The organism is Curtobacterium sp. MCBD17_003 (assembly GCF_003234885.2).
Classification (GTDB): domain Bacteria; phylum Actinomycetota; class Actinomycetes; order Actinomycetales; family Microbacteriaceae; genus Curtobacterium.
Genome location: NZ_CP126275.1, coordinates 1 through 56660, shown reverse-complemented (window position 1 = coordinate 56660; position 56660 = coordinate 1). Strand labels below are relative to the sequence as shown.

At 70.4% G+C, this 56660-nt stretch carries 53 protein-coding genes and 3 tRNA genes (1 of these 56 running past the window's edge); 24 read left to right on the top strand and 32 right to left on the bottom strand.

What is annotated here, in order from left to right:
* Together DEI88_RS00280 and DEI88_RS00275 are read left to right on the top strand one after the other, a co-directional pair.
* A protein-coding gene (locus DEI88_RS00280) for a uracil-xanthine permease family protein (RefSeq protein WP_111071986.1) crosses the window boundary here: on the top strand, nt 1–79 show its end. The gene continues 1349 nt to the left of window position 1, outside the view; only the last 79 of its 1428 coding nucleotides appear in the window; its start codon lies off the left edge, out of view; the stop codon is at nt 77–79.
* On the top strand, nt 76–1518 hold the full coding sequence (locus DEI88_RS00275) for an MATE family efflux transporter (protein WP_258375040.1): 1443 nt from the start codon (nt 76–78) through the stop codon (nt 1516–1518). The genes DEI88_RS00280 and DEI88_RS00275 overlap by 4 nt, the downstream gene beginning before the upstream one ends.
* A 133-nt stretch (nt 1519–1651) precedes the next feature.
* Here the strand turns inward: DEI88_RS00275 and DEI88_RS00270 are convergent, their stop codons facing one another.
* Nucleotides 1652–2782 carry a LacI family DNA-binding transcriptional regulator gene (locus DEI88_RS00270; RefSeq protein ID WP_111071984.1) on the bottom strand — a complete coding sequence of 377 codons (1131 nt, stop codon included), beginning with the start codon at nt 2780–2782 and terminating at the stop codon, nt 1652–1654.
* A gap of 87 nt (nt 2783–2869) precedes the next feature.
* On the opposite strand from DEI88_RS00270, the gene DEI88_RS00265 reads away from it, so the two are divergent.
* The 4 genes from DEI88_RS00265 to DEI88_RS00250 all read left to right on the top strand — a co-directional run bounded on the left by DEI88_RS00265 (nt 2870) and on the right by DEI88_RS00250 (nt 6877).
* On the top strand, nt 2870–4168 hold the full coding sequence (locus DEI88_RS00265; RefSeq protein ID WP_258375039.1) for an MFS transporter: 1299 nt from the start codon (nt 2870–2872) through the stop codon (nt 4166–4168).
* Nucleotides 4169–4181: 13 nt separating this feature from the next.
* Complete coding sequence (nucS, locus tag DEI88_RS00260; RefSeq protein WP_111071983.1) at nt 4182–4877, top strand: endonuclease NucS; 696 nt, start codon at nt 4182–4184, stop codon at nt 4875–4877.
* Nucleotides 4878–4982: 105 nt separating this feature from the next.
* Nucleotides 4983–5633 (top strand): HAD hydrolase-like protein, encoded by a 651-nt coding sequence (locus DEI88_RS00255; protein ID WP_111011957.1) that lies wholly within the window; start codon nt 4983–4985, stop codon nt 5631–5633.
* On the top strand, nt 5633–6877 hold the full coding sequence (locus tag DEI88_RS00250) for an MFS transporter (protein WP_111011956.1): 1245 nt from the start codon (nt 5633–5635) through the stop codon (nt 6875–6877). Before DEI88_RS00255 ends, DEI88_RS00250 begins: the two co-directional genes overlap by 1 nt.
* A 9-nt stretch (nt 6878–6886) precedes the next feature.
* Here DEI88_RS00250 and DEI88_RS00245 read toward each other — a convergent pair whose 3' ends face one another.
* The 4 genes from DEI88_RS00245 to DEI88_RS00230 all read right to left on the bottom strand — a co-directional run bounded on the left by DEI88_RS00245 (nt 6887) and on the right by DEI88_RS00230 (nt 10004).
* Nucleotides 6887–7423 (bottom strand): ATP-binding protein, encoded by a 537-nt coding sequence (locus DEI88_RS00245; RefSeq protein WP_220038151.1) that lies wholly within the window; start codon nt 7421–7423, stop codon nt 6887–6889.
* Complete coding sequence (locus DEI88_RS00240; protein WP_220038150.1) at nt 7420–8313, bottom strand: AlbA family DNA-binding domain-containing protein; 894 nt, start codon at nt 8311–8313, stop codon at nt 7420–7422. The genes DEI88_RS00245 and DEI88_RS00240 overlap by 4 nt, the downstream gene beginning before the upstream one ends.
* Before the next feature lie 132 nt (nt 8314–8445).
* Entirely contained in the window at nt 8446–9315 is an 870-nt protein-coding gene (locus tag DEI88_RS00235) for an SDR family oxidoreductase (protein WP_111071982.1), read from the bottom strand.
* A 32-nt stretch (nt 9316–9347) separates the two neighbouring features.
* Complete coding sequence (locus DEI88_RS00230) at nt 9348–10004, bottom strand: nucleoside/nucleotide kinase family protein (protein WP_111012363.1); 657 nt, start codon at nt 10002–10004, stop codon at nt 9348–9350.
* 82 nt (nt 10005–10086) lie between these two features.
* On the opposite strand from DEI88_RS00230, the gene DEI88_RS00225 reads away from it, so the two are divergent.
* The 3 genes from DEI88_RS00225 (at nt 10087) to DEI88_RS00215 (ending at nt 12153) form a co-directional block, all read left to right on the top strand.
* The gene (locus tag DEI88_RS00225; RefSeq protein WP_111010363.1) at nt 10087–10458 is read left to right on the top strand and encodes a VOC family protein; all 372 of its coding nucleotides are present in this window, start codon (nt 10087–10089) and stop codon (nt 10456–10458) included.
* Between the two features lie 58 nt (nt 10459–10516).
* Nucleotides 10517–11017 carry a MarR family winged helix-turn-helix transcriptional regulator gene (locus DEI88_RS00220; RefSeq protein WP_181435080.1) on the top strand — a complete coding sequence of 167 codons (501 nt, stop codon included), beginning with the start codon at nt 10517–10519 and terminating at the stop codon, nt 11015–11017.
* 173 nt (nt 11018–11190) lie between these two features.
* On the top strand, nt 11191–12153 hold the full coding sequence (locus DEI88_RS00215) for a helix-turn-helix transcriptional regulator (RefSeq protein ID WP_111035737.1): 963 nt from the start codon (nt 11191–11193) through the stop codon (nt 12151–12153).
* 46 nt (nt 12154–12199) lie between these two features.
* Here DEI88_RS00215 and DEI88_RS00210 read toward each other — a convergent pair whose 3' ends face one another.
* The 6 genes from DEI88_RS00210 to DEI88_RS00185 form a co-directional block, all read right to left on the bottom strand.
* A complete protein-coding gene (locus DEI88_RS00210) occupies nt 12200–14101 on the bottom strand; it encodes a glycoside hydrolase family 2 TIM barrel-domain containing protein (RefSeq protein WP_111035738.1) in 1902 nt (633 codons plus the stop codon).
* Nucleotides 14098–15414, bottom strand: a complete 1317-nt coding sequence (locus tag DEI88_RS00205) for a glycoside hydrolase family 1 protein (protein ID WP_111071981.1) — start codon at nt 15412–15414, stop codon at nt 14098–14100. Before DEI88_RS00205 ends, DEI88_RS00210 begins: the two co-directional genes overlap by 4 nt.
* Nucleotides 15414–16346 carry a carbohydrate ABC transporter permease gene (locus DEI88_RS00200; protein ID WP_111071980.1) on the bottom strand — a complete coding sequence of 311 codons (933 nt, stop codon included), beginning with the start codon at nt 16344–16346 and terminating at the stop codon, nt 15414–15416. The genes DEI88_RS00205 and DEI88_RS00200 overlap by 1 nt, the downstream gene beginning before the upstream one ends.
* A complete protein-coding gene (locus DEI88_RS00195) occupies nt 16336–17169 on the bottom strand; it encodes a carbohydrate ABC transporter permease (RefSeq protein WP_111072043.1) in 834 nt (277 codons plus the stop codon). Before DEI88_RS00195 ends, DEI88_RS00200 begins: the two co-directional genes overlap by 11 nt.
* A gap of 134 nt (nt 17170–17303) precedes the next feature.
* Nucleotides 17304–18566, bottom strand: a complete 1263-nt coding sequence (locus DEI88_RS00190) for an ABC transporter substrate-binding protein (RefSeq protein ID WP_111010369.1) — start codon at nt 18564–18566, stop codon at nt 17304–17306.
* Between the two features lie 124 nt (nt 18567–18690).
* Complete coding sequence (locus tag DEI88_RS00185) at nt 18691–19728, bottom strand: LacI family DNA-binding transcriptional regulator (RefSeq protein WP_111026543.1); 1038 nt, start codon at nt 19726–19728, stop codon at nt 18691–18693.
* Nucleotides 19729–19869: 141 nt separating this feature from the next.
* Here DEI88_RS00185 and DEI88_RS00180 point away from each other — a divergent pair, with 141 nt between their 5' ends.
* From DEI88_RS00180 to DEI88_RS00165, 4 genes are all read left to right on the top strand, one after another.
* Entirely contained in the window at nt 19870–20232 is a 363-nt protein-coding gene (locus tag DEI88_RS00180; RefSeq protein WP_111026542.1) for a VOC family protein, read from the top strand.
* 306 nt (nt 20233–20538) lie between these two features.
* Complete coding sequence (locus DEI88_RS00175) at nt 20539–21591, top strand: hypothetical protein (RefSeq protein ID WP_111071979.1); 1053 nt, start codon at nt 20539–20541, stop codon at nt 21589–21591.
* A gap of 89 nt (nt 21592–21680) precedes the next feature.
* Complete coding sequence (locus tag DEI88_RS00170) at nt 21681–22481, top strand: L,D-transpeptidase (protein WP_258375038.1); 801 nt, start codon at nt 21681–21683, stop codon at nt 22479–22481.
* A gap of 86 nt (nt 22482–22567) precedes the next feature.
* Nucleotides 22568–23329 carry an SDR family NAD(P)-dependent oxidoreductase gene (locus DEI88_RS00165; protein WP_111035744.1) on the top strand — a complete coding sequence of 254 codons (762 nt, stop codon included), beginning with the start codon at nt 22568–22570 and terminating at the stop codon, nt 23327–23329.
* A 147-nt stretch (nt 23330–23476) separates the two neighbouring features.
* Here DEI88_RS00165 and DEI88_RS00160 read toward each other — a convergent pair whose 3' ends face one another.
* The 4 genes from DEI88_RS00160 to DEI88_RS00145 form a co-directional block, all read right to left on the bottom strand.
* On the bottom strand, nt 23477–24391 hold the full coding sequence (locus tag DEI88_RS00160; protein WP_111010374.1) for a carbohydrate ABC transporter permease: 915 nt from the start codon (nt 24389–24391) through the stop codon (nt 23477–23479).
* Nucleotide 24392: 1 nt separating this feature from the next.
* On the bottom strand, nt 24393–25352 hold the full coding sequence (locus DEI88_RS00155; protein WP_111010375.1) for a carbohydrate ABC transporter permease: 960 nt from the start codon (nt 25350–25352) through the stop codon (nt 24393–24395).
* A 34-nt stretch (nt 25353–25386) separates the two neighbouring features.
* The gene (locus DEI88_RS00150; protein WP_111010376.1) at nt 25387–26727 is read right to left on the bottom strand and encodes an extracellular solute-binding protein; all 1341 of its coding nucleotides are present in this window, start codon (nt 26725–26727) and stop codon (nt 25387–25389) included.
* Nucleotides 26728–27318: 591 nt separating this feature from the next.
* Nucleotides 27319–27687, bottom strand: coding sequence for a cupin domain-containing protein (locus DEI88_RS00145; RefSeq protein WP_111010377.1), 369 nt, complete (start codon nt 27685–27687; stop codon nt 27319–27321).
* A 94-nt stretch (nt 27688–27781) separates the two neighbouring features.
* Between DEI88_RS00145 and DEI88_RS00140 the strand changes: the two genes are divergently transcribed.
* Complete coding sequence (locus tag DEI88_RS00140; protein ID WP_111035745.1) at nt 27782–28801, top strand: GlxA family transcriptional regulator; 1020 nt, start codon at nt 27782–27784, stop codon at nt 28799–28801.
* A gap of 100 nt (nt 28802–28901) precedes the next feature.
* Here DEI88_RS00140 and DEI88_RS00135 read toward each other — a convergent pair whose 3' ends face one another.
* Entirely contained in the window at nt 28902–30167 is a 1266-nt protein-coding gene (locus tag DEI88_RS00135; RefSeq protein WP_111010379.1) for an MFS transporter, read from the bottom strand.
* A gap of 140 nt (nt 30168–30307) precedes the next feature.
* On the opposite strand from DEI88_RS00135, the gene DEI88_RS00130 reads away from it, so the two are divergent.
* Nucleotides 30308–30994 carry an SDR family NAD(P)-dependent oxidoreductase gene (locus DEI88_RS00130; RefSeq protein ID WP_111072042.1) on the top strand — a complete coding sequence of 229 codons (687 nt, stop codon included), beginning with the start codon at nt 30308–30310 and terminating at the stop codon, nt 30992–30994.
* A 241-nt stretch (nt 30995–31235) separates the two neighbouring features.
* On the opposite strand, the gene DEI88_RS00125 is transcribed toward DEI88_RS00130, so the two are convergent.
* Nucleotides 31236–31322, bottom strand: a tRNA-Leu gene (locus DEI88_RS00125).
* A gap of 86 nt (nt 31323–31408) precedes the next feature.
* On the opposite strand from DEI88_RS00125, the gene DEI88_RS00120 reads away from it, so the two are divergent.
* The 7 genes from DEI88_RS00120 to pknB all read left to right on the top strand — a co-directional run bounded on the left by DEI88_RS00120 (nt 31409) and on the right by pknB (nt 40541).
* Nucleotides 31409–32086, top strand: a complete 678-nt coding sequence (locus DEI88_RS00120; RefSeq protein WP_111010799.1) for an FHA domain-containing protein — start codon at nt 31409–31411, stop codon at nt 32084–32086.
* Nucleotides 32086–32634 carry an FHA domain-containing protein FhaB/FipA gene (locus DEI88_RS00115; protein ID WP_111010798.1) on the top strand — a complete coding sequence of 183 codons (549 nt, stop codon included), beginning with the start codon at nt 32086–32088 and terminating at the stop codon, nt 32632–32634. The genes DEI88_RS00120 and DEI88_RS00115 overlap by 1 nt, the downstream gene beginning before the upstream one ends.
* A 6-nt stretch (nt 32635–32640) precedes the next feature.
* A complete protein-coding gene (locus tag DEI88_RS00110; RefSeq protein WP_111035749.1) occupies nt 32641–33963 on the top strand; it encodes a Stp1/IreP family PP2C-type Ser/Thr phosphatase in 1323 nt (440 codons plus the stop codon).
* A complete protein-coding gene (locus tag DEI88_RS00105) occupies nt 33956–35380 on the top strand; it encodes an FtsW/RodA/SpoVE family cell cycle protein (RefSeq protein ID WP_111071978.1) in 1425 nt (474 codons plus the stop codon). Before DEI88_RS00110 ends, DEI88_RS00105 begins: the two co-directional genes overlap by 8 nt.
* Nucleotides 35381–35387: 7 nt before the next feature.
* Entirely contained in the window at nt 35388–36842 is a 1455-nt protein-coding gene (locus DEI88_RS00100) for a peptidoglycan D,D-transpeptidase FtsI family protein (protein WP_111011937.1), read from the top strand.
* Nucleotides 36839–38659, top strand: a complete 1821-nt coding sequence (locus tag DEI88_RS00095; protein WP_111071977.1) for a protein kinase domain-containing protein — start codon at nt 36839–36841, stop codon at nt 38657–38659. Before DEI88_RS00100 ends, DEI88_RS00095 begins: the two co-directional genes overlap by 4 nt.
* A 97-nt stretch (nt 38660–38756) precedes the next feature.
* A complete protein-coding gene (gene pknB / locus DEI88_RS00090) occupies nt 38757–40541 on the top strand; it encodes a Stk1 family PASTA domain-containing Ser/Thr kinase (RefSeq protein WP_258375037.1) in 1785 nt (594 codons plus the stop codon).
* A 169-nt stretch (nt 40542–40710) separates the two neighbouring features.
* On the opposite strand, the gene DEI88_RS00085 is transcribed toward pknB, so the two are convergent.
* Genes DEI88_RS00085 through DEI88_RS00075 form a run of 3 tightly spaced genes read right to left on the bottom strand, consistent with a single transcriptional unit; the run spans nt 40711 to nt 42310 of the window.
* Nucleotides 40711–41361, bottom strand: a complete 651-nt coding sequence (locus DEI88_RS00085) for an anthranilate synthase component II (RefSeq protein ID WP_111071975.1) — start codon at nt 41359–41361, stop codon at nt 40711–40713.
* Nucleotides 41358–41519: a hypothetical protein gene (locus DEI88_RS00080; RefSeq protein ID WP_181441217.1), complete on the bottom strand. Its 162-nt coding sequence runs from the start codon at nt 41517–41519 to the stop codon at nt 41358–41360. The genes DEI88_RS00085 and DEI88_RS00080 overlap by 4 nt, the downstream gene beginning before the upstream one ends.
* An 8-nt stretch (nt 41520–41527) precedes the next feature.
* The gene (locus tag DEI88_RS00075; RefSeq protein ID WP_111071974.1) at nt 41528–42310 is read right to left on the bottom strand and encodes a class E sortase; all 783 of its coding nucleotides are present in this window, start codon (nt 42308–42310) and stop codon (nt 41528–41530) included.
* 72 nt (nt 42311–42382) lie between these two features.
* Here DEI88_RS00075 and DEI88_RS00070 point away from each other — a divergent pair, with 72 nt between their 5' ends.
* Nucleotides 42383–42637 carry a cell division protein CrgA gene (locus tag DEI88_RS00070; protein WP_111010790.1) on the top strand — a complete coding sequence of 85 codons (255 nt, stop codon included), beginning with the start codon at nt 42383–42385 and terminating at the stop codon, nt 42635–42637.
* 174 nt (nt 42638–42811) lie between these two features.
* On the opposite strand, the gene DEI88_RS00065 is transcribed toward DEI88_RS00070, so the two are convergent.
* Both DEI88_RS00065 and DEI88_RS00060 read right to left on the bottom strand, forming a co-directional pair.
* Entirely contained in the window at nt 42812–43522 is a 711-nt protein-coding gene (locus DEI88_RS00065) for a rhomboid family intramembrane serine protease (RefSeq protein WP_258390711.1), read from the bottom strand.
* A 143-nt stretch (nt 43523–43665) separates the two neighbouring features.
* Nucleotides 43666–44220, bottom strand: a complete 555-nt coding sequence (locus DEI88_RS00060) for a peptidylprolyl isomerase (protein WP_111010788.1) — start codon at nt 44218–44220, stop codon at nt 43666–43668.
* Nucleotides 44221–44341: 121 nt separating this feature from the next.
* On the opposite strand from DEI88_RS00060, the gene DEI88_RS00055 reads away from it, so the two are divergent.
* Nucleotides 44342–44932, top strand: coding sequence for a hypothetical protein (locus DEI88_RS00055; protein WP_111071973.1), 591 nt, complete (start codon nt 44342–44344; stop codon nt 44930–44932).
* A 335-nt stretch (nt 44933–45267) separates the two neighbouring features.
* Here the strand turns inward: DEI88_RS00055 and DEI88_RS00050 are convergent.
* From DEI88_RS00050 to dnaA, 10 genes are all read right to left on the bottom strand, one after another.
* Nucleotides 45268–45343, bottom strand: a tRNA-Ala gene (locus DEI88_RS00050).
* Between the two features lie 85 nt (nt 45344–45428).
* A tRNA-Ile gene (locus DEI88_RS00045) sits at nt 45429–45502 on the bottom strand.
* Between the two features lie 74 nt (nt 45503–45576).
* On the bottom strand, nt 45577–45984 hold the full coding sequence (locus DEI88_RS00040; RefSeq protein WP_111011930.1) for a DUF3566 domain-containing protein: 408 nt from the start codon (nt 45982–45984) through the stop codon (nt 45577–45579).
* Nucleotides 45977–48607, bottom strand: coding sequence for a DNA gyrase subunit A (gene gyrA / locus DEI88_RS00035; protein ID WP_111026528.1), 2631 nt, complete (start codon nt 48605–48607; stop codon nt 45977–45979). Before gyrA ends, DEI88_RS00040 begins: the two co-directional genes overlap by 8 nt.
* A 93-nt stretch (nt 48608–48700) precedes the next feature.
* Nucleotides 48701–50674 carry a DNA topoisomerase (ATP-hydrolyzing) subunit B gene (gyrB, locus tag DEI88_RS00030; protein ID WP_111010784.1) on the bottom strand — a complete coding sequence of 658 codons (1974 nt, stop codon included), beginning with the start codon at nt 50672–50674 and terminating at the stop codon, nt 48701–48703.
* A 168-nt stretch (nt 50675–50842) separates the two neighbouring features.
* Nucleotides 50843–51343 (bottom strand): DciA family protein, encoded by a 501-nt coding sequence (locus DEI88_RS00025; RefSeq protein ID WP_111035825.1) that lies wholly within the window; start codon nt 51341–51343, stop codon nt 50843–50845.
* Between the two features lie 2 nt (nt 51344–51345).
* Nucleotides 51346–52611, bottom strand: a complete 1266-nt coding sequence (gene recF / locus DEI88_RS00020) for a DNA replication/repair protein RecF (RefSeq protein WP_111071972.1) — start codon at nt 52609–52611, stop codon at nt 51346–51348.
* 23 nt (nt 52612–52634) lie between these two features.
* Nucleotides 52635–53519, bottom strand: a complete 885-nt coding sequence (gnd, locus tag DEI88_RS00015) for a phosphogluconate dehydrogenase (NAD(+)-dependent, decarboxylating) (RefSeq protein ID WP_111010782.1) — start codon at nt 53517–53519, stop codon at nt 52635–52637.
* Nucleotides 53520–53569: 50 nt separating this feature from the next.
* A complete protein-coding gene (gene dnaN / locus DEI88_RS00010; RefSeq protein WP_111026525.1) occupies nt 53570–54715 on the bottom strand; it encodes a DNA polymerase III subunit beta in 1146 nt (381 codons plus the stop codon).
* 490 nt (nt 54716–55205) lie between these two features.
* A complete protein-coding gene (dnaA, locus tag DEI88_RS00005) occupies nt 55206–56660 on the bottom strand; it encodes a chromosomal replication initiator protein DnaA (protein ID WP_111010780.1) in 1455 nt (484 codons plus the stop codon).

Sequence of the window (56660 nt, the reverse complement as noted above, 5' to 3'; positions counted from 1 at the left end):
CACCGGCACCGGCACCGGCACCGAGAGCGGACCCGCGACCGCGCCGACCGCGCGGAACACGCCGACCGACCGGCGGTGACGCCGGACTCCGGCCCCGAGGACACCGCCCGCTCGGCCACCCCGGGACGTCCGCCACGGGGCGGGCGGGGCCGCGCCTCCCGGGTGGACCGCGACATCGTCCGGCTGGCGCTGCCGGCCCTCGGCGCGCTCGTCGTCGAGCCGCTGTTCCTCATGACCGACACGGCGCTCGTCGGGCACCTCGGCGCGACGCCCCTGGCAGCGGTGGGACTGGCGTCGAGCGTGCTGCAGACGGCCACCGGGCTGCTCGTGTTCCTGGCGTACTCGACGACGCCGGCGGTCGCCCGGGCGCTCGGAACCGGCGACCACCGGGGCGCTGTGCACGCCGGCCTCGACGGCATGTGGCTCGCGCTCGGACTCGGGGTCGTCCTGGCGCTCGTCGGGTGGCCACTCGCCCGACCGCTCGTGGGGCTGTTCGGCGCGTCGACCGGCGTCTCGGCCACGGCGACGGCCTACCTGCTCGTGTCGCTCGTCGGCCTCCCGGGGATCCTCGTGGTGACGGCGTCCACCGGGCTGCTGCGGGGCCTCCAGGACACGCGCACGCCGTTGGTCGTGGCGACGGTGGGGTTCGTCGTGAACGGCGGGCTGAACGCGGTGCTCATCTACGGGGCCGGGATGGGGGTGACCGGCTCCGCGCTCGGGACCGTGGTCGTCCAGTGGGCGATGGCGGCCGTGTACGTCGTGATCGCGGTCCGGGGGGCCCGTTCCACCGGCGCGTCGCTGCGCCCCGGGGTCTCCGGCGTGGTGCGGGCGCTCCGCTCCGGCGCGTGGCTGTTCCTCCGGACGGCGTCGCTCCGGGTGGCGATGCTCGCGACGGTGTCGGTCGCCGCGGGCCTGGGGGTCGCCGGACTCGCGACGACGCAGGTGGCCCTCACGGTGTTCTCGACCCTGGCGTTCGCGCTCGACGCCCTGGCGATCGCCGGCCAGGCCCTGGTCGGGCACGCGCTCGGAGCACGGCAGGCGGATCGGGTCCGGCTCGTGACGACGCGCCTCGTGGTGCTCGGCGTCGCGGGCGGGGTACTGCTCGGGCTGATCACGGCCGCGCTGAGCGGGGTGCTCGGGCCGGTGTTCTCGGACGCGGCGACCGTCCGGTCCCTGCTGCCCGCGCTGCTCGTGGTGACCGCGATCGGGCTGCCGGTGGCGGGGTACGTGTTCGTGCTCGACGGCGTGCTCATCGGTGCCGGCGACGCGCGGTACCTGGCGCTGGCGGGGCTCGTGAACCTGGTCGTGTACCTGCCGCTGCTGTGGGTGGTGTCGCAGGGGGCCGGGTCCCACGGGACCGGGTCCCACGGGGCCGGCGCCGCGCCTCCCGGCGGCATCCACGCCGGTCCCGTGCCGCTCTGGGCAGCGTTCTCGTTCGGGTACATCGGCATCCGGGCGATCACACTCGGCGTGCGGGCGCACCGGCCGGGGTGGATCCGGCGTGCGATGGCGTCCTGACCGCGAGAGCGGCCCGGCACGGCCTGTCGGCGCGGCGCGGCGCGGCGCGGCGCGGCGCGGCTCACGGAGCGGCGCGGCTCAGCGCAGCGGCGCGACTCAGCGCAGCGGCGGCGGCGGCCCGACCGGTCCCGGTTCAGTGCACCGGCGGCGGCCCGACGGTGTCCCCGACGCGCAGCTCGCTCCGGAAGGCCGCGGGCTCGGGCTCCTCGCCCTCGAGCATCGCGAGCGCGGCCCGGGCCGCCGCCTGGCCCTTCTGCACGGCGGGCTGCACGAGTGTCGTCAGGGTCTGGACGGGCGAGCGGTGCAGCAGGCTGTCGTCGATCCGGATGCCGTCGAACCCGACGACGCTGACGTCCTGCGGCACGCGGAGCCCCGCGTCGAGCGCCGCGACGATGACCCCGACGGCGAGCAGGTCGCTCTGTGCGACGACGGCGGTCGGCCGGGACGGTCCCGCGAACAGGGTCGCCCCGGCGAGGCGGCCCTCCTCGACCGCGCTGCCGCCCGCGACGACGGCGGCGGCGTCGGGGAACACGTCGTGCACGCCGCGGAGGCGCTCGAGGGCGATGAACGACGTCGCCCGGCCGGCGAGCTCGGGCGTGAGCGGCCCGCGGGTGCGGTCCGGGTCGATCGGCAGCGCGACGACGGCGACGTCCGTGTGGCCGAGGTCGCGGAGGTACTCCGCACCCCGCCGTGACGCGTCCCGGTTGTCGAGCATGATCGGCACGGCACCGGCGATGTGCTCGGCCTCGACCGCGACGACGGGGATCTCGCGCCGCCGGAGGACCGCGACGGCGGCGTCGATCCGGACGTTGCAGCCGATGAGCACGACCGCGTCCATGGGGGCGTCGACGAGCGGCCCGAACCCCTCCGCGCCGTCGAGCGGGCTCCGCACGAGCAGCAACGAGGCGCCCGCGGCACCGGCGACCTCGGCGATCCCGTCGAGGGTCTGTACGTTCACCGGGTCGCGGAAGGCGTCGCTGAGGCGGTCGTCGAGCACGACGCCGACCACCCCGGACCGGCCGCGGCGGAGCGATCGTGCGCGAGGGTCCGGGCCGTCGTACCCGAGCTCGGCCGCGACGGCGAGCACGCGCTCCTTCGTCTCCGCGGCGACCGGACCGGCACCGCTGAACGCGAGCGAGGCGGTCGACGGTGCCACCCCCGCCGCGCGCGCGACGGCGGCGAGCGTCGGGCGTCGGGCGTCACCACGCGGCCTGGAGGCGGTGCCCACGTCCGACGCGCCGGTCTCCCTTGCCGCGTTGTCCATGGCTCGGTAGCGTAACGACCGATCCTGGGTCGAATCGATTCGAGCGACGAATGACCGCCCGCACCGGATCGACGACGAGGAGGCCGTGTGACCACGCGGACGAGCACCCGGACCCCGGGCACGCGGACCTGGCGCAACGCCGTGTTCGTCGTGTTCACCCTCTCCGGCCTCGACATGGCCACCTGGCTCGGACGGGTGCCGAGCGTCCGCGACTCGCTGCACGCCTCGACGTCCGAGATGGGGCTGCTCGTGCTCGGCATGTCGGTCGGCTCCATCGTGGGGCTGTCCGCGGCGAGCCACATCGTCGCCCGGCTCGGGGCACGACGCGGGATCCAGGTCGCCGCGGTCCTGCTCGTCGTCGGCATGGTGAGCGCGTCGATCGCCGTCTCGGCCGGCTGGGGGTTCTGGGCGATCTGGGGCTGCCTCACCGCGTTCGGCTTCGGCAACGGTCTGTGCGACGTGTCGATGAACGTCTCCGGGGCCAGCGCCGAACGTGCCGGCGGGCGGAGCGTCATGCCGCTGTTCCACGCCGCGTTCAGCGTCGGGACCCTCCTCGGGGCGACACTCGGCTCCGCCGCCGAGGCCGCGGACGTCCCCGTGTGGATCCACATCGGCAGCATCGGCGTCCTCGCGAGCATCGGCATGGTCGTCGCCGTCACTCGACTCCGCGACGAGCGTGCCGAGCCCCACCCCGAGTCGACGGACACCTCGCCCGTCGCCGTCCTCAACCGCTGGCAGGTGTGGGCGTCACCGGCCACGATCCTCATCGGGCTCATCGTGCTCGGGATGGCCCTGGCCGAGGGCGCCGCGAACGACTGGCTGCCCCTCGCGATGGTGGACGGCCACGGGCTGACCAACGCGGAGGGCAGTGCCGTGCTGTCGGTGTTCGTCGCGGCGATGACGGTGGGTCGCGCGGGTGGTGTGTTCGTGATCGACCGGTTCGGCCGGGTGCCGGTGCTCCGCGGCAGTGCGGCGCTCGCCCTCGTCGGCCTGCTCGTGCTCATCCTCGTGCCGTCGGTGCCCCTGGCGATCGTCGGCGTGGTGCTCTGGGGCATCGGGGCATCGCTCGGGTTCCCGATGGGGATGTCCGCCGCCGCCGACGACCCCCGGAACGCGGCCATCCGCGTGAGCGCCGTCGCCACGATCGGCTACGTCGCGTTCCTGGCCGGCCCGCCCGTGATCGGGTTCCTCGGCAAGCAGTTCGGGCTCCTGCACGCCCTGCTCGTCGTGGTCGTGTTCATCGTCCTCGCGGGGCTCGCGTCGGGTGCCGCCCGCGAGCGCACCCGCCCCCAGGTCGAACCGCGCCCTTCCGGTGGAACACCCACATCCGGCGGTTCGACCGGAAGGAACCGGTTCGACACGGACGAACACGTCGGCCGGCGCTGACTAGGCTCGTCGGGTGCGTCTCGTCATCGCCCGCTGCTCCGTCGACTACGCCGGACGACTCTCGGCCCACCTCCCCCTGGCCACCCGGCTCCTCATGCTCAAGTCGGACGGCTCGCTCCTCGTCCACTCCGACGGCGGCAGCTACAAGCCGCTCAACTGGATGAGCCCGCCCTGCACGATCAGCACGGCCGAGCCCGACGAGGACCAGGCGGCCGCGGGCATCACCGAGGTCTGGACGGTCACGCAGAAGAAGACGCAGGACCGCCTCGTCGTCAGCATCCACGAGGTCGTCTCGGACGAGTCCCACGACATGGGCGTCGACCCGGGGCTCGTCAAGGACGGCGTCGAGGCCCACCTGCAGCAGCTCCTCGCCGAGCAGATCGAACTCCTCGGCGACGGCCACACGCTCGTCCGTCGCGAGTACATGACGGCCATCGGCCCCGTCGACATCCTGGCCCGCGACGACGCCGGTGCCGCCGTCGCGGTCGAGATGAAGCGCAACGCCACGATCGACGCGGTCGAGCAGCTCACGCGGTACCTCGAGCTCATGAACCGCGACCCGCACCTCCGCCCGGTGCAGGGCGTCCTGGCGGCGCAGACGTTCGCGCCGCAGGCCCGCACCCTCGCCGAGGACCGCGGGATCCGCTGCCTCGTCCTCGACTACGACGCCATGCGCGGCATCGAGGGCGGGCACACCCGCCTGTTCTGAACCACGCGCGCTCGGCGAGCGACGCGACGGGGTGGGGACGTGCCTCCCGGCCGGGAGGCCCCACCCACCACGGCCACGCAGCGCCCGTCCCATAGGCTGGAACCGATGTCCAGCCCGTTCTCCGCGATCCTGTTCGACCTCGACGGCACGATCTGCGACTCGGCGCCCGGGATCACGTCGAGCCTCACGTACACGTTCGAACGCATCGGGGTGCCGGTGCCGTCGCCCGCCACGCTCCTCAGCTTCGTGGGGCCGCCGATCCTCGACTCGTTCCGCAGCATGGGGATGGACGAGGACCAGGTCCAGCACACGCTGCAGGTCTACCGGGAGCACTACCTCGCCCACGGCACCCTCGACGCGCGGGTGTACCCGGGGATGCCCGAGGTCCTGCGGCGCGTGCACGAGGCCGGCGTGCCGACCTCGACCGCGACGAGCAAGCCCGAGACCCCGGCGACCTACATCCTCGAGCACTTCGGGCTCCTGCCGTACCTCGACGTCGTGACGGGCGCGAGTGACGACGAGGTCCGCAGCGCCAAGGCCGACGTCGTCGCCGAGGCACTGCGCCGGCTCGCCGCGCGCGGGGTCGACGTGTCGCGGCCGGTCCTCGTCGGCGACCGGCACCACGACGTCGAGGGCGCCGCCGCCCACGGCGTCCCGGTCGTGTTCGCCGAGTGGGGGTACGGCTCCCCCGCCGAGGCCGCCGGCACGATCGCCCGGGCCGCCGAGCCGCTCGACCTGCTCCCCATCCTGCTGTGATGTCCGACCGCACCGGCGCGCGGGTCCGTGAGCGGGCCGCGTGGCTCCTGCCCGCGGCGATCGTGCTCATCGCACTCAACCTGCGCGGTCCCGTCGTGGCGGTCGCCCCGGTCATCGGCGACGTCCGGCACGACCTCGGCCTGACCCCGACGGTCGCCGGGCTCCTCACGACGATCCCGGTGCTGTGCTTCGCGCTCGCGACCCCGTTGGCGTCGTGGGTGATCGCCCGGCTCGACCCGGAGCGTGCCGTGACGGCGTCGCTCGTCGGGGTGCTCGCCGGCACGCTCCTCCGTTCCGCCGGCACGTCGTGGGCCCTCGTCGCCGGGACGGCGCTCATCGGCATCGCGATCACGATCGGGAACGTCGTCGTGCCCGTCGTCATCCGCCGCGACTCCTCACCCGAGCGCGTCGGCATCGTGACCGGCGTCTACACGTCGGCGCTCAACGTCGGGTCGATGATCACCTCGCTCGGCACGGCCCCCCTCGCCGCGGTCGTCGGCTGGCCCGTCGCGATCGCGATCTGGGGCGTGTTCGTGCTCATCGCGGCTGCCGCGTGGTCGCGTGCGGTCGGCGTCCGCGCCGCACTCCGAGGTCCGATCACCGCGAGCGCGGAGCCGCTCCCGGTCACCGGCCCGATCGACCAGGTCCTCGTCCCGGAGACCCAGCGGCACGCCACCGCACCAGCCCCGGCGCGGCGGCTCGTCACGTGGGGCCTCGTCCTGGCGTTCGCGGGTCAGGCGTTCTCGTACTACGCCCTGACCGCGTGGATCCCGACGCTCCTGCACGACGAGATCGGGTTCGACACGGCCTCGGCGGGCGCGAGCTCCTCGGTCTTCCAGATCCTCGCGGTCGTCGGGGCCCTCGGCGTCCCCGTGCTCGCGTCCCGGTGGCGGCCTCGCTCGATCATCGTGCTCGTCAGTCTGTTCTGGCTCGCGATGCCGCTCGGGCTGCTCCTCGCACCGCAGCTGTGGCTCCTCTGGTCGATCTGCGGCGGCGCTGCCCAGGGTGGCGGCATCACGATCGTGTTCATCATCGTCGTGCGGCTCGTGACGACCGACGCCGACGCGCGCCGCATGTCCGCGCTGGTGCAGGGCGGCGGGTACCTGCTCGGCAGTGCGGGTCCGCTCGTCGCCGGGACGCTCCACGAGGCCTCGGGCGGCTGGACCGTGCCCCTGCTCGTCGTCGTCGGTGCGGTGCTCGTGCTCGGGGTGTCGGGGACGATCGCGGCCCGGAACGTCGACTAGCGAGGTCGGTCAGTTCCGCAGCCGCCACACGGCTCGCGGATCTCGCTCCGACTTGCCGATCCACTCGATGAGCGCCTCGGAAGCGAGCGCATCGAGGCGCGCCTTCGTCGCCGGTCTACTCAATCCGACCAGCTGCGAGATCTCCCCCGTTCCCAGGTCTCGATCTGCGGCACGCATGACGTCGAGTACTTCCTGCGAGCGAGCCGGCAGTCGAGCCGACGTTCGTTCGTCGATACGTGGAAGGGCCAGGAGTGTCAGCTTCACGCTTCCCTGGCTCTGCACGTACACGGGATCCGTCAGGCCGACCCGCCGCATCTCGTCGAACATGCGCCGGATTCCCTCGCCGAGTTCCTGACCGATCCGGAGGTCGGCGCAGACCCTTGCGATCCGCGGGTTCCTGGCGAAGCGACTGATGTCAAGAGGCCGCGCCGGGTCAGCGAGACCGGGGAAGCGGCCCGGACTCTCGATCTCGATCCGGTCCGTGAAGATCTCGACCCGGATGTGGTCACCGCCGAGACTGTAGGAGCGATGGATGACCGCGTTCACGACACCTTCGAGCCACGCATCCTTCGGGACGATGGGCTCGCTCTCGAACAGACCGGAGGCGCGCAGCGACCTCTTCCGCGGGACGAGACGTTCGATCTCCTCAGCGGCCTTGGTGATGGCATGGGGATCGGTCCCTCGATCCTGAGGTCGTTGGTGTCGTCAACCGACAGGCGAGCGCCCGTGCCACGCTCAGGACGCAGGTATCGGATCACCCGAATGTGCGCTTGAGGGAACTCGTCCTGTGGGTGCTCACCGAACAGCAGATAGCAACCGTTCGTGTACTCGCCGTGCCGCGTCACGAGGCTGCGCGCCTTCAGAAGACGATCGAACGTGCCGGAAGCGCCCGTGGCACTGCGGAACTGTTCGAGGAGCTGGCGGTTGAGGTCGTCCCGCCGAAGACCGAGCAACGGATGCCCGTCCCACTGCGCTTGTCCCTTGTCGTACTCGAGCTCGCGGCGCTGTTCATGGCGGAGCTTCCGAGATTCGTCTCCGACGCGGAGGTAGCAGTCTCCGTTCTTCATCTCGTGAACGACTTCGCCAGGGTCGACGCGGACGACCACCAACGTGTCGATCTCGCCTGCGTCATTCACGCAACGTGTCTGATCCACGCGCGCCCGCACGGGTGGCACGGTGTGGTCGATCGCCGTCTGCTGGAAGTCGTTGAGGCGCCCGGCACTCGCTTTCAATCCCTCGACCCGGCCGTCGCTCAGACCGAGCACGATCACGCCACCTTCCGCGTTCGCGAACGCGACGAGATGCTGTGCGAGGTCCTTCGCCTGGATCCGGATCGACTTCCGGTCGAACCACTGGTCCTCGAGAAGGGCACACAGCTTGGGACCGACCTCGTCGCGCGGAGCAGCGAGGGCACGGTCCACGTCGTTCGCGCTCATCGGACCGAGCCTACGGCTTCAAGTAGGTTTCGAGTACCGGCTACTCACGCCCTGTTGACAGTTGAAAATGCCTGATGAGCGGGGTGATGGAACGGCACCGGTGAGCGCAGCACCTCTTTTGAGTGCGGGCGATCAGCCCGCCGCGAGCACCTCGCGCAGGGACATCGGGCGCCGCCCGGTCACCCGCTCGACGTCACCGCTGACGGCCGCGAGCGCACCCTCGGCGATCGCGGTGTACGTGCTCACCCAGGCGTCCGCCTGCCACGGAGCGGGGTCCCAGCGCGCCCGTGACGCGTACGCCTCGTCGAGCGTCTCGGGGTGGTAGGTCACCGTGCGGCCGCGGACGTCCGACACGATCGCCGCCGCCTCGGCCAGGGTGACGGCCTCGGGCCCGGTGAGCGCGTAGGTCGCTCCAGCGTGCTGGTCCGGGTCCAGGAGGACCGTGGTCGCGACCCGCGCGACGTCCGCGCGGGCGACCGCCGCCATCGCACCGTCCCCGGCCGGACCGCGGATGACGCCGTCCTCGCCGACGAGCTCCTCCACGAAGTCGAGGTAGAACGAGTCGCGGAGGAACGTCCACGTCATGCCCGACGCGCGGATCGCCTCCTCGGTGGCGTGGTGGTCGCGCCCGAGCGTGAAGGTGGCGTCGGGCGCCGCGCCGACGAACGACGTGTACACGACGTGGCGGACCCCGGCCTCGGCAGCGGCGCGGACGAAGGCGCGGTGCTGCTCGAGGCGGTCCTCCGCCTCGGCCGCCGAGACCATGAGCAGGACGTCGACACCGGCGAGCGCGGCACGAGCGGCGTCCGCGTCGGCGAAGGCGGCCACGGCGACCTCGGCTCCGGCGAGCCGGGGTGCCCGGGCCGGGTCGCGGACGACCGCGCGGAACGGTCGACCGCCAGCGGCGAGCGCCCGCGCGACGGCACCGCCGACGTGCCCGGTGGCCCCGGTGACGGCGATGACGGGCTGGGGATCCGCCGTGCTGGGTGTCGTGTCGGACATGTGCCGGTCCTCCCGGTCGAGTGTGGTGGGGGTCAGGTGGTGACGACCAGGTCGGCGCGGTCCGCCGTCGGTTCGATGCGCCGGGCGTTCGCGCCGTCGACCTCGGTCGCCCAGGCCCGGGCCGCCGCGTGGTCGCGGCCGTGCCGCATGTGGCGTCCGACGAGCCGGTCGATCCGGACGGCGTCGTCGGTCCGGCAGAACCAGGTCTCGGTCAGGAGGCCCGGCAGCAGTGCCCACGGCTCGTCCCGGTCGAGCAGGTAGTTGCCCTCGGTGACCACGAGTCGCACGGCGCGTGGCACGGCGATGCTGCCCGCCACGGGCTCGTCGACCCGCCGGTCGAAGTCGGGCGCCCACGTGACGTCCTCGTCGGCGGCGACGAGCCGGCGCACGAGCGCGACGTACCCGGCGGCGTCGAAGGTGTCGATCGCGCCCTTCCGGTCGGACCGTCCGAGGGCGGCGAGCGCGGTGTTCGCCAGGTGGAACCCGTCCATGGGCACCTGGACGGCGACGCCCGGCCCGTGCGCCTCGGTGACGGCGGCGACCACACGGCGCGCGAGGGTGGACTTGCCGGAGCCGGGGCTGCCCGCGATGCCGAGCACGGCCCTCCCGGCGGGCGGACGGTCGGCGACGAGCGTGAGGGCCCGCTCCACCGCGGCCGCGACGTCGAGGGCGGCGGGGGTGGGCGGCATGTCGCAAGTCTCCCACCCGACGGTCCGGATGCCAGGACGCGGGGTCTGGTGCTCCGGCACGGTCGGAGGGACACTGTCGGCCATGATCGATGCGACGAGGGCGTTCAGCGGGTTCTCGGTGCGGGACACCGCCGAGGCGCGGGCGTTCTACGAGGACGTGCTCGGACTGTCGGTGCACGAGGCGAACGGCATGCTCATGCTCGAGGTCGGCGGCGGGACGCCCGTGCTCGTGTACCCGAAGGGCGACGCGCACGAGCCGGCGTCGTTCACGGTCCTCAACTTCCCGGTGCCGGACGTCCCCGCGACGGTCGCGGACCTGACGGAGCGGGGCGTGGTGTTCGAGCAGTACGAGGGGCTGACGGACGATTCGGGGGTGAACCGCCACGGCGGGCCGCTGATCGCCTGGTTCACGGACCCGTCGGGCAACGTCATGAGCGTGGTGGAGGACAGCTGAGCGCATCGACGGTCGCGGTGGCAAACTGTTCGCAGATCGAACGACCCCGGGGAGCATCGTGTCCGAGCCGACCGCCGACGACGACCGCACGCGTCGTGAGGACGAACGCATCGACGAGGCGATCGACGTCGTGGCGGCGTTGACCCGCGTGGAGGCGGCGGATGCGGCGCTCCGCTCACGGCTCCGCGCGCGGCTCGGTGTCGGGGGCACGGACCTCGTCGTCCTCCAGTTCATCGCGCGGGCCGAGGCGGTCGGTCGTGCCGTCCGCGTCAAGGACCTCACGCAGCACGTCGGCATGACGAGCGCCGCGACGAGCGTCATCCTCGAGCGCCTGGGGGCTCGCGGCCACGTGCTCCGTGACGTCGATCCGACGGACCGCCGCAGCAAGTTGATCTGCCTGTCCGACACGACGAAGACCGCGATGCGGGAGGCGGTCGGGGAGACGCAGGACGCGTTGCGCGTGGTGCTCGACGAGCTGGGCCCGCGGGACCGCAAGCGCTTGGTGGGCCTGCTCGACCGGGTCGTGCGGGCGCTGGAACTCGGCGTGCCCCAGGGCTGATCCGGGGGCACGGGCTACCGCTGAACGACGGGGGTACCCCGGTCGGATTGTCCAATTTTCTTTGCTTTTCCTCCTCCTTCCGCCTATCCTCGTCACTGCGCGGTCTCCCCGACTCGTCGCCCTGCGTCGAGGACCGACGGACGCCCGCGAGCGGCGAGGACACCACGGGAGCGATGGACACCACGACCGGTGCGGCGGCCACTCCCATCCGAATCGAGGCCCACGGCCTCGACGCCGACCAGGCCATGGACGACCTGCCCCGGCTCTACGCCGGCGCGGCCTGGTCCTCGGCACCGACGCGGGCGACGCCCTACCGCTACCGCTACGCCGCGATGGGCGACACGGACCTGACACTCCGGACCTCGCGCATGCACGGCGAGATCCAGGGCGACGTCCCGCCGGGCGGCGACTACGTCGTGCAGTGGCTGACGGCAGGGCGGTCGACGGTCGACCTCGGCCACGACGACCTGCGCATGGTCCCCGGGCGGCCGCTGCTGTTCCCGGCGCACCGGTCCTTCGTGTTCCGGTTCACGGACTACGACCAGAAGCTCGTGCACCTGGGGCGTGACCACGTCGACCGCATCGCCCGCGAGCAGGGCCTCGCCGGCGAGGACCTGCGGTTCGACCACACGGCCGCCCCCACCGACGCCGCGGTCCGCAGCTGGCAGGGCACCGTGGGACTCGTGTCGAACACCATGCGCTCCGGCCCGGTCAGTCCCCTGCTGTGGGACGAACTCACGCGGATGACGGCGATCGCGTTCCTCGGGCTCTACCCGCCCCTCGCCGACGCCCTGCCGTCCGCGGTGCTCCTGCCGCGGAACGCACGGATCCGGGCCGCGGTGGAGTACGTGCAGGCCCATGTGCACGAGCCGATCGGCACCACCGAGATCGCGGCCGCGGCGCACCTCAGCGTGCGGGCGTTGCAGGAGGGCTTCCGACGCGTGCTCGACACCACACCGCTCGGGTACCTGCGGCAGGCCCGCCTCGACCGCGTCCACGCGGAGTTGCAACAGGGCGTACCGGGGACGACCGTCGCCGGGGTCGCGCAGGCGTGGGGCTTCACGCACCTCGGACGGTTCGCGGGGGCGTATCGCGCGCGGTTCGGGGAGCATCCCCGCGCCACGCTGCGCGGTTGAGCCGGGAGGGACGGGGCGGGACCCGCCACGTCCCTCCCGGCCGCGATCAGTCGCGTCCGGCGACGGCGCGGCGGATCCGCTCGATCGGCACCTTCGGCTCGCGCTCGGCGGTGAGCAGCCCGTTCGTCTCCTGCAGCGTGTCCGTGAACTGCGTGTAGCAGGACCCGGCGAGGAACGAACTGGCGCGGATGCCGTCGTACAGCGCGGTGATCCGGTCGACGTAGTCGTCGCCGTCCACCGCGACGGAGTACCCCCAGGCGTCGTCGCGGTCGGCACCCGGCTGGTAGTTGACCCCGCCGAACTCCGTGAGCATGACCGGCTGGCCGTGGTCCTCGGCGTCGCCGACCAGGATCCGCCGGCCGGCCGGGCCCATCCCGGCGAGCAAGCGGGTGCGGGCGGCGTCGTCGGCGTAGGTCGCGGCGAGGACCTCGCCCGAGGCCTCGTAGTCGTGCACGCTGAGGATGTCCGACGCGGCGTGCTCCCAGCCGTCGTTCGAGATCACGGGCCGTGACGGGTCGAGCGCCCGCGTGACGTCGGCGAGCGCCCGGGCGTACGCCTGCTGTGCCGGTTCGTGCGCGATGTGCTGCACGCCCCAGCTCTCGTTCGCCGGCACCCAGGTCACGATGCACGGGTGGGACACATCCCGTTCCACGGCGTCCATCCACTCCCGCATGAGCCGCTGCACCGCCGTCGGGGTGAACGCGTAGGCACCCGGCGCCTCGCCCCAGACCAGGAGGCCGAGGCGGTCCGCCCAGAACAGGAACCGCGGGTCCTCGATCTTCTGGTGGATCCGGGTCGCGGTGAACCCGAGCTCCTTGATGAGCTCGACCTCACGACGGAACGCGGCCGGGCTCGGCGCGGTGAGGTTCGAGTCCGGCCAGTAGCCCTGGTTGAGCACGCTCCGGACGTCGTAGGGCCGGTCGTTGAGCAGGAACGCCCCCCGGTCGACCGCGACCGACCGGAACCCGAGGTACGACGCGACGACGTCCTCGGACCCGTCGGGGTGCCCGAGCACGACGGTGGCGTCGATGAGCCGCGGGGTCTCCGGCGTCCACACGATCTCGTCGTACGCCTGGCCGTTCGTCTGCCGCGCGACGGGGACGACCACGTCCACGGTCGTGGCGCCCGCCGGCACGACGACGGAGGCGCTGCCGAGGTCCTCGTCACCGTCCTCGTGGCGGAGCGACACCGACAGTGTCGTGCCCGCGGTCACCCGACCGGCGATCCGGACCGTGCCCCGGACCACCGAGCCGGGGAACTCGGTCTCCCAGCGGAGCGCCGCGACCGACACCGGGGGCACCGCCTCGAGCCACACGGTCTGCCAGATCCCCGTGGTGCGGCGGTACCAGATCACGTGCGGGTGCTCGTGCCAGTCCTGCTTGCCGCGGGGCTGCGTGACGTCGTGCGGGTCGTCCTCGGCGCGGACGACCAGGGTGTGCGTGGTGTCGGTGCCGGCGTCGACGTCCGTGCTGGCGTCGAGCACGTGCGTCACGTCGAACGAGAACGGCGTGTGCCCGCCCTCGTGCTCGCCGAGGCGCACCCCGTCCAGCCACACCGTCGCGCGGTAGTCGACCGCACCGAAGTGCAGGAGCACCCGGGACGCGTCGGCCGAGCGCCCGGCACGCTCGAGGTCCTCGGCCGAGATGCTGCGCGCGTACCAGACCACGGGGTGGAACCCCGGCTCGTCGATGCCCGACGCGACCGACTCGGGCGGGAACGGCACCGTGATCGTGCGGTCCGTCGCCCCGTGCTCGGGCCGGAAGCCCGCCGACCAGCCCGCGCCCAGGCCCTCGTCGCCGTCGTCGTGGCGGAACGACCACGGCCCGTCGAGGTCGGCCCAGGCCGGACGGACGAGTTGCGGCCGGGGGTGGGTCCCGTCCTGGCGGCTCGCCGGTTCGGGGACGGACAGGGTCCGGGGAGCGGCTTCCTCGCCGCGCAGCGTCGTCATGGCGTCCAGTCTGCCGCAGCCGTTACAACGTTGTACAGACGGTTGGCCGGCGCGCCGGTCTCGGTCCCGAACGCCGCTGCCGCTCCGGTCGGGACGCGCTGCAGGGAGCCGTCCGCCTGCTCCTCGAGCCGGACCAGCCCCATGCGGCGCAGCGACGGGGTCTTGCGCCCGCCGACGACCCGGGCGGCCACGACCTCGTCGGGCACCGCGAACTCCTCGACGTTCCGACCGCCGGACGCGTACGACCAGTCGACGAAGTCGAACAGGGGCCACCAGGTGTACCCGCGCAGGTCCATGCCGCCCGCCACGAGTTCCTGGACCGCGTGGACCGAGTCGCGCACCCAGGCCGTCCGGACCTCGTCCGTGCCCTCGATGCTCGTCTCCGTGACCATCATGGGCAGGCCGTAGCGCGCCTCGAACCGCCGCAGGCTCGTGACGAGTCCGTCGGTCCAGCGGTCCGTCGCGATCTGCACCACGTCGGTGCCGTCGGCGACGAGGGTCCGCGGGGACAGGTCGGGGTAGTAGTTGACGCCGAGCACGTCGATGCGCGCCGGGTCGGCCCGGAGACGCGCGAGCTGCTCGGGTGCGGCGCCGTGCTCGAGCAGCCACCCGTGCATGGGGTGCTGCACGCCGACCAGCCCGAGCACCAGATCCGTCGGCACGGTGCCGATCGCGGTCAGGTGCTCGGCCTCGCCCGCGAGTGCGGGGTCATCCGTGGCGAACAGGGACGACGCCTCGACGTGCACGATGACCGCGGCCGGGTTGGCCGCCCGGATCGCCGCGACGGACCGGGTGATCCCCTCGGCCAGCGCGAGCGTCACGCGCACCCAGCCGTCCCAGCCGGTCAGCGCCGGCGGCCACACGCCGCGGAGGCCGCAGAACGAGGCCGTCGTGACGGGTTCGTTCAAGGGTGTGACGTGGTCGACCAACCCGCGGTAGCGCGCCGCGAACGCACCCGCGAACGCCGCGACGACGTCGGGGTAGCGCGGGTCGGCGAACGAGCCGTCGAGCCAGGTCGGCGTGCCGTAGTGCACGAGATCGGCGATCACCGTCAGCCCGAGCTCCTCGACCGCGAACCGGAGCCGCTCGTCGAGGGTGCTCCAGTCGTAGGTGTCCGGCGCGGTGTGCACGAGCGGCCAGTTCACGCCGTACCGGACCGCCCCCGCGCCGAGGTCGCGCGCGGCGGTGAGGTCCGCGCGCCAGTGCTCGGTGTGCTCCGTCAGGTCGTACTCGTCGAGCGGCGCCATCGCGAAGTGCGTCGGCGGGTGGACCGAGGTGTCCTCGATCCCGAGGACCCAGGTGAAGTCGCCCATCACTTCAGTCCACTCGTCGCGACGCCGGCCACGAAGTACTTCTGTGCGAAGAAGAACGCGATCGCGATCGGGACCAGCGAGATGGTCGCACCGGCGAGCAGGATCGCGTGGTCGGTCACGTGCTGGCCGCCGAACAGCGTCAGGCCGGCCGGCAGGGTGAGCATGTCGTTCGACGTCGTGACGACGAGCGGCCAGAGCAGGTCGTTCCACAGGTTCATGCCGTTGAGCACGGCGACGGTGGCGATCGCCGGTTTGGCGAGCGGGAGCACGACCTGCCAGTAGATCCGCCAGTGCCCGGCGCCGTCGATGCGCGCCGCCTCGTCGAGCTCCGGCGGGATGCTGACGAAGAACTGCCGGAACAGGAAGATGCCGAACGCGCTCGTCGCCCGCGGGACGATGAGCCCCTGGTAGGTGTTCAGCCAGCCGAAGTGGAACAGCTCGACGAACACGGGGATCAGGGTCACCTGGAACGGCACCATGAGGGTCGCGATGACGATGACGAACGCGACGTTCCGACCGACGAACCGCATCCGCGCCAGGGCGTAGGCGCACATCGAGTCGAACAGCAGGGTCAGCGCCGTCGTCACGCCCGCGAACACGAACGTGTTGACGAGCAGCCGGACGAACGACAGCTGCTGCCAGACGCCGACGTACCCGTGCATGGTGACGCTCGTCGGGAACAGGCTCGCGGGGTTGTGGAACAGGTCGCTCTCGCTCCGGAACGACCCGGAGACCATCCAGATGAAGGGCACGAGCGCGAACACGACCCCGACGCCGAGGTAGACCCACTTGAGCACGTCCACCGTGCGCACGGCGGGCCGCGGCCCGTGCTGCCTGCGCTGCGTGGGCGTGGACCGGTCGCCGCGGTCGCCGCCGCCGCGTGACGAACGGGAGGTCCGGGGCACGTCCGCCACGGAGGTGTCAGTCGACATCGTTGTACCTGAACAATCTGAGCTGGACGAGCGAGATGAGCATGATGATCGCGAACAGCACCCACGAGATCGCGGACGCGTACCCGGTCTGGTAGTCGACGAACCCGTCGCGGTAGAGCAGGTTGACCAGCGAGTCGGTGTGGAACACCGGGCCGCCGCCGGTCATGACGTAGACGAGGTCGAAGACCTGGAACGACTGGATGGTCAGGATCATCGAGGTGAACAGCAGCGTGGGCCGGATGCTCGGGATCGTGATCGACCACACCGTGGCCCACCGGCCGGCGCCGTCGAGCTGGGCCGCCTCGTACCGCTCGCCGGGGACGCCCTTGAGGCCCGCGACGAACAGGATCATGGCGAAGCCGACGCTCTTCCAGACCGACACGAAGATCACCGTCGGCAGGGCGAGGGTCGTCGACTGGAGCCACCCGATCGAGGGCAGACCGAGCGCCGCGGTGAGGCCGCCGACGAGCCCGATGTCCGGGTCGAGCAGGAACTTCCAGACCAGGCCGATCGTGACGAGCGAGACGATCGTCGGGAAGAAGAAGATCGACCGGACGATGCGCGTCGCGATTCCCTCGCCCTGGAGCGCCAGGGCCGACAGGAACCCGAACACGAGCAGGAGTACGACGGACACGATCGTGAACTCGAGCGTCACGCCGAGCGCGTTCCAGAACTGGTGGTCGTGGAACAGCTTGAGGTAGTTGCCGAACCCGACGAACGGCTCCGTGCTCGCCCCGACGGTCCAGTCGAAGAAGCTGTAGTACAGCGACCGGAAGATCGGGAAGATCACGAACACGCCCAGGATCAGCAGGCTCGGCGCCATGAAGAGCCAGGCCGGCTGGAACCGGAACCGACGAGCGGTCGCGCGCCGGCCCTCCCCACCGCAACGCGACCCTGGGGTGGTGCCGGCCCCGTCGCGCGTGCTGCGCGACGGGACCCGCTCCGAGGTGTGGCTGGTCACTGCGAGCAGCCCGTGAGGCCGTCGATCGTCTGCGCGGCGTCCTTGGTCGCGCTCGCGACCGAGGTCCCGCGCGTGATCTTGCCGATGAGCGGCACGTAGCCGTCCGAGTCGACCTTGGTCGCCTGGGGGACGTGCGGCAGGTACAGGCGGGCGTTGCCGACCTGCGACGCGAACACCGACACCGTCGGGTCGGCCGTGAGCTTGGCGTCGTCGGTCATGTCGGTGCGCAGCGGCGGGAACCCGGTCTTCAGCGAGAACTTCTCCTGCGTCGACTTGCTCGTCCAGTAGGCGAGGAACTCCTGCGCCTGCTTCGGGTACTTCGTCTTGGCCGACACCGACAGCGGCGCGGTCGACCCGAGCGTGACGGACGTGCCGTCGACCCCGGTCGGGATGGTCGCGATCCCGAGGTCGACGCCCGCGCTCTTGTAACCCGGCGCGGCCCACGGCCCGTTGATCTCCATGGCGGCCTTGCCCGCGGAGAACAGGGAGTCGGCCTCGGCACCGGTCTGCCCCACCGGGCTCACCTTGTCCTTCGCCACGAGGTCGGCCCACGTGGACAGGCTCTTCTGGCCGGCGCTCGTCTGCAGCACCGAGCAGCCCTTGCCGTTGACGATGTCGCCGCCCTCGAGCCACTGCAGGACGGGCCACATCTGGATCGTCTGGTTGTCCGCGAGCGAGATGCCGTAGTGGCCACCGGTCGTCAGCTTCTTCGCGTCCTGCGCGAGCTCGTCGATGGTCTTCGGCGGGTTCGTGATGCCGGCCTGCTGGAACAGCTTCTTGTTGTAGTACAGGCTCAGCGTCGCGAAGTTCGCGGGGATCCCGTAGAGCTTGCCCTTGTACGTGAACTCCTTGACGGTGCCGGGCGCGAGCTTCGACGTGTTGATCTGGTCCTTGCCACTGCCGGTGTCCGTCAGGGCGAGCACCGAGTTCGTCTTGACGTACTGCGCGACCGCGTTCGGGTCGCTCGACACCGCGGCGATGTCCGGACCCTGCCCGGTCAGCCATGCCGACGGGAGCTTCTGCTGGATGGTGTCCCAGGGCTGCACGGTCATCTGGACCTTGATGTCCGGGTGGGACGCCTCGAAGTCCTTGACGATCTGCGCGTACCCGGGGCGGTCTCCACCGGTGAACCCGGTCCAGACCTTGAGGGTGACCGGTCCGCTCGCCGACGACGATGACGACGTCGAACAGCCGGACAGGGCCAGGGCCACAGCGGCGGCTCCGGCGGCGACGGCGAGGGCCGTGTTGCGCTTCTTCATGGAACGCTCCTTTGCGTTGTGGACCGTCCTCGGGAGGGGACGGCACGGAGGTGGGATGTGATGGTGGGCAGGGGAACGGGTCTGAGGGGGACGGGGGCCGGCGACGTGCCGGTGGTCGGGCGGTTCAGTCCTCGGCGCGGTGCTCCGGGCCGCAGCCGCACGACTCGCGGACCACGATCGACACCGGGAGTTCGCGGTGGGTCGGACCGTCGCTCGTGCCGTCGACGAGGTCGAACAGCCGCTCCGTGGCCAGGCGGGCCATCTCCTCGGCGGGGACCCGGACGGTCGTGATCGCGGGCGTGGTGACACGGGCGAGACCGAAGTCGTCGAACCCGACCACGGACACGGCTCCCGGCACGTCCACGCCGGCCGCGCGGAGCACCCGCATGCCGCCGGTCGCCATGTCGTCGTTCGCGAAGACGACGCCGTCGAACTCCGTGCCCGCGTCGAGCAGGGCCCGGATCGCGTCGGCACCGGACTCCTCGCCGAGGTCCCCCTCGACCACGAGCGCGTCGACGCCGTGGTCGCGGACGGCGGCGAGGAACCCCTCGCGTCGGTCGAGTCCGGTCTGGTGGTCGAGTGTGCCCGTGACGTGGACGAGCCGGCGGCGCCCGTGTGCGTCGATGAGGTGCTCGGTGATCCGCCGCGTCGCAGCGACGTCGTCGATCCCGACGCTGGCCGCATCGGGCAGGGACGGCGCGTTGCCGATGAGCACGACCGGGAGGCCCGACGCGACGAGCCGCTCCATGTTCCGGTCGTCGATGGCCGCGCTGGTGACGATCACGCCGTCGGCGCTCCGCGAGCGCATGACGCGCTCGTAGGCGGCCACGCCACCCTCCTCGTCCGCGTTGGTCGAGACGATCACCTGCGCGTCGTGCGCGCTGGCAGCCCGGGACATGCCGGTGAGCACGTGCATGAAGTACATGTGCCCGAACACGTGGTGCGAGCTGTTCGGGACGACGAGGGCCACGGCGCCGGCCCGCTGGTTCCGGAGCGCGCGCCCGGCGGAACTCGGCACGTACCCCAGCTCGTCAGCGGCGCGACGCACGGCGTCCCGGGTGGCGGCGCTGATGCGCTCGTGACCGGACAGCGCCATCGAGGCGGCGGCAGCGGTCACGCCGACGCGCTGCGCGACGTCCTTGAGCGTCACGGACTTCGCCATCAGTGCCTCCTCGCACGGCTGCTGGTCGGGCTGCTTTATCGATTAACCGCCCCGACTCCTGGAACTGTAGCGCTGCTTTATCGATTCAACAAGCTCATCGGGGTCTTCTCCGCTCCGATTGCGAGTGGCAGCATGCCGCGAATGGAGATCACACGGCAGATCGTCGTCCTCGACACGGCGGACCTCGCGGCCGAGAGCGGGTTCTGGGCGCGGCTGCTCGGCGGACGGGTGGAGGCCGAGGACGACTGGCACAGCCTGTACGTCGACGGCCAGCCGCGGATGGGGTTCCAGCTCGCGCCGGACCACACGCGGCCGGACTGGCCGGACGGCGAACCGCAGCAGATCCACCTCGACCTGTACGTCGAGGACATCGGTCCTGCGCATGAGGAGGCCGTCGCCGTCGGAGCACGGCTCCTCAAGGCGGCGGACGACCCGACGGCGCCGCAGGGGTTCCAGGTCTACGCGGACCCGTCGGGCCACCCCTTCTGCCTCTGTTGGGGATGACAACGTTCCCGGCCACCACCCGGTCCGACCGCCGGAACGGCCCAGCGCCTGGGCACCGGCCCGGACCCGGACCCGGACCCGGCCGACCGTGCGACATGTCGTGTGCGACGCTCCGTTCTGACATCCGATCGGGAGTACCGCTGCGGTCCCGTTGGGGATAGGGTCCTCACAGATCCGGAGGTTCTGAGGGCTTTTCGGTTCCGCCGCCGCGTCGGCCCGAGACCTGGCGGCACCGGCGCGTCGGCCCACGACGCACCACCACCGAAACCGCGGATCCGATCCGCCCGTCCCGAAACGGAACCACCCGTGAAGCGTCTCCCCGTCCTCGCAGCGGTCGCTGCCACCGCCGTCGCCGGCGCCGCCGTGCTCACCGGCACCGCCACCGCCGATGCCGCCACCACCGCCGGCGTCAGCCCCCGCCTGCTCGACGCCTCGACCCAGTCGTTGACCTGGATCACGAGCGCCGACCTCCAGACCTACAGCGGCACCGGCGAGCCGCCGACCGGCACCTGGTACACCGGCACCGCGACGGGGTTCACGACGCCGACGTTCGGCCCGTCCGGCCTGACGTTCTCCGGACCGGGCGTGCTCCTGCACTCGACGGACGGCCACCCGGCGAGCGACCTCACGTCGATCACCAGCTCGACCGACACCGACCTCGGCACCGCCGACCTCGTGAGCAGCGACGACGCCGACTTCACCCTCGTGGTGGACCTCGACGGCGACGGCGAGATCGCCGACCAGAACTACGCAGCGCTCGTCGCGGTCACGGGCGGCGACGAGGGCATCGACGGCGAGTACACCTCGTTCACCCCGGTCGGGACCATCCCCGCCGGTACCCCGGCCACGCTCGCGCAGTTCCAGGCGCAGTTCGCCGCGACGAGCCCGGACGCCACGATCCGCGAGTACGGCGTCTCCGACGCCACCGGTCCGGCCACCGTCACGGGCATCGCCTTCGACGGGCAGAACGACTACTTCACGCCGCGGCCCTCCGACGCCGGCACGATCACGCCCGCGACCCTGTCGGTGAGCGACTTCGCCACCACCGGCGTCGCGGTCTCCCAGCCGAACGGGTTCCTGCCCGGTGAGCCCGTCAGCGTCGCGCTCGTCGCCGAGGACGGCACGGCCACGGACACCGGTGTCACCCTCACCGCGGGCGCGGACGGCAGCGTCGTCGGCACGGTCACCGACCCCGACGCGACCGCCGGCACCTACGCGCTCACCCTCTTCGGCGAGAACTCGGGCATCTTCGTCGGGTTCGTGCTCGACGTCACGGCAGACCCGGCCGTGACGACGCCGACCACCCCGCCCGCCCCGGTCGCGACGCCGGTCACCACCACGGCGACCTTCACCGGCTGACCCCCACCGCGCACACGCCGATCCGCCGGACGCCCGTCGTCCGGCGGATCAGCGCTGTCCGGCACCACCTCGTCCCCGGAAGGCCCGCCGTGCTCCGCCGTCTCGCTCCCGTGACCGTCGCCGCGGTCACGGCAACGCTCCTCCTCGCCGGCTGCTCCGGTGCCCACCCGCACCACGCGCGTGCCGGTCACACCCCGACACCGACGCCGACCGTCCACGTCGGCGGCGCGCTCGGTCAGCGTCCGACCACCTCGCCGAGCCCCAGCGCGGATGCCACGGCACCGAGCACCCCGCCGATCGCGGCATCGGCGACCGTCGCGACGGCGGAGGTCGCCAGCGTCGCCGTCCACGCCGCCGCCGCCGGCGCGGTCACGACGACCCTCCCCAACCCGCAGTCGAACGGCGCCCCACTCGTGTTCCTCGTCGTCGCGCAGCAGTCCGGGTGGGTCGAGGTCGACGTCCCGACGCGTCCGAACGGCCGTACCGGGTGGGTCCGCGCGAGTGACGTCGCGCTGAGCACCGTCGCCTACCACCTCGTCGCGGTCACCGAGACGAACACCCTCACCGTCTACCGCGCCGGGAGGCCCGTCGCCACCTACCCGGTCGCGTCCGGCACCGGCGGGACCCCCACCCCGCACGGGTCGTTCTACCTGACGGAGCTCCTCAAGCCGACGAACGCCGGGTACGGGCCCTACGCGTACGGGCTCTCCGCGTTCTCCGACGTGCTCACGAGCTTCGGGGGCGGTCCGGGGCAGATCGGCCTGCACGGCACGGACGACGCGTCGAGCATCGGCAAGGACGCCAGCCACGGGTGCATCCGCATGCAGAACGCGGACATCACGGCGCTCACGAAGCTCCTGCCGCTCGGCACCCCGATCACGATCATCTGACCCGCCGCACCACCCCCGGCACCCGGTCCGCTGCCATCCCCACGGCGTATCGAGGGAGCACCGCACCACACCTCCGGGAGGCCGCCATGGAAGACCTGCACACCGTCCGCGCACTCGTCACCGGCGGCACGTCGGGCCTCGGCCGCGCGATGGCCGAGGGACTCGTCGAGGCGGGCGCCCGCGTCGCCGTCACCGGCCGCTCGGAGGCCCGGGTCACCGCCGCCGCGCGTGAGATCGGCGGCGACACGATCGGGATCGCCATGGACAGCCGCGACGACCGGTCCGTGGAGCAGGGCACAGCCACCGCGTGGCAGGCGCTGGACGGCATCGACCTGCTCGTCAACAACGCGGGCATCGGCATGCGCACCGTGAACCCCGCGTTCATGACGACGCCGCAGGACTTCTGGGAGGTCTCCCCCGATGGCTTCCGCGACGTCGTCGACACCAACCTGACGGGTTACTTCCTCGTCGCTCGGGCGGTCGTGCCGCGGATGCTCGCGACGGGCACGGGCCGCGTGGTCACGATCAGCATGAACCACGGCACGATGAACCGCCGCGGCTTCGTCCCGTACGGACCCTCCCGCGCGGGCGCCGAGGCCCTCGCCCGGATCATCGCCGCGGACCTCGCCGGCACCCCGGTCCGAGCGAACATCCTCCTCCCGGGCGGTGCGACGGCGACCGGGATGCTCGAGGGCACGTCCCGGCCCGAGGCACTCGCCGTCCTCTCCCCCGACGTCATGCGGGCCCCGATCCGGTGGCTCGCGTCCGACGAGGCCGCCGACGTCCACGACGCACGGATCGTCGCGACCGAGTTCACGGACTGGCTGGCGTCGCGCCGGGCCTCCTGACCGACGGTCGGGAGGCGCGGCACCGGCATGACCCGTCCCTCCCGGCCGGTGGGACCAGCGCGGGTGACCCTCGCCGGCCGCTGCTCCGGGCACGACGAGAGGCCCCGCCGGAGCGGGGCCTCTCGAGGACCGGTGGTGCGGGTGGCGTCAGCCCTTGAGGCCGCTGCCGGTCACACCCTCGACGATCTGCCGCTGGAAGATCAGGTACAGGATGATCAGCGGCAGTGCCGCGAGGATCGCACCCGCCTGGATGTCCGCGTACCGCTGACCGAACGAGCCCTGGACCGTGGCGAGCCCGACGGGGATCGTCATGAGGTTCGGGTTCGACAGCACGAACAGCGGCAGGAGCAGGTTGTTCCAGACACCGACGAAGGTCAGGATGACGACCGCGGCGATGACCGGACGGGACAGCGGCATGATGACCGACCAGTACACCTTCCACAGCCCGGCGCCGTCGATGCGCGCGGCCTCCTCGAGCTCCCGGGGGATGCCGTCGAAGAACTGCTTGAAGATGAACACCGCGATCACCGCGGGGACCTGCGGGAAGATCACCGACCAGTAGGTGTTGAGCAGGCTGACCGCGCCGAGCTCCTGGAAGATCGGGACGATGAGCACCTGCCCCGGGATCATGATGCCGAGGATGATGAGCAGGAACGCGAGGTTCTGACCCGGGAAGTTCAGCCGGGACAGCGCGAACGCCGCCATCGACGCGAACAGCACGGTGAGGATCGCGGTGATCACCGAGGTGATGCCGCTCGCCAGGTACCAGTTCCAGATGTCGCCGGCCTGGAACAGCGACGCGTACGAGTGCAGTGTCGGGTTCCAGTGCGACAGGATCGCGCCGGCGCCGAGTGCCGCGGTGCCGTTGTCGGACAGCGACGTCTTGAGTGCGAACAGGCTCGGGATGAGCCAGATGATCGCGAAGACCGTCAGGACGATGCCGGCGACGATGTTGAACGTCCGGCCGCTGACACCGATGCGCGTCGCGTTCTGCGCCGGTGCTGCCGCGGAGACCGGGGACTTGCTGCGGGTCCTGGTCGGCGCTGTGGTGGTCGTGGCCATCTCAGGCCTCCTTCCGAGCTGCGGAGCGGTCGATCACCTGTCGGATGACCGCGATGGCGACGATGACGATGAACAGCAGGACCGACGCCGCCGACGCCGCACCGATGCGGTTGTCGGTGAAGCCGGTGTTCGTGATGAGCCCGAGGGCCACCTGCGTCGATATGCCCGGCCCACCGCTCGTCATCAGGTAGACCTGATCGAAGATCTTCAGGCTGGCGATGATCTGCAGCAGGATCACGAGGGTCGTGGTCCGGCCGAGCAGGGGCAGCGTGATCGATCGGATCTGCTGCCAGTTCGACGCGCCGTCGACGGCGGCCGCCTCGTACAGCTCACGCGGGATCTCCTGGAGGCCCGCCAGGTACAGCACGAAGTTGAAGCCGAGCGTCCACCAGACGGTGGCGAGCGCGATGCCGATCATGGCGGTCTTCGGCGACGCGAGGACACCCGCCCCCGGCGTGATGCCGAGCCAGCTCTCGCCCAGCGCCCAGAGGCCGGTGCCCGGCGTGAAGATGAACACCCAGATCAGCGAGATCGTCGCCGACGGCAGGATGTAGGGCAGGAAGAACGCGAGGCGGAAGAACCACTGTCCCCGACGGATCCGGTTCGTCAGCACCGCGAACACGAACGCGAGGATGACGAGCGGCGGTGTCGTGTAGATGGTGAACTGCAGCGTGTGCCACAGCGCGCTCCAGAAGTCGGCGCGGGTCAGCATCTCGCCGTAGTTCGCGAACCCGGCGAAGGTACCGAGGCCCGTGTGGACGGTCGACGTGTTGAAGAAGCTCGTGATGATCATCCACACGGTCGGTCCGAGCAGGAACGCCAGGTAGAAGAGCCCGAACGGGGCCAGGAACAACCAGGCCTTGCGCCCGTCCTGTCGATCGAGCGCCGCGCGCCGCGGCCGCGACTTCGGGACGTGGGTCGTGAGCGTGGGACGGTTCGCTACGGGTGCGGTGGCGGTCACGTCGTCGTACCTCCGGGGTTCTGGGGTGAGGGGGTCACAGTGGGCTGGGGGTGCTGAGGTAGACGGCGAGCTGCTGCTTGATGGCCGACATGGCGCCCTGCGGCGACGTCGAACCCTGCTGCACGAGCGCGAGCTGGGCGCCCACCGTGGCCTCGAAGGTGGAACCGGACCCGCCGTACCAGGCGGGGTTGTCGTACACGGCGACCTTGGCGGCCGAGGCGTAGTCGGCCTGCGGCTCGAGCTTGTGGTACGCCGCACTCGTCGCGGTCGGCTGGTACGCCGGCACGTGACCGCCCTGCGCCCAGGTCATGCTCTGCTCGAGCATGGTCTTGATGAACCCCATGTGCTGCTTGCGCTGGTCGAGGGTCCGCGCCTTCTTCGGCAGGACGAACGTGTGCGAGTCGGCCTGCGCGGCCGGCTTGTCGAAGATCTGCGGGATCGGCACCATGCCGAACTTCAGGCCCTTGATCGACTGGGCCGTGCTGATCTCCCACTCGCCCTCGAGGTAGAAGCCCGCCTTGCCCGTGAACATCTGCGTCTGCGCGCCGGCGTAGTCGAGGCCCTTGTTGAGCCAGCCGTTCTTCACCCAGGTCTGCATCCGCTCGTTCACCTTGTTGAAGGCGTCCTCGTCGACGGACAGCTTGGCCCCGTTGTCGGAGAGGAAGGGCGTGACGCCGTTGATCTGGTTGTAGAACGTCCAGAACACGCGCCAGGGGGTCGCAGTCTCGCTGACGTTCGCGACCGTGATCGCGTTGCCACCCGTGACCTTGCTCACCGCGGCGAGCGCCGACTCGAACGTGTCGAGGCCCGTGAGGTCCTTGAGCTTGCCGTCGCTGCCGATCAGCCCGGCCTTCCGGCACACGTCCTCGTTGTAGAACATGACGATCGGGTGGGTGTCGAGCGGGATGGCGATGTTGTTCCCGTCGGTCTTCTGCGCCGCCCACGACTTGGCGTTGAAGTCGCTCGCCTTGAGTCCGACGAGCGCGAGGTCGTCCTCGGTGATCGGCTCGAGGATCCCACCGTCGTAGAGCGGCTTCGCCCGCGTCAGGTGGGAGACCGCGACGTCCGGCGGCTTGTTCCCGACGGTGGCCAGTGTCAGCTTGGAGTAGTAGGGGTTGCCCCAGGCGAACGTCGTCGCCTGCAGGGATCCCGATCCGCCGTGTCCCTTGCGGTAGCCGGCCTCCATCTGCTGCATGCGGTTGCCGTCCCCACCACCGAACAGGTTCCAGAAGATGAGCTGCTCGGGGTTGAGCTGACTGCCCACCAGTCCTGCCGACACGGGGCTGCTGCAGCCCGCGAGTGCGACCGTTCCTGCCGCGGCGATGCCCGCGGTCAGGAATCCCCGCCTCGTGAAGGCTCCCGTTCCCGTTGCCATTTCGACCTCCTCGTCGTTCCGGTGCCCGTGGACGGGTCGCCGGGGGTGCTGCGTTGGGTGCTCGTCCGCCAGGGAAGCGGACGTGGTTTCAGTGCGTCACCGGCGCTGCGCCGGATCCTGTCTGGAGGACCGGTGCCGGTCCTCCCGTCCGGTCGCCGGGCGTGGGGTGCGGCCCGCGGAGGACCCTCCCCGCGGCGCGGTGCGCAGCACGGGGATCTCGGACGCGGAGGCGTCGCGGGTCGTTCGGGTTGCGGTCATGGCATCACTCCATCGGGACGGACCGATCCCACCGACGGCGCGGCGGGTCTGGGGTGACTTTACAACGATGGAATGGAGTTGCAACACCCTCTTGCCACAGCGTGTCGAGAGCGCTCACGCGAGCAGCGCTCGATCCTGTCCGGCGTCGGTGCACGGGCTGTGCGTCGGCGATGACCTCGCACACGCTGCCGCTGTCGCTGTCGCACACCCTGCTGCCGTCGCGCACCCTGCTGCCGTTCGCACCCCCGCTGCCGTTGCACACCCCACTGCCGTTCGAACACCGTCATCCGGGTGTTCGACGGGAACGCACCGGTTCGTCCCGGTGCCGCTGCGTCAGGACACCGGGGGCGTCCCGCCGTCCTCGCTCCACTCCGGCTTGCCACCGGCCGCGGTCGAGGTCACCTCGGGGCCGACGATGAGGAACCGGACCTCCTCATCGGCCACCGGGCAGTGCTCGACCCCCCGCGGGACGACGAACAGGTCGCCCGGCGCGAGGTCGACGTCGCGGTCCCGCAACTGGATGCGCAGGCGTCCGCTGAGCAGCAGGAACGTCTCGTCCTGGTCGTCGTGCGCGTGCCACCGCGTGGAGCCGATGCCCTTGGCCACCTTGAACAGCTGCCCGTTCGCCTCGGCGAGGACACGCTGCGACCAGAACTCGGTCAACGTCGCCGCTTCGTCCGCCAGCGTCACCTTGTCGTCCACGTGGTCCTCCTCGTCCTCGGGCCGGGCCGTGCGCCCGTCTCCGCCCGTCAGCGTAGGGATCGGCAGCGGCGGTCGAGCATGGTAGGAATGCCCGATGTCGCAAGGATCGTTGCAACCCGACGCCGGGACCGTCCCGCGTGGTCGTGGGACACCGCACCGGGTGGTGCTCGTCGTCGACGAGGGCTCGAACCCCTTCGAGATGGCGTGCGCCTGCGAGGTGTTCGGTGCCCGCCGCGCCCGGGACCTCGGCTTCGAGCCCTACACACTCCGGATCGTCGCGCCGGGTCGCCGGACGACCATGCGCGACGGCCTGTTCCGGATCACCGCCGACGACGACCTGTCCGCCCTGGCGACGGCGGACACCGTGATCGTGCCGAACCGTCCCGACGTCGAGACCGCCTCACGCCCGGCGGTCCTCCGCGCGATCCGGGAGGCCCACGACCGCGGCGCCCGCATGGTCGGTCTGTGCACCGGGGCGTACACGCTCGCGGAGGCTGGCCTCCTGTCCGGCAGACCGGCTGCCGTGCACTGGCAGCTCGCCGACGACTTCCGGGCGCGCTTCCCCGACGTCGACCTCCGCCCCGACGTGCTGTTCGTCGACGACGGCGACGTCCTGACGTCCGCCGGCAGCGCGGCGGCGCTCGACCTGGGCCTCCACATCGTGCGGAACGACCACGGCGCCGAGGTGGCGAACCAGGTGAGCCGACGCCTGGTGTTCGCGGCCTTCCGCGACGGCGGTCAGCGGCAGTTCGTCGAGCGGTCGGTGCCGCGCGTCACCCACACACCCCTGTCGGCGACGCTCGACTGGGCCGAGGAGCACCTGGCCGAGCCCCTGACCGTCGCGGACCTCGCCGCCCACGCGCACGTCGGGGTCACCACGCTGCACCGGCGGTTCCGTGCCGAGGTCGGCAGCACGCCGCTCGCCTGGCTGACGGGGCGGCGGGTGCTCCTGGCGGAACGGCTGCTCGAGCGGGACGACCTGCCCCTGGACCTCGTGGCACAGCGGAGCGGACTCGGGACGACCGCGAACCTGCGCGCGCTCATCCGGCGGCACACGGGGTCGACGCCCTCGGTGGTGCGGGCGCGGTTCCGGGCGGCGGTCCCAGCGCGCTGATCGCCGGCCGCGGTCGCCCCGCGCGGTCGCCGGCCGTGCGTCGAACACCCCGCTGCCGTTCGAACACCGCGATCGTGGTGTTCGAACGGACGAACGCGGTTCACCGCTCGGTGACACCACCGCGCTCGGCAGCATCCCGCCGTGCGATGACGAGCGCCACCACGAGCGTCCCGACCACGAGCACCGCGGCACCGATCGCGACCGCCGAGCCGACCCCGACGGCCGCACCGAGCACCGCCAGCGTGATGCCGTTGCCCGTGCGCAGGCCACTGCCGAACATGTTGTAGACCCCGACCACGCGGCCGCGCTGGTCGAGCGGCGCCCGGAGCTGCACGACGGCCTGCCCGATCGACATGCCCGCCATGTTCGCGACACCGCCCACGAGCAGCGCGAGCACCGCGACGACGTAGTTCCCGGTCACCGCGACGGCGATCGTCGTCAGCCCGAACAGGACACCCGCCGCGACCGCCGCCCGGGTGTTCGGCTTGATCGCGCCCGTGGCCTCGAGCAGGAACCCGCCGAGCACACCACCCGCGCCGTTGGCGAACAGCAGCAGCCCGTACGCGAGTCCGGCGTCCCCGGCCCCCAGGGCGTCGGCGAACGACGGGATCGCGACCTGCAGCGCCCCGCCGATGCACAGCGCGGTGAGGCCGGCGAGCACGATCATCCCGATGAGCACGCGGTCGCCGCCGACGCTCCGGAGCACCTTGCCGGTGTCGAGCAGCGAGACGCGGGCGCGGTGCACGGACCCGCTCCGGGTGTGGCCGGTGTACGGCGTCCGGAGCATGAGGAGCGTCATGGGCACGTAGAACAGGACGTTCGCGAAGATCCCCCACGTCGACCCGAGCCCGAGCAGCAGCGCCGAGCCGACGACCGGCCCGAACAGGATCCCGAGGCTCCGGAACGTCGCGTTGAGCCGCACCGCGCTCGTCAGTTCCGCCGGTTCGGCGAAGTCGTGCAGCAGGAGCTGTTCCGCGGGTGCCCACAGTGCGCCGGCCATGCCGTGCAGCACGAGGAGCAGGCAGGCCTCCCAGATGTGCAGGGTCCCGGTCAGGAACAGCACACCCCAGGCCACCGACACGAGCATGAACATGCCCTGCGCGATCTGGATGAGCCGGCGGCAGTCGTACCGCTCGGCCAGCGTGCCGAACCACACCGAGAGCAGCAGGAACGGCAGCCAGTGACTGACGACCTCGAACCCGACGAGTGCCGGGGAGTGGAACCGCTGCCAGAGCACCCAGTACGTGATGACGTGCTCGATGTTGTCGCCCATCATCGACAGACCCGCGGTGAACAGGTAGGGGCGCGAGTGCCGATCGCGCAGGGCGGCGAAGCGCCGCGGTGCGCTCGCGATGGGGGTGGTCATGCTGCTCCTGCTCTGATCCGGTACCGGCACGGTACTTCATGCCCGGCATGCCGAATCGGGGGTGTCGAGCACGACCCGACGAGCACGACCTCATGAGCACGACCCGCACCTCGACCCCGCGTGGGGCATACCGTGGCGTCGTGGACCTCGAACTCACGGACAGCGTCGCACTCGTCGTCGGCGGACAGGGCTACATCGGCAGCGCCGTGGCCGACCGACTCCGCCGCGAAGGCGCGTCCGTCGTCATCGCGTCGCGGAGCGCCGACCCCGGACCCGACACCGTCCGGCTCGACACCGGCGATGCCGGCTCCGTCGAGCGCGCCGTGGGCGAGGTCGTCGACCGCCACGGCCACATCGACGTCCTCGTCGTCACGGCGGCCCCCGCTGCCGGCACGCTCGACCCTGCACGCGCGTCGGACCCGGAGCAGGTGCTGCACGCCATCGACGGCAAGGCCCTGGGCTTCCTCCGGGTCGCGAACGCGGTCCTCCCCGGCATGCGCGCCGCCGGCCACGGTCGGGTCGTCGTGCTCAGCGGGCAGAACGCCTACCTGACCGGGAACGTCACGACCTCGGTCCGCAACGCGGCGACGAACGTCATCGCGAAGAACCTGGCCGACGAGCTCGCCGGTTCGGGCGTGACGCTCAACGTCGTCAACCCCGGCACCGTCACCGACACGCCCTCGGCCGAGGTCACGCCCGGCCGCGGCGGCGAATCGAGCCCGGAGCAGATCGCCGACCTCGTGGCGTTCCTGTCGTCCCCGCGTTCGGTGGTCTCGGGCGAGTCGATCTCGATCGCGCACCGGGTGCTCGGGTCCGTCGTGCTCTGACGCGCCCGTTCCCCGTCGGGCGCACGAGTGGCGGTGACGACGGATGTCGCCCGGAGCGACGCCCGTTCTGACCGCAGGGTCTGGAGGCACCGCTCGCGGAGTGCATCGGCGTCAGCCGGCCCGTCGGCGGCGTCGATGGTGGGGTCCACGAACCGCAGGGCGCGGTCGGACAGGCCGTCCGGCGGGCTCCAGCATCCCCGGGAACGACGAAGGCCCCGGGTGTTCCCGGGGCCTCCATGCCTGGTGCGCGAGGGGGGACTTGAACCCCCACGCCCTCACGGGCACACGGACCTGAACCGTGCGCGTCTACCAATTCCGCCACTCGCGCCAGCCGGACGACTCTAGCACGCACAGGAAGGAACCCACGCCAACCACTACCATGCATGAGTCGGCGACCGCGATCACGGGAGACCCATGGGCCTACTGGACAGTTTCGAGCGAGGGCTCGAGCGCGCGGTCAACGGCGCGTTCGCGAAGACCTTCCGCTCGGGCGTGCAGCCGGTCGAGATCTCGGCGGCGCTCCGACGCGAGCTGGACACCAAGGCGGCGGTGGTCACGCGCGAGCGCATCCTCGTGCCGAACGAGTTCACGGTCCGGCTCGCGCCGCCGGACTACTCGCGCATGAACGACATCGGCCGGCCGCTCATCGACGAGCTCACCGGCCTCGTCCAGCAGCACGCGGTCGCACAGAACTACTCGTTCTCCGGTCCGGTCCAGATCACGCTGCGGCAGGACGGCACGCTCTCGACCGGGATCCTGCAGGTCGACTCCACGACGGTCCGTCGTGACGTCACGTGGGCCGGCGTGCTCGACATCGGATCGCAGCGCCATCACCTCAAGGTCGGCCGCACCGTCATCGGTCGCGGTTCGGACGCCGACATCACGGTCGCCGACACCGGCACGAGCCGTCGGCACGTCGAGGTCGTGTGGGACGGCAAGCACGCGCAGGCGACGGACCTCGGCTCGACGAACGGATCCAAGCTGAACGGAGAGCGCTTCGAGCGTGCGATCGTCGAGCCGGACTCCACCATCGAGATCGGACGGACCCGTATGGTGTTCCGGGTGGTCCCGGAAGCCGACGGAGGAGCGTGATGACGAGCAGCCTGACACTCCTCGTGCTGCGCTTCGCGTTCCTCGCGGTGCTGTGGCTGTTCGTGTTCGCGATCGTGTTCGCCCTCCGGAGCGATCTGTTCGGGCAACGCACCCGGTCCATCCCGACCGACGCCAAGAACCAGCAGCAGGGTCCGAGCACGCCGCCACTGCCGACCAACGCCACGGCTGGCCGCGCGGATCCGGGCGCGTTCACCGAGGCCATCCGGCCTGGAGGCCCACCCGCGTCCGCCACGCAGGTCGCCACCCGACTCGTCATCACCGACGGCGCGCGCGAGGGCATGGAGATGCCCCTCGGGCGCGGTCCGATCACGATCGGTCGAGCGAGCGACAGCAACGTCGTCATCCGCGACGACTACACGTCCACCAACCACGCCCGCCTCGACCTCCGCCCCGAGGGGTGGTTCATCACCGACCTCGACTCCACGAACGGCACCTTCCTCGACGGCCAGCGCGTCTCCGCGCCCATGCCGGTCCGGGAGCGCACCCCGATCACCATCGGGACGACGACGTTCGAGCTGCGGCGGTAGCGCCGGATGGCAGCCCGTACCCTCAGTGCCGCCGTGTCCCACGTGGGCCGGATCCGCGCGAACAACCAGGACTCCGGCTACTCGGGGGCGTACCTGTTCGCGGTCGCCGACGGCATGGGCGGGCACGCGGGGGGTGACGTCGCCTCCGCGATCGCGATCCGCCGCATCCGTGAGGTCGACCGCGAGTTCCCGTCGGCCCACGACGCGGAGTTCGCGCTGCAGGCCGCGCTCATCGCGGCGAACCAGCTCATCACCGAGACGGTGTTCGAGCACCAGGAGCTCACGGGCATGGGCACGACCGTGTCCGCGATGATCCGCGTGGGCGACCAGATCGCGATCGCGCACATCGGCGACTCCCGCATCTACCGCTTCCGGGACGGCGAGCTCAAGCAGATCACCGCCGACCACACCTTCGTGCAGCGGTTGGTCGACAGCGGGCGCATCACGCCGGAGGAAGCCGCGGTCCACCCGCGGCGGTCCGTCCTCATGCGGGTGCTCGGCGACGTCGACGCGGCGCCCGAGGTCGACACCGCGGTCATGGACATCCAGCCCGGTGACCGGTGGCTGCTCTGCTCCGACGGCCTGTCGAGCTACCTCGCCGAGGAGCGCATCCGCCACGCGCTCGCGTCCGAGATGGACGCCAACCAGGTGACGCAGCGCCTCGTCAAGGAGACCCTCGACCACGGCGCACCGGACAACGTCACCGTCGTGGTGATGGACGTGACCGAGGACGTCCCGGACGACGTCGACGACGCCGCGACGACCGTCGGGTCCGCCGCGGCGCCGCTGACGTTCGAGGCGTCGACGGGCCGCAAGCCGATCCGGCTGCCGACGATCCTGCTCCACCCCCTCAAGGTCACGACGGCGCCCGAGGACTCACACTTCGAGCCCGAGTCCGACCAGTACTTCGCCGAGCTCATCGCGGAGGACCGCCGCCGGCGCCTGCGTCGTCGCATCTCGTGGACGATCGCGTTGGTCGCTGCGGTCGTCGTGCTCGTCGGCGTCGTGTTCCTCGGCTACCGGTGGACCCAACAGCACTACTACGTGGGCGCCGACGGCAGCAACGTGGCCATCTTCAAGGGCGTGCAGCAGGGCATCGGTCCGGTGCACCTGTCGAGTGTGTACGAGGACTCGGACCTCCGGGTCGGCGACCTGCCCGCGTACACGCGTGAGAACGTCCGCCAGACCATCAACGCGTCGTCCCTGTCGGACGCGCGGGCCATCATCCGCCGTCTGGAGGCCGCGGCCGAGTCCGACGCGGACGGTGACGGCACCGGGACGCCGACGCCCACACCCACGCCGACGCCGACGGGAGGCGCGCATGGCTGACATCGCCGCCCGCCAGTCCCTGACGCAGACCATCACCATCAAGCTGCGCGAACCGGCGCGCGCCCGCAACCTGGAGCTCGGCCTCCTCGTCATCGCCTGCGGCATCTGCGCCGGCGCGATGCTGCTCGTCCAGCTCGGCGTGCACAACCGGATCGACGTGCCGATCCTGATCGAGGGCGCGGCCATCCTCGTGCTGGCCCTCGTGATGCACGTGGTCCTCCGCATCGTCGCGAAGAACGCGGACCCGTTCATCCTGCCGATCGCCATCGTGCTCAACGGCATCGGGATCGCCGAGATCTACCGGATCGACCTGCACACACCGAGCGCCACCGGATGGGGCAGCGCCGGGGTCCGGCAGATCGCCTGGACCTGCATGGCCATGGTGATGGCGATCCTGGTGCTCCTGCTCGTCCGGAACCACCGCTTCCTCCAGCGCTACCGCTACATCTTCATGCTCGTCAGCATCGTGCTGTTGTTGCTGCCGATGCTGCCCGGGATCGGACGCACCATCTACGGCGCGCGCGTCTGGATCGGCATCGGACCGTTCTCGTTCCAGCCGGGCGAGCTCGCCAAGATCTCGCTCGCGCTGTTCTTCGCCGGGTACCTCGTGACGGCGCGCGACAGCCTGTCGATCGTGGGCCGCCGGATCCTCGGTGTGCAGCTGCCGCGGGCCCGCGACCTCGGGCCGATCCTCATCGTGTGGGGCGCGGCGATGAGCGTCCTCGTGTTCCAGCGCGACCTCGGGACCTCGCTGCTCTACTTCGGCCTGTTCCTCGTGATGATCTACGTGGCCACGGGCCGCGCGAGTTGGGTGATCATCGGCTTGATCCTGTTCGTGGGAGGCGCGCTCATCGCCGCGCAGACCCTCACCTACGTGCACGGCCGGTTCCAGGCCTGGCTCGAGCCGTTCGACAACACCATCTACAACCGGCAGTTCTCCGGGAGCTACCAGCTCGTGACGGGTCTGTTCGGGTTCGCCAACGGCGGCATCACCGGCACGGGCCTCGGCCAGGGACGCCCGTACCTGACCCCGCTCGCCCAGAGCGACTACATCTTCTCGGCCATCGGCGAAGAACTCGGGCTCGTCGGCGTCTTCGCGATCCTCGGACTGTTCCTCCTGCTCGTCTCGCGCGGGTTCCGCGTGGCGTACGCCGGCCAGGACGACTTCGGCCGACTCCTCGGGGTCGGGCTCGGCTTCGTCATCGCGCTGCAGACCTTCATCGTGATCGGCGGTGTCACGCGCGTCATCCCCGTGACGGGTCTGACCACGCCGTTCATGGCCGCGGGTGGCTCCTCACTCGTGGCGAACTGGATCATCGCGGCGATGCTCCTGCGCCTCACCGACTCCGTCCCGGCGGAGCAGCGGGTGCAGCAGGGCGCCGCCACGGCCGCCATCGACACGAGGACAGGACGGTGACCCGCCCGTGAAACGCCAACTCCGCTCGATCTCGACCGTGGTCGTGCTCATGTTCGTCGCGCTCTTCGTGTCGACGACGAGCATCCAGTTCTTCTCGGCCCAGCAGCTCCGGGCCGACTCCCGGAACTCCCGGACGATCCTCGACAGCTACTCGACCAAGCGCGGGGCGATCCTGGTCGACGGCACCCCCATCGCCGAGTCGAAGCCCGTGGACGACCAGTACAACTACCAGCGCACCTACGCGAACGGCGACCTGTACAGCGCCGTGACCGGGTACTTCACCATCGGGCAGGGCGAGACCGGGGTCGAGAGCGCCGAGAACTCCTACCTCGCGGGCACGAGTTCCGACAGCTTCTTCAGCAACATCAACTCGATCCTCACCGGGCAGGACGTCCAGGGCGACGACGTCAACCTGACGATCGACCCGCAGGTGCAGCAGGCCGCGTTCGACGCACTCGGCTCGAACACCGGCGCGGTCGTCGCCATCGAGCCGAAGACCGGCAAGATCCTCGCCATGGTGTCGAAGGCGTCGTTCGACCCCAACACCCTCGCCGTGCACGACACGAAGCAGGTCCTGGCCCAGTACCACGCCCTCCTGTCCGCCGAGAGCCAGCCGCTGCAGAACCGCGCGATCGCCGGCGACCTGTACGCGCCGGGGTCCACGTTCAAGCTGATCGTCGCGTCCGCCGCCTTCGCGAGCGGTGACTACGACCTCGACTCGACACTGCCGAACCCGTCGACACTGACCCTGCCGGGCACGAGCCGCACGATCAACAACGCAGAGGGCGGGTCCTGCGGCGGTGGCAACACGGTCACCATCGCCGTCGCGATCCAGAACTCGTGCAACATCCCGTTCGCGGAGCTCGGCCAGAAGCTCGGCTACGACGCCATCAACGCGATGGCCAAGCAGTACGGCTTCGGCGACAGCATCCACGTGCCGATGGCGAGCACGCCGAGCCAGTACCCGCAGACCGACGGCACCGCCGAGCTCATGCGGAGTGCCTTCGGTCAGCAGAGCGTCCGGGTGACCCCGCTCCAGATGGCGATGGTGTCGGCCGGCATCGCGAACGGCGGCCGGGTGATGAGCCCCACGCTCATCGACAAGATCACGACGAGCGACCTGAAGACGGTGGTCCCGTTCCAGGCCAAGCAGTACGGCGACCCGATCTCGTCCGACGTCGCCTCCGACCTGACCAAGGCCATGGAGAGCGTCGTCGACAACGGCACCGGCACCAATGCGAGAATCGACGGGGTCGACGTGGCGGGTAAGACGGGCACCGCCGAGAACGGGACGGGCGATCCCTACACGCTCTGGTTCACCGGGTTCGCCCCCGCGAAGGACCCGCAGGTCGCCGTCGCCGTGGTCGTGGGGAACGGCGGCGGACTCGGACAACAGGGCGTGGGCAACACGGTCGCGGCTCCGATCGCGAAGAAAGTCATGGAGGCGGTGCTGAACAAATGAGACCCACCAGCGGACTCACCTTCGGTGGGCGGTACCAGCTCTCCTCCCGCGTCGCGATCGGCGGCATGGGCGAGGTGTGGCAGGCGACCGACCTCGTCATCGGTCGCACCGTCGCGCTCAAGATCCTCAAGGACGAGTACCTCGGCGACCCCGGGTTCCTCGAGCGCTTCCGCGCGGAGGCCCGACACGCGGCACTCGTCAACCACGAGGGCATCGCGAACGTCTTCGACTACGGCGAAGAGGACGGCAGCGCCTACCTCGTCATGGAACTCGTCCCCGGCGAGGCGCTCTCGACGCTGCTCGAGCGTGAGCACACACTCCCCGTCGACAAGGTCCTCGACATCGTCGCGCAGACTGCCAACGCCCTGCAGGCCGCGCACGCGGTCGGGCTGGTGCACCGGGACATCAAGCCCGGCAACCTGCTGATCACCCCGGACGGCCGGGTGAAGATCACGGACTTCGGCATCGCGCGCATCGCCGACCAGGTCCCCCTGACCGCGACGGGTCAGGTGATGGGCACCGTGCAGTACCTGTCGCCGGAGCAGGCGAGCGGTCACCCGGCGTCGCCCTCGACGGACATCTACTCGCTCGGGATCGTCGCCTACGAGTGCCTCGCGGGCAAGCGTCCGTTCACGGGTGAGTCCCAGGTCGCGATCGCGATGGCGCACATCAACGAGCAGCCCCCGGAGCTCCCGGCGTCGATCCCCGAGCCCGTGCGCGATCTGGTGATGTCCTGCATCGCGAAGAAGCCCGCCGACCGCCCGGCGACCGCGGCGAACCTCGCCCGCGCGGCGCAGGCACTCCGACGTGGTGACGTCGCCGCGGCCACCGTCGCCGTCCCGGCGCTCGGCGCAGCCACGGTCGCCTTCAACCCGCCGGTCGGCAACGACGACGCCACGAGCATCATCGGGACCCAGGCCACGCAGCGGCTCGCTCCGACGCCGGGGCCGGCCGTGCCCAGGGGCCCCGGCACCCCCCCGACTCCCGACGACGACGGCCGGAAGCGCCGGCCCTGGTTGTGGCCCCTCATCGTCCTCGGGGCGCTCCTCGTCGCGGCGCTCGTCATCGGCGGCATCGTGTTCGCGAACCGCGGCAACCAGCAGGACCCGAGCGCGTCGGAGACCCCATCGCACGCGTCCACGCCGAAGCGGTCCGAGCCGAGCGACAGCCCGAGTTCCACGCCGACCACCGCCCAGCCCCAGACCGTCACGGTGAACGAGGGCGACTACACGGGCAAGAACGTCGACGACGTGGCGGCCGCGCTGCGCGCCGAAGGGTTCACCGTCAAGGTCGTCACCGGCGATCCGGCGTCGAGCACGACGCCGGAGAACACGGTGCAGTCCATCGACCCCACCGGCAACCTGCCGTACGGCTCCACCATCACCGTCAAGGCCTACGGGCCCATGCCGTCGGCGCCCACCCCGTCCACGGCCACCGCCTCGCCGATCTCGTCGGACGGCACCTTCACGGCGACCTGGCCGGCGTACACGCAGTGCCCGACCGGCTACAGCCTCACCGGGTACTCGTACACGATCCAGAACGGCACGGACGGCTCCGGGGCGTCCTCGGGGGCGACCCGCGGCACGTCGGTCCGCGTCTCCGCCGGCTCGCCCGGAACGGTGTCCCTCACCTACACCGTCAACTGCGGGGACCTGCAGTCGGGCTCGTCCCAGCCGCTCACCGTGCAGTACCAGCCGGCCGCGACGAGCACGCCCACACCGAGCTCCGCCGGGACCCCGGGTACCCCCGGCACCTCGAACGACGACACGAACAACGTGCTCGACCAGATCGCGAACCGGGTCGGTCTGCACCGCTGATGACCTTCCGATAACGGTTCGCCACCGGGTCCCCCGCGCCAGCGATCCGTCAGGAACCCCTGCCGTACACTGATCGCGACGGACACTCGGAGGACACGTGGCAGAAGGTGTGACCGCGGGGATCTCCCTCCTCGCCGGCCGGTACGAGATCGGCGACACGATCGGCCGGGGCGGCATGGCGACGGTCCACATCGGCAACGACACCCGGCTCGGTCGTCGGGTCGCGGTCAAGCTCCTCAAGCCGAGCCTGGCGAACGACCCCTCGTTCCGCACGCGCTTCCGGCAAGAGGCCCAGGCCGCCGCGCGCATGGCCCACCCGACCATCGTCCGCGTGTACGACGCCGGTGAGGAAACGGTGACCGAGCCCTCCGGTGCCGAGGTCCAGGTGCCGTACATCGTCATGGAGTTCGTCGAGGGCCGTCCGCTCAGCGACATCCTCACCGACGGCCCGCTCGCTCCGGACGAGGCCGTCCGCATCACCGAGGGCATCCTCACCGCGCTCGAGTACAGCCACCGTGCGGGTGTCGTGCACCGGGACATCAAGCCCGCGAACGTCATGGTGACGCAGTCCGGCCAGGTCAAGGTCATGGACTTCGGGATCGCGCGGGCCATCACCGACACCTCGGCGACCGTGGCCCAGACGACCGCGATCCTCGGAACCGCCTCGTACTTCTCCCCCGAGCAGGCCCGCGGCGAGACCGTCGACGCCCGCACCGACCTGTACTCGACGGGCATCGTCCTGTTCGAGCTGCTCACCGGTCGTCCGCCGTTCCGCGGGGACTCGCCCGTGGCGGTCGCGTACCAGCACGTCAGCGAGCAGCCGGCCGCCCCGAGCACCGTGAACCCAGCCGTGTCGCCCGCACTCGACGCGGTCACGCTGCGCGCCCTCGCGAAGGACCGGTCCCAGCGGTTCCAGAGCGCCGCGGAGTTCCGCCGTGACCTCCAGCAGGCCGCGTCCGGGCACGTCCCCGCGGCGCGTCGACTACCGGCCGCCGCCGACGCCTCGACCGTCCTGTTCGGCGTCGACCCCCGGACCTCCGACAGCGCCGACGCGGCCTTCCGCGAGCTCGACGACCCCGATGACGCCCGCCCGCAGCGGACGCAGAGCCGACCGCCCGTGGCGTGGATCTGGCTCGGCGTCATCGTCATCGCAGCCGTCGTGATCGCCGTCGTCTGGTGGGTCGCGAACCTCCAGCCGTCCACGTCGTCCGTGTCCTCGTCGGTGTCCGTGCCGAACGTGGCCGGCGCGACCTGGCAGACCGGGCAGAAGGCCCTGGAGAAGCGCCATCTCGTCGCCGTCCGCGTCGACAAGAACTCGACGTCGGTCCCGAAGGACACCATCATCCGGACCACGCCCGGCGCCGGCACGAACGTCGCGCCCCAGCAGAACATCCGGGTCGTGGTCTCGGCCGGTCCGGCGCAGGTCGCCGTGCCGGACGTGACGAACCAGTCCCAGGGCGCCGCCGAGACCACCCTGAAGTCGCAGGGCCTCAAGATCGGCAGCAGCAACTCGGGGTACTCGGCGACCGTGCCCGCAGGCACCGTCCTCAGCACCGACCCGGGCTCGGGCACGACCGTCAACAAGGGCTCGGTCGTGAACATCGTCGTCTCGAACGGCAAGATCCAGCTGCCCGACGTCACGAAGCAGCCCTTCTCGACGGCGAACGCCACACTCGCAGGCCTCGGGCTCACCGTGCAGCCGCAGCCGGACTACACCTGCACGGGCAGCACCGTGACGCAGCAGTCGCTCCCGCCGGGCGATCAGCCGCAGGGCTCGACCGTGCAGCTGACGTACTGTGCCGCCTCCGCGCAGCCCACGCAGACATCGACGCCGGCACCCACCCAGAGCAGCGACTCCGGGAACGGCGACGACGACCACTGACGGTTCGTCGACCGTCCGGGGCGCCGCCTCCAGCGGACCGCGTGGTCCTCTCCGGACCGCGTGACCCTCATCGGAGATCGCCTGAGCCTCACCGGGCCGCGTGATTCTTATCGGGCCGCGTGACCCGCAGGTCGCCCGCGCGTCGCCCTCAGCGGTCCGCGCGTCGCCCTCAGCGGTCCGTCGAGGGCGACGTGATGAGCGGACCGAGTCCGTCCGCGGCCGTGGCGGCACCCGCGAGCCCGGTCAGCTCGAGCCAGTTCCCCACCATGCGGTACCCACCCTCGGTCAGGACGGACTCCGGGTGGAACTGCACGCCGAACACCGGAGCCTCCCGGTGCTGGACTCCCATGATCACACCCCCGGTCGTCCGCGCGGTGACCTCGAGTTCGTCGGGCACCGTGCCGTCGACCACCGCGAGCGAGTGGTACCGGGTCGCCGTGAACGGCTGCGGAACGCCGACGAACAGCGGGCTGTCGTCGTGCATCACGCTCGACGTCTTGCCGTGCATGAGTTCCTCGGCGTGGGTCACCGTGGCCCCGAGTGCCTCCGCGATGGCCTGGTGTCCGAGGCACACCCCGAGCAACGGCACGTCGGCGCCGATCGCAGCATGCACGGCGGGGATCGAGACGCCAGCGGCGGCGGGAGCGCCGGGCCCCGGCGACAGCAGGACGCCGTCGTACTCGGCGATGCGGTCGGCGATGGCGTCCGCATCGATCGCGTCGTTGCGGATCACGTCGGTCTCGGCACCGAGCTGTTGCACGTAGCCGTTGAGCGTGTAGACGAAGCTGTCGTAGTTGTCCACGACCAGGATCCGGCTCATCGGTGGCCGACCGTCACGTCGGGGGTGGGGATCAGCTCCTGCACCCAGGGGAACACCCACAGGTCGAGGACGGCGAGGACGATCGCGACGAGGAACAGGACCTCGACGATCCGTACCCACACCGGACCGGGCAGGACCCGCCAGAGCGCACCGTACATGTGGTCTCCTAACCCTTGACCTCGGACGCGATGGCCGCCGGCGCTCCCGCGGACCGTGGCTGCCACGAATCGAACACACTGAAGGCGACGATGCGCTCCTGCGCCGAGTACATCGGGTTGCAGCTCGTCATCGTCATGATCCGGTCCTTCGTCGCGACGCCGACGTCGTCGGGGTCCTGGTCGAGGACGGTCACCTGCGTCGGCGGCACGTACTCCAGGTTGCGGAACGTGTAGGTGTAGAAGCCGTCCGCGGTCTCGAGGTAGATCTTGTCGCCGACCTGGAGGTTCGCGATCTGGTTGAACGGGGCGCCGTGCGTCGTGCGGTGACCGGCGACGGCGAAGTTCCCGACCTGCCCGGGCATCTGGGTGCGGTCGTAGTGCCCGATGCCGATCGTGTCGAGTGTGCCCGCCGTGGTCGTGCCGCCGGCCATGGGGACGGCGTAGGTCGCACCGAACCGGGGCACGTACATGACGCCGAACACCTTGGTGTTGCCGGGCTGCGCGCTGACCTTCGGCGGACCGTACCCCTGCGTGGGGGTGGGCGCTGGCGTCGAGATCGCACCGAGCGACTTGCTGAACTGCTGGGCCTGGTGTTCGTGCTGCTTGGCGACGACCAGGTCGTTGAACCACTGCTGCCACGCGATGAACAGGAGGACGAGCACACCCGCCGTGATGAGCAGGTCGCCCAGGACACCGAGGACGGTCACGTGGCCTCGGCGTCGACGACGGCCGCCCGTGTCCGGGGACGGGGCGTGAGCGTCGCCCTCGACGGGCACCTCGGTCACGGTCATGTGGTTCGTCCCCCGTCCGACAGCCCACCCACCCGAGCGGGTGGCAGATGTGTTGACGGTAGGATACCGGCCATGGCCAAGCAGAAGGACCGTACGAAGCCCGCCCGGCAGGCCCGAGCCGACTCGGTCGACACTGCCGGCGGTGCACCGAACCCGGTGTGGTTCAAGCCGGTCATGTTCGGCTTCATGCTCGTCGGCCTCGCCTGGGTCATCGTGTTCTACGTCTCGCAGGGAACGCTGCCCGTGCCGACGCTCGGGTCGCTCAACATCCTGATCGGCTTCGGGATCATGTTCATCGGGTTCCTCATGACGACGAAGTGGCGCTGAGGCGAACACGATCTGTACGCCGGGTGACGGCGGAGCCTAGTGGACTTACACAGCTGTGATTATCCCCAATGTGGACATGGCTGTGGATAACTCATCCCCCTCTTCGGGGGGAGGCGGAAGGCCCGCGGACCGGACGGTCCGCGGGCCTTCGTGTGTCGGGCCTCCCGACGGTGCTCACGTGTACACGGCGTAGGCCGCTGCGGCGATGGCGACCGCGACGACGGCCTCGGCGACGAGCAGGGTGATCTGGAGCCCACGCCGTCGCACATTGCGGGTCCGGGTGAAGATGAAGCCCGTCACGAACCCCGCGACGACGCCGCCGACGTGCGCCTGCCATGCGACGCCGGCGACCAGGAACCCGATCACCAGGTTGAGCCCGATGATGACCAGGATCTGGACCGCGTTGCCGCCGAGACTCCGCTGGAGCACGAAGAACACCGCGAACAGTCCGAAGATCGCCCCGGAGGCGCCGATCACCGTGGTCTGCGGCGCCAGCACCGTCACCGCCACCGAACCGACGAGACCGCTGATGAAGTACAGCGCCACGAACCGCCAGGTCCCGAGCATCTGCTCGAGCATGCGACCGAAGATCCACACGGCCCACATGTTGAACAGGATGTGCAGGAAGCTGCCGTGCACGAACATCGTCGTGATCAACCGCCACGGCTGCGTCGGCAGCCAGTACGGGTTGTAGTCCAGCGCGGCGGTGACCGGCCCGTTCGTCCCGCCGGTCAGCATCTGCAGCAGCCAGATGGCGACGCTGACGACGACGATGACCGTCGTCGCTTTCTGGTCGATCATGCCGAAGCGACGCCGTGCCACCGTGAAGGTGCTCGGACCGACGGTCCGGCGGTTCGACGAGAACTGCGCGCGCTGCTCACGCACGCACTCGGGGCAGTGCACCCCGACGGCGGCCGGTGTCTGGCACTCGGTGCAGATCGTCCGCCCGCAACGCTGACACAGGATGAAGCTCTGCCGGTCCGGGTGCCGGTAGCAGAAGTTCGCTCGGTCTTGGGAGAAGTCGGTCACTACGCCCCGGCGCCAGCGGAGTCGGTCACGTCGATGCTCTGGATGACGACGTCCTCACGCGGCTTGTCGCGGCCGTCGGTGGGCACGGCCTCGATCGCGTCGACGACCGCGCGCGACTCGTCGTCGGCGACCTCTCCGAAGATCGTGTGCTTGCCCTGCAGCCACGGGGTGGCGACGGTCGTGATGAAGAACTGCGAGCCGTTGGTGCCGCGGCCACCCTGGGTGCCGGCGTTCGCCATCGCCAGGATGTACGGCTGCTGGAACGTGAGCTCCGGGTGGATCTCGTCGTCGAAGCGGTAGCCCGGGCCGCCGATGCCCTGGCCGAGCGGGTCACCGCCCTGGATCATGAAGTCCTTGATGATGCGGTGGAACACGACGCCGTCGTACAGCTTGTCCGTCGACACCTTGCCGGTACCCGGGTGCGTCCACTCCTGGGTGCCCGTGGCGAGTCCGACGAAGTTCGCGACCGTCTTGGGTGCGTGGTTGCCGAAGAGGTTGACGCGGATGTCGCCGAGGTTGGTGTGGATGGTTGCAACAGCGGTGTGCGAAGACATGTGGCCATTCTCGCATGCGCTCCCGGATCGTTCATGGTACTTCCAGACGAGGCACCGTGACCTGCCAGGGCCTCCGGTGGCAGGATGGGCATCTCACCGCCCGATCCGATGGAGGTAGCTGATGACCATGGAACTCTCCCGCAAGCGCAAGAAGCAGATCAAGAAGCTCAAGGGTCAGACGACCACCCTCCTCGGCGAGCAGCGCAAGGTCCTCGAGCACGCGAACGCCATCCTGGCCGAGGCCCGGCTGCACGCCGCCGACGCCGCTCGCAACGACCTCGCCCCCCGCGTCAAGGACGCCATCGACAACGGGGTCAAGCCCGCCGTCGCCACCGGGGTGCACGCGGCGACGTCCGCGGCGACCGCCACCAAGACCCGGCTGACCACCGAGGTCGTCCCGAGCCTCGTGTCGACCCTCGGGTCCGCGATGAGCGTCGTGGACCTGGCCAAGGACCCAAAGGTGCGCAAGATCGTCGCCGACGCCACCAAGAAGGCGGCCAAGGCCTCGAAGAAGGGCCGCAAGGCCGCCAAGACGGTGGTCAAGGCCGCGCCGAAGCAGAAGAGCGGACTCGGCTTCGGCGGCGTCGCGCTCATCGTCGTCGGTGCCGTCGCCGTCATCGGAGCCGCGTACGCGGCGTACCAGACCCTCCGTGCCGACGACGACCTGTGGGTCGCCGACGACGCGGACACGGCGGACAAGCCCGCCGCCTGATCGGATCGCACCACACGAACGGCCCGTGTCATTCGGCGCGGGCCGTTCGTCATGCCGGGAGGGCCATGCCACCCGGCGTCGCCGGCAGCCCTCCGCCGAGATCGCAGCAGATGTCGTTTCGGCGCGGTCCGAAGCGGCACCCCCTGCGATCTCGCGCAAGAGGAGGACCGGAAGGGACGCCCGGACCGAAGGCACTGGGCCGGCGCCGCGCGCCGAGCGCCGAGCACGGAGCGCTCAGGCACGCCCCGCGACGTCGCGCCGCAGGGGCGGCGGCGCGCACGAAGCACTGAACCAGCGGGCTGCGAAGGCGCGAAGCGCCGAGCAGCCCAGACAGCTGGTGGAGCCTAGGGGAATCGAACCCCTAACCCCCGCCTTGCAAAGGCGGTGCTCTGCCAATTGAGCTAAGGCCCCGGATGGTCGGCCATGCTACCGGAGGAGCAGCCGACGGGTCATACGGGCTCGGTGGTGCAGTCACGATGACGGCGAACCGTCGGAGTGGGGCTACTAGGACTTGAACCTAGGACCTCTTCGTTATCAGCGAAGCGCTCTAACCGCCTGAGCTATAGCCCCGAGACCGGATGAAAGCCTACATGACGCGCGCCGCGGGCGCGAATCGGGTGGGGCCTCCAGACCGGTGATCCGGGTCAGTTGTTGGTGAACCCGACGAGCAGACCACCGGTGATCCGCACGCTGAGGTTGTACAGCACGCTCACGATCGCGCCGAGCACCGTGCCGACGACCACGTTGAGGCTCCCGACGACGATCGAGAACCCCATGACCTGGCCCAGCGAGAACTGGTCCATGATCGAGTAGTTGTTCTTGCCGGTGACGTCCTGCAGCAGCTTGTCGATCTGGGTGAACACGCCCGTCTGGTTCAGGATGATCCAGACGAGCATGGTCGCCACGACGATCACGATGCTGCCGGCCAGCGCGATGAGGAACGACAGCTTCACGCACGACCAGAAGTCGAGGTACACCAGGCGCAGCCGGACCTGCTTGGTGCCGACGGGTCGCTTCGTCTTGCGCTGGAGCTTCTCGGCGACACTACTCATTCGTTGACTGGTCCTCTCCGGCCTGCGGGTCGGCGGGCTCGTCCGTTGCCTCGGCGGGGCTCACTGCTTCGACCGGGCCCGCGGGTTCGATCTCGGCGTCGGCCTGGTCGTCCAGGTTCCGTTCACTGTTCCGGGCCACTGCGATGATCCGGTCGTCGTCGGCGAAGCGTGCGAACACGACGCCCATGGTGTCGCGCCCCTTGGCAGGGACCTCGGCCACGGCAGACCTTACCACCTTGCCGGAAGCCAGCACGACGAGCACCTCGTCGTCCCCGCTGACGATGAGACCGCCGACCAGGTCACCCCGGTCGACCGCGAGCTTGGCGACCTTGATACCGAGACCGCCGCGCCCCTGCACGCGGTACTGGTCCACGGCGGTGCGCTTGGCGTAGCCGCCCTCCGTCATCACGAACACGAATCCCTCGTCGTGCGCGACCGAGGCGGACAGCAGCGAGTCGTCCCCACGGAAGGTCATGCCCTTGACGCCGGACGTCGAGCGGCCCATCGGACGCAGGGCGTCGTTGGTCGCGGTGAACCGGAGCGACATGCCGTGCCGCGAGACCAGGAGGAGGTCGTCGGACTCGTCCACCAGGAGTGCGGAGACGAGTGCGTCACCCTCGCGGAGGTTGATCGCGATGATCCCGCCGGTGCGGTTCGTGTCGTACTCGGTGAGCGCGGTCTTCTTGACCAGGCCGTCGCGGGTCGCCAACACGAGGTACTGGGCTGCCTCGTAGTCGCGGATGTCGAGGACCTGCGAGATCTGCTCGTCGGGCTGCATGGCGAGCAGGTTGGCGACGTGCTGGCCCTTGGCGTCGCGCCCGGCCTCCTGGAGTTCGTACGCCTTGGCGCGGTAGACGCGACCCTTGTCGGTCAGGAACAGCAGCCAATGGTGCGTCGTCGTGACGAAGAAGTGGTCCACGACGTCATCCGCTCGGAGCTGGGCGCCCTTGACGCCCTTGCCGCCGCGGTGCTGGGACCGGTAGTTGTCGCTGCGTGTGCGCTTGACGTAGCCACCACGCGTGATGGTGACGACCATCTCCTCCTCGGGGATGAGGTCCTCGACGCTCATGTCGCCGTCGAACCCGAACATCACCTCGGTGCGGCGATCGTCGCCGAACTTGGCGACGATCTCGTCGAGCTCCTCGCCGATGATCACGCGCTGGCGCTCGGGACGCGCGAGGATGTCCTGGTAGTCCGCGATGAGGCGCTCGAGCTCCTCGGCCTCCTCGTGGATCCGCTGTCGCTCGAGGGCGGCGAGACGACGGAGCTGCAGGTCGAGGATCGCGCGTGCCTGGACCTCGTCGACCGACAGCAGCGCCATGAGGCCGTCCCGGGCCTCCTCGACCGTCGGCGACCGGCGGATGAGCGCGATGACCTCGTCGAGCGCGTCGAGGGCGGCGAGGTACCCGCGGAGGATGTGCGCCCGCTCCTCTGCCTTGCGGAGCCGGAAGCGGGTCCGCCGGACGATGACCTCGACCTGGTGGTCGACCCACGCCGAGATGAAGCCGTCGAGCGCGAGCGTGCGCGGGACACCGTCGACGATCGCGAGCATGTTCGCGCCGAAGTTCTCCTGCAGCTGCGTGTGCTTGTACAGGTTGTTGAGCACGACCTTGGCGACCGCGTCGCGCTTGAGGACGATCACGAGGCGCTGTCCCGTGCGGCCGGAGGTCTCGTCGCGGATGTCCGCGATGCCCGCCAGGCGGCCGTCCTTGACGAGCTCCGCGATCTTGACCGCGAGGTTGTCCGGGTTCACCTGGTACGGCAGCTCGGTCACGACGAGGCAGGTCCGACCCTGGATCTCCTCGACGTTGACGACCGCGCGCATGGTGATCGAACCACGGCCCGTGCGGTAGGCGTCCTGGATGCCGCGGACGCCGAGGATCTGCGCGCCGGTCGGGAAGTCCGGGCCCTTGATCCGCTGCATGAGCGCCTCGAGGAGCTCCTCGCGCGTCGCGTCCGGGTGTTCGAGCGCCCACTTCGCGCCCTCGGCGACCTCGCGCAGGTTGTGCGGCGGGATGTTCGTGGCCATGCCGACCGCGATGCCGACCGACCCGTTGACGAGCAGGTTCGGGAAGCGCGACGGCAGGATCGACGGTTCCTGCGTGCGGCCGTCGTAGTTGTCCTGGAAGTCGACGGTGTCTTCCTCGATGTCCCGCACCATCTCGAGCGCGAGCGGAGCCATCTTCGTCTCGGTGTACCGCGGGGCGGCTGCACCGTCGTTGCCGGGGGACCCGAAGTTGCCCTGGCCGAGCGCGAGCGGGTACCGGAGGCTCCACGGCTGCACCAGGCGGACGAGGGCGTCGTAGATGGCGGAGTCGCCGTGCGGGTGGAACTGCCCCATGACGTCGCCGACCACGCGTGAGCACTTGGAGAAGGCGCGGTCCGGGCGGTACCCGCCGTCGTACATCGCGTAGAGGACGCGCCGGTGCACGGGCTTGAGGCCGTCACGGACCTCCGGGAGCGCACGCCCGACGATGACGCTCATGGCGTAGTCGAGGTAGGACCGCTGCATCTCGAGCTGGAGGTCGACCTGCGAGATGCGGTCGCCCGAGAGCACGATGTCGCCGGCGTCGCCGTGCACGACCTCGGGCTCGTCGCCGCCGTTGTCGTTGTCGTCAGCCATGTGCTGCCTCTCTCATCGGCCGGGAGGCCGTGGTTCCGTCCTGCTCGGGCGTCGCGCCGGCAGGTGGTCGGGGCGCGCGGGGCGCGCGGTGCCTCAGATGTCCAGGAAGCGGACGTCCTTGGCGTTCTGCTGGATGAACTGACGACGCGACTCGACGTCCTCGCCCATGAGGGTGGCGAACACGCCGTCGACCGCGGCGGCGTCCTCGAGGGTGACCTGGAGCAACGTGCGGGTGTCCGGGTTCATCGTCGTGTCCCAGAGCTCCTTGTAGTCCATCTCGCCGAGGCCCTTGTAGCGCTGGATCCCGTTGTCCTTCGGGATCCGCTTGCCCGCCGCGAGACCGGCCTGCAGCAGGACGTCGCGCTCGCGGTCACTGAACACGTACTCGTGGGCCGAGTTCGACCACTTGAGTCGGTAGAGCGGGGGCTGCGCGAGGTACACGTAGCCACGTTCGATGAGCGGACGCATGTAGCGGAACAGGAGCGTCAGCAGCAGCGTGGTGATGTGCTGGCCGTCGACGTCGGCGTCGGCCATGAGCACGATCTTGTGGTACCGCGCCTTGTCCGGGTCGAAGTCCTCGCCGATGCCGGCACCGAACGCCGTGATCATCGACTGGATCTCCTGGTTCGCCAGCGCGCGGTCGAGTCGGGCCTTCTCGACGTTGAGGATCTTGCCGCGCAGCGGGAGGATCGCCTGGGTGAGCGGGTTGCGCCCCTGCACCGCTGATCCGCCGGCCGAGTCGCCCTCGACCATGAAGATCTCGCTGACCGTCGGGTCCTTGGACTGGCAGTCCTTGAGCTTGCCCGGCATCCCGCCGGATTCGAGCAGGCCCTTGCGCCGCGTGGTCTCGCGCGCCTTCCGCGCCGCCATGCGCGCCTGGGAGGCCTGGATCGCCTTGCGGACGACGTCGCGCGCCTGCGTCGGGTTGCGCTCGAGCCAGTCGCCCAGTTCCTGACCGACGACACGCTGGACGAACGACTTCGCCTCGGTGTTGCCGAGCTTCGTCTTGGTCTGGCCCTCGAACTGCGGTTCGGCGAGCTTGACGGAGATGACGGCGGTCAACCCCTCGCGGATGTCGTCACCCGTGAGGTTGTCGTCCTTCTCCTTGATGATGTTCTTGTCGCGCGCGTACTTGTTCACGAGCGAGGTGAGCGCGGCGCGGAAGCCCTCTTCGTGCGTGCCGCCCTCGTGCGTGTTGATCGTGTTCGCGAAGGTGTGGACGCTCTCTTGGTACGAGGTGTTCCACTGCATGGCGAGCTCGAGGGAGATCTTCCGGTCGGTGTCCTCGGACTCGAGGGAGATCACGTCGGGGTGGATCACCTCCGCCTTCTTCGTGCTGACGAGGTACTCGACGTAGTCGACGAGCCCGCGCTCGTAGTGGAAGACGTCCTTCCGTGCTTCTTCGCCCTCGTCGGGGACACGCTCGTCGTGGAGCGTGATCCGGAGCCCCTTGTTGAGGAACGCCATCTGCTGGAACCGCGTGCGCAGGGTCTCGTAGTCGAAGTCGACGGTCTCGAAGATGTCCGCGTTCGGCCAGAACGTGATCGTCGTGCCGGTGGTGTCGGTCTCCTCGTCCTGGGAGAGCGGCGCGACGGGCACGCCGTCGGTGTAGCTCTGCCGCCACACGTGGCCCTGTCGGCGCACCTCGACGTCGAGTTCCGAGCTCAGGGCGTTCACGACCGACGACCCGACGCCGTGCAGGCCACCGGACACCGCGTACCCGCCGCCGCCGAACTTACCGCCGGCGTGCAGGACCGTCAGCACGAGCTGGACGGTCGAGATGCCCTCGTTCGGGTGGATGTCGACCGGGATGCCACGGCCGTTGTCGGTGACGCGCACACCGCCGTCCTCGCGGATGACGATGTCGATCTGGTCGCAGTACCCCGCCAGGGCTTCGTCGACCGAGTTGTCGACGATCTCCTGGACGAGGTGGTGGAGCCCACGTGGTCCGGTGGAGCCGATGTACATGCCGGGGCGCTTGCGGACCGCTTCGAGGCCTTCGAGCACCTGGATCTGATCGGCACCGTACGCGTTGTCCTGAGGGGTGTCGCCAGATTCTGATGACATGGTCGTTGTGGCTCCTGCCCGCCTGCGATTCGGTCGTGCAGCACGGCGTGTCCGGCGTGCGCCAGCGCCCGCGTGCAACCCCACGAGTCTACCGCAGCAGGCCTGCTCCCGAGGGCTGAGACGCCGATCTGCGGGCCGATTCCGCTCCCAGAGGATTGATTTGTCGCCTCAACCGTAGGTATCGCGAGGGCCGCGCCCCTGGACCGATCTGAGACCGCGTTTCCAGGTCGGGGCGTCCGGGGCGAGAACGCGCACCGACTCGACCCCCGCCTCCGGGTAGCGCTCCGCGATCGTCGTCGTGATCTGCGCGCGCATGAGTCGGAGTTGTGTGGCCCAGGCGGTCGAGTCACACCGGATGAGCAGCGCGTGGTCGTCGATCGACACCGGATCCGAGTGCGCCGCGAGCTCGGCACCGACGACATGGGGCCACGCGGCGATCACCTCGGACTGCGCCAGGGGCTCGGTCCACCCGAGCTCGCTCGTCAGGTTCCCCACCACGTCGCCGAGCCCCCGCGGCTCGCGTCCGACGCCGTAGGGCTCCGAGTCCGCGGAGGCCTCGCGTCGACGACGCCGACGCGCGTCGACGGATCGCTTCGCGGGGTCACCGAACACCGCCTTCAGGTGGAGGTAGAACCGCGTCGGTTCGGTCGGCCGGTCCGGTCGTGGCACCGTCACACCTCCTGCGCGGCCGGACGGGAGGAACGGTGCGCGTCCGCCCCGTCGGTCCCGTCCGTCGATCCGGTCGCCGGGGTCCCCGTCTCGGCGACCGCCGCGGCGTCGCCCGGCGCGTCCACGATCCTCCCGGCGTCGATGTGCACCGTGTGCGCGGCGAGGACCGGCGGCACGTCACCGTGGACGGCCGCCGTGATGAGCACCTGCTCGTACCCGGACACCGCGTTCGCGAGTCGGCCGCGGCGGGTCTCGTCGAGTTCCGCGAACACGTCGTCCAGCACGATGATCGGATCGCCGAGGGACGACTCCGCGCGGAGCACGGCCGCGGCCGCGAGCTTGACCGCCAGTGCGAACGACCACGACTCGCCGTGGCTGGCGTAGCCACGGGCCGGTAACCCGTTGAGCCGGAAGAGGACATCGTCTCGGTGCGGACCGACGAGGGTCAGTCCGCGGTCGAGCTCGTCCCGGCGCCGACGGGCCAGGCCGGCTCGGAACCCGTCCGCCGCGGCGGCCACCGTCACGGGTTCGATCTCGCTCCCGAGCTCCTGCTCGGTCTCCGGGTCGCCGCCGCGGATGCTGAGGACGCCCGCGAGTGACGCCTCGTGGGCCGCACCCGCGACCGCCGCGTAGGCCTCGGCGACGAACGGTGCGAGTCGTCGGACCAGGTGGTCGCGCCCGGCGATGACCTCGGACCCGAGCGCGACGAGGCGGTCGTCCCAGACGTCCAGGGTCGACATCGCGCCGCCGCTGACACCCGAACCGCGCGCCGACTTGAGGAGCGTGTTCCGCTGGCGGAGCGTCCGGTCGTAGTCCGCGAGCACCCCCTGCATGCGCGGGGCGATGAGCACGAGGAGTTCGTCGAGCATCCGGCGCCGGCCGGCGGGCTCACCGCGCACCAGGGCCAGGTCCTCGGGGGCGAACAACACGCTCGTGCAGTAGCGGGGGAGATCCCGGGGCTTGATGGGTGCCCGGTTCACCTGGGCTCGGTTCGAGCCGGTCCGGTTGATCTGCACCTCGGCGAGGATCGTGCGCTCCTCGTACGCGAGCCGTGCCCGGACGATCGCCGCGTCGCACCCCTGTCGCACGAGCGCGGCGTCGGTCGGGACCCGGTGCGAACCGAGGGTGGACAGGTACCCGATCGACTCGACGAGGTTGGTCTTGCCCTGTCCGTTCCGGCCCACGAACAGGTTCGGCCCGCGTGCGAAGTCGACGTCCGCCTCCCGGTAGTTCCGGAAGTCGGTCAGTTGGAGATGGTCGACGTGCACGCGGGCCGAAGGAGCGAGGACCGCTAGGCCTTCTTGACGGCGTGGCCGCCGAACTGGTTGCGGAGGGCGGCGACGGCCTTCATCGTCGGCGACTCGCTGCCCTGACGGGACACGAAGCGCGCGAAGATCGAGGCGCTGATCGCGGGCATCGGCACGGCGTGCTCGATCGCTTCCTCCAGCGTCCAGCGACCCTCACCGGAGTCCTCGACGTAGCCCTCGAGCTCCTTGAGCGTCGGGTCCTCGTCGAGCGCGCGCACGAGCAGCTCGAGCAGCCAGGAACGCACGACCGTCCCGCGCTGCCATGCCCTGAAGGTCCCGGGGACGTCCTTGACCAGGTCCTTGGCCTCGAGGAGCTCGTAGCCCTCGCCGTACGCCTGCATGATCGCGTACTCGATGCCGTTGTGGACCATCTTCGTGTAGTGGCCGGCACCGACCGGACCGGCGTGGACCAGGCCCTCTTCGCGCGGACCCTCGGGGCGGAGCGCGTCGAGCACGGGCATCGCCGTCGCGACGTCCTCGTCCGCGCCGCCGACCATGAGGCCGTAACCGTTGTCGAGGCCCCAGACACCACCGGACACACCGGCGTCCATGTAGCGGATGCCCTTGGCGTCGAGCTGCTTGGCGTGCACCTCGTCGTCGAGCCACTTCGAGTTGCCACCGTCGATGACGAGGTCGCCCGCGTCGAGGACGTCGGCGAGGCCCGAGATCACGTCGTCGGTGATCTTGCCGTGGGGGACCATGACCCACACGAGGCGCGGGCCGGGCAGAGCCGCCGCGAGGTCCGCGAGGCTGGCGACATCGGAGACGGCGGGGTTGGCGTCGTAACCGGTGACCTCGATCCCTGCGTTGCGCAGGCGGGCACGCATGTTGTTGCCCATCTTCCCGAGGCCGACAAGACCGATGTGCATGATTTCCCTTTTCTCGTTGAGTTCGCGCGACGCCCGGTGGTGCCCCGGCGTCAGCGCAGGAGGAGGTTGGGCTGGAGCAGGTACCGGTAGCCGTCCGCGGCCGCGTCCTCGCGCGAGGTCTGTCCCGTGATGAGCACAGGCCCCGGCTTGTTCGGGTTCTCCGTCTTGGTGAAGGAGATGCGGACGAACTCGGAGTGCACCGCGTTCAACCCGTCCAGGAGGAACTGCGGCTTCAGCGAGACCACGGTGTCCTCTCCGGTCAACTGCGCGTCGATCGACTCTGATGCCTGCGCTTGTTCGGATCCGATCGCCTCGAGCGTGAGCCCGTCGACCGAGAAGGTGAATCGGAGCGCGGCTTCGCGCTCGAGGACGAGGGAGACGCGACGGACGGCCTCGACCAGTTCCGCGGTGTTGAGCACCGCGTGGTCGGGGACGGTGTCGGGGAACAGCCGGCGGACCGGCGGGTAGTTGCCCTTGATGAGCAGCGAGGTGACGGTCTTGTCGTCGGCACGGAACGCGATGAGTTCGCGGTCCTGGTTGCCGCTGATCGACACCGACACGGTGCTCGCTGATCCGAAGGTACGTCCCACCTCCTGAAGGGTACGCGCGGGTACCAGGGCGTGCATCGGGTCAGCGCCGACGCGCCCGCTGTCCCATGCGATCGTCCGGACGGCGACCCGGTAGCGGTCCGTCGCGACGAGGGACAGGTCGGTGTCGCCGACCTCGAGTTGCACACCCGTGATGACGGGGGTGACGTCGTCACGGCTGGCGGCGACCGCCACCTGCGCGACGGCCTCGGAGAAGGCGTTGCCCGGGATGACGCCCGTCTGGGGACCGACCTCGGGCAGGGTCGGGTACTCGGCCACGGGCATGCTCAGGAGCGTGAAGTGTGCCGATCCGCACGTGACCGTGATGCGGGACTCGTCGGTGCTGAACACGACCGGCGCGTTCGGGAGGCGGCTGGCGATGTCAGCGAGGAGGCGCCCGGACACGAGCACGGTGCCGGGGTCGTCGATCTGCGCCGGGATGCGGGTCTGCGCACTGACCTCGTAGTCGAACGACGAGAGCGTCAGGTGGTCGTCCTCGGCGTGGATGAGCACACCCGACAGGATCGGGAGCGTCGTGCGCTGGGGGAGGAGCTTGACCGCGAAGGAGACCGCTTCGCTGAAGACGTCCCGGTTGACATGGAACTGCACAGCTGGGACCCCTGTCCTTCGGTTCGGTGACGGCGGCCCCCATTGTGGCACAGCGGGCGGGGGCGGGATCCGTGTCGTTCGGCCGCTGGGGACCGTCCACAAGGTTGGCCCCCTGAGAGAGATCGTTAACCAGGAGTAATGGTCTTAACGCTTGTGCACAGTGTGGATAACTCTGTTGATCGTTGTCAGGACGGGGAACTACAACCGTGTGACTTGTGAGCAGCGTGTGGAGCGGCCGTGGACGAGGAAAACTCGTCGGGAACTCCGTCCCGACGACGTCCACAGCTGGGCCCTCGTCCATGAACAGGGGAGCGGCGTGTCATCCACAGTTATCCACACGTTGTGCACATCTTGTGGAGACCGGACGGTGGTGCTCTCCGGAGGCGGCGTCGCGGCCGTCCCGCAGCCGGGCCGGGGGGACGCATGGCGGGGCCGCGGTGGGCCTCCCGGCCGGCGCGCGGAGGGGGGTACGAGGGCGACGTTGGCGGTGCTACTTGTAGCGGCGGTCCTGCTTGATGCGGCTCGTGAGCTCGGTCACCTGGTTGTAGATCGACCGACGTTCCTTCATGAGTTCGGTGATCTTCTTGTTCGCGTACATCACGGTCGTGTGGTCGCGGTTGCCGAACAGCTGCCCGATCTTGGGCAGGGACAGACTCGTCATCTCGCGGCAGAGGTACATCGCGATCTGCCGGGCGGTCGCGATCGCCTGGGAGCGGGAGGAGCCGTAGAGGTCGTCGACGGACAGTTTGAAGTAGTCCGCGGTGTGCGTGATGATGTCGACCGGTGCGATGACGTTGTCCTCGTCGAGCGTGATGAGGTCCTTGAGCACTGTCTGCACGAGTGCCATGTCGACCTCGGTCCGGTTGAGGCTCGCGAACGCGGTGACCCGGATGAGCGTCCCCTCGAGCTCGCGGATGTTGCTCGACACCTTGGACGCCATGAACTCGAGGATGTCGTCGCGCACCTGCAGGTGGTCGCTCTGCGCCTTCTTGCGGAGGATCGCGATGCGGGTCTCGAGGTCCGGTGCTTGGACGTCCGTGATCAGGCCCCACTCGAACCGGCTGCGCATGCGGTCCTCGAAGCCGGTCAGGTGCTTCGGCGGCAGGTCCGACGTGATGACGACCTGCTTGTTGTGGTCGTGCAGGGTGTTGAAGGTGTGGAAGAAGGCCTCTTGCGTGGAGTCCTTCCCCTGCAGGAACTGGATGTCGTCGATGAGCAGGATGTCGATGTCGCGGTAGCGCTGCTGGAACTGCGCGGAGCGGTTGTTCGCGATCGAGTTGATGAAGTCGTTGGTGAACTCCTCGCTCGAGACGTACCGGACGCGGATGCCGGGGTACAGGCTCTCGGCGTAGTGCCCGATGGCGTGGAGGAGGTGCGTCTTGCCGAGGCCGGAGTCGCCGTAGATGAACAGCGGGTTGTAGGCCTTCGCCGGGGCCTCGGCGACCGCGACAGCGGCGGCGTGTGCGAAGCGGTTGGAACCGCCGATGACGAAGTTGTCGAAGTTGTACTTCGGGTTGAGGCGCGAGTCCGGGCGGCCGGCACTCGACGGGTTGTCCACCGGCGCGGGCACGAACGGGGCCTCGACGTACTGGCGCGGGGCCGTGCCCTGCTCCATCGGCGGGACGGGTGCCGATGCCGCGTACGCGGGGACCACCGGATCCGTGCGGGGTTCCGGGGTCAGTTCGGGGTTCACCGTGATCGCGAAGTTGGCGACCGAGTCGTCACCGAGGCGCGAGACGGCCTCGGTGATGGGGACCCGGATCCGCTGCTCGAGCATGCCGCGCGTCAGGTCGTTGGGCACCTCGAGGTAGAGCGTCCCGGCGAGCACGCCCTTCGGTTCGACCAGGTTGAGGAATCCGTGCAGCTGCGGGGTGATCCGGTCGTCGTCCTCGAGGAGTCCGAGCACCGAGGCCCAGAGGTCCTCGACGGGTGCCGGGATCGTCAT

Coding starts and splice junctions, on each gene's coding strand:
- DEI88_RS00095 (WP_111071977.1), top strand. CDS start 36,839: ATGAGACCCACCAGCGGACTCACCTTCGGTGGGCGGTACCAGCTCTCC.
- DEI88_RS00195 (WP_111072043.1), bottom strand. CDS start 17,169: ATGGCGCCGAGCCTGCTGATCCTGGGCGTGTTCGTGATCTTCCCGATC.
- DEI88_RS00160 (WP_111010374.1), bottom strand. CDS start 24,391: ATGGCCACGACCACCACAGCGCCGACCAGGACCCGCAGCAAGTCCCCG.
- DEI88_RS00040 (WP_111011930.1), bottom strand. CDS start 45,984: ATGAGTAGTGTCGCCGAGAAGCTCCAGCGCAAGACGAAGCGACCCGTC.
- DEI88_RS00060 (WP_111010788.1), bottom strand. CDS start 44,220: ATGTCTTCGCACACCGCTGTTGCAACCATCCACACCAACCTCGGCGAC.
- DEI88_RS00205 (WP_111071981.1), bottom strand. CDS start 15,414: ATGGGCGACTTCACCTGGGTCCTCGGGATCGAGGACACCTCGGTCCAC.
- DEI88_RS00135 (WP_111010379.1), bottom strand. CDS start 30,167: ATGACCACCCCCATCGCGAGCGCACCGCGGCGCTTCGCCGCCCTGCGC.
- DEI88_RS00070 (WP_111010790.1), top strand. CDS start 42,383: ATGGCCAAGCAGAAGGACCGTACGAAGCCCGCCCGGCAGGCCCGAGCC.
- DEI88_RS00250 (WP_111011956.1), top strand. CDS start 5,633: ATGTCCGACCGCACCGGCGCGCGGGTCCGTGAGCGGGCCGCGTGGCTC.
- DEI88_RS00140 (WP_111035745.1), top strand. CDS start 27,782: ATGTCGCAAGGATCGTTGCAACCCGACGCCGGGACCGTCCCGCGTGGT.
- DEI88_RS00255 (WP_111011957.1), top strand. CDS start 4,983: ATGTCCAGCCCGTTCTCCGCGATCCTGTTCGACCTCGACGGCACGATC.
- DEI88_RS00200 (WP_111071980.1), bottom strand. CDS start 16,346: ATGTCGACTGACACCTCCGTGGCGGACGTGCCCCGGACCTCCCGTTCG.
- DEI88_RS00075 (WP_111071974.1), bottom strand. CDS start 42,310: ATGACCGTGACCGAGGTGCCCGTCGAGGGCGACGCTCACGCCCCGTCC.
- DEI88_RS00165 (WP_111035744.1), top strand. CDS start 22,568: ATGGAAGACCTGCACACCGTCCGCGCACTCGTCACCGGCGGCACGTCG.
- DEI88_RS00120 (WP_111010799.1), top strand. CDS start 31,409: ATGGGCCTACTGGACAGTTTCGAGCGAGGGCTCGAGCGCGCGGTCAAC.
- DEI88_RS00190 (WP_111010369.1), bottom strand. CDS start 18,566: ATGAAGAAGCGCAACACGGCCCTCGCCGTCGCCGCCGGAGCCGCCGCT.
- gnd (WP_111010782.1), bottom strand. CDS start 53,519: ATGCACATCGGTCTTGTCGGCCTCGGGAAGATGGGCAACAACATGCGT.
- DEI88_RS00080 (WP_181441217.1), bottom strand. CDS start 41,519: ATGTACGGTGCGCTCTGGCGGGTCCTGCCCGGTCCGGTGTGGGTACGG.
- DEI88_RS00230 (WP_111012363.1), bottom strand. CDS start 10,004: ATGCCGCCCACCCCCGCCGCCCTCGACGTCGCGGCCGCGGTGGAGCGG.
- DEI88_RS00105 (WP_111071978.1), top strand. CDS start 33,956: ATGGCTGACATCGCCGCCCGCCAGTCCCTGACGCAGACCATCACCATC.
- DEI88_RS00085 (WP_111071975.1), bottom strand. CDS start 41,361: ATGAGCCGGATCCTGGTCGTGGACAACTACGACAGCTTCGTCTACACG.
- DEI88_RS00115 (WP_111010798.1), top strand. CDS start 32,086: ATGACGAGCAGCCTGACACTCCTCGTGCTGCGCTTCGCGTTCCTCGCG.
- DEI88_RS00185 (WP_111026543.1), bottom strand. CDS start 19,728: ATGGCGAAGTCCGTGACGCTCAAGGACGTCGCGCAGCGCGTCGGCGTG.
- DEI88_RS00180 (WP_111026542.1), top strand. CDS start 19,870: ATGGAGATCACACGGCAGATCGTCGTCCTCGACACGGCGGACCTCGCG.
- DEI88_RS00110 (WP_111035749.1), top strand. CDS start 32,641: ATGGCAGCCCGTACCCTCAGTGCCGCCGTGTCCCACGTGGGCCGGATC.
- DEI88_RS00055 (WP_111071973.1), top strand. CDS start 44,342: ATGACCATGGAACTCTCCCGCAAGCGCAAGAAGCAGATCAAGAAGCTC.
- DEI88_RS00150 (WP_111010376.1), bottom strand. CDS start 26,727: ATGGCAACGGGAACGGGAGCCTTCACGAGGCGGGGATTCCTGACCGCG.
- DEI88_RS00215 (WP_111035737.1), top strand. CDS start 11,191: ATGGACACCACGACCGGTGCGGCGGCCACTCCCATCCGAATCGAGGCC.
- DEI88_RS00270 (WP_111071984.1), bottom strand. CDS start 2,782: ATGGACAACGCGGCAAGGGAGACCGGCGCGTCGGACGTGGGCACCGCC.
- gyrA (WP_111026528.1), bottom strand. CDS start 48,607: ATGGCTGACGACAACGACAACGGCGGCGACGAGCCCGAGGTCGTGCAC.
- gyrB (WP_111010784.1), bottom strand. CDS start 50,674: ATGTCATCAGAATCTGGCGACACCCCTCAGGACAACGCGTACGGTGCC.
- DEI88_RS00235 (WP_111071982.1), bottom strand. CDS start 9,315: ATGTCCGACACGACACCCAGCACGGCGGATCCCCAGCCCGTCATCGCC.
- dnaA (WP_111010780.1), bottom strand. CDS start 56,660: ATGACGATCCCGGCACCCGTCGAGGACCTCTGGGCCTCGGTGCTCGGA.
- DEI88_RS00240 (WP_220038150.1), bottom strand. CDS start 8,313: ATGAGCGCGAACGACGTGGACCGTGCCCTCGCTGCTCCGCGCGACGAG.
- DEI88_RS00225 (WP_111010363.1), top strand. CDS start 10,087: ATGATCGATGCGACGAGGGCGTTCAGCGGGTTCTCGGTGCGGGACACC.
- DEI88_RS00210 (WP_111035738.1), bottom strand. CDS start 14,101: ATGACGACGCTGCGCGGCGAGGAAGCCGCTCCCCGGACCCTGTCCGTC.